This window comes from Aureimonas flava (genome assembly GCF_003583935.1).
Taxonomy (GTDB): domain Bacteria; phylum Pseudomonadota; class Alphaproteobacteria; order Rhizobiales; family Rhizobiaceae; genus Aureimonas; species Aureimonas flava.
In genome coordinates this window covers 1-54,049 of sequence record NZ_QYRN01000012.1, presented here as the reverse complement: position 1 = coordinate 54,049, position 54,049 = coordinate 1, and the positions used below count along the sequence as shown (strand labels likewise).

The following is a 54,049-nucleotide window of genomic DNA, read 5'->3' as shown; positions in this document are numbered from 1 at the left end:
CCTGCCGACGGACCGCTTCCTGGTCCTGCCGATCGAGGAGGACACGCGCTTCGAGACCTTCCTCGCCAGCCGGGCCGGCACGGTCCTGTCGAGCTTCGCCCGCCGTTTCGTGTCCGAGCTGCGGTCCGAGATGGAGCGGACGGCGGCCCGGCCCGGCGCGGAAGATAACCCGGATGCATAGTGGGCGGACATCTTGGTATTTGCGTTATGACGTGACAGATGGAACTGAGGACCGGATCGTTCGTCGGGCGGCGGTCCGCCATCCAGGGAGGAGCCCGGATGCAGAGGGAGGAACCCATGCGTTTCCGTTCATTGGCGATGACGGCGGCCGGGGCTGCGGCCATCCTGGCCGGCGTGGTGCCGGGCAGCGCCCAGACCTATCCGACCAAGGAGATCCAGGGCATCATCCAATGGGGCGCCGGCGGTTCGACCGACACGGTGATGCGCGCCGTCTCGCCCAAGGTGGAGGAGATCCTCGGACAGTCGATCGTTCTCAAGAACGTGACCGGCGGCGCGGGCGCCATCGGCCTCAACCAGGTGGCGGCCGCCAGGCCCGACGGCTACTCGCTCCTCATGGGCGCCGAGAACCCGCTGATCTACAAGGTGATGGGCCTCGGCACGAAGGACTACGGCGACTTCGTCGCCATCGACATCCTGGCGCGCGGGACGCCGATCCTCGTCGCGCGCCCCGGCACGCCGTTCGACGACTACGCCTCGATGATCGAATACGTGAAGGCCCATCCGGGCGAGGTGAAGTTCGGCTCCACGGGACCGGGCGGCCTGCCCTCGGTGGTCACCGCGATGATCCGCGACGTGGAAGGCGAGCTTCCCGTGACCGTGATCCCCTACGACGGCGACGGTCCGGCCCTCACCGCGCTCCAGAGCGGCGCCATCGACGTGATGCCGGCGGTGCTCGGCGCGGCGGTAGAGAGCGTCAAGGCCGAGAAGATCAAGGCGCTCGCCGTGTTCGCGTCCGAGGGCGTCAAGCAGCTTCCCGAGGTCCAGGCGATCACGGCCGCCAACGAGGGCTATGCCAAGTTCCTGCCCTGGGGTCCCTTCTTCGGCGTCTTCGCCCCCAAGGGCACGCCGGACGACGTGGTCGCCAAGCTGCAGGAGGCGTTCCGGACGGCCGCCGAGCAGGACAGCTTCAAGTCCCTTATGGACAATCGCGGCTACACGCTGATGAACATCAGCGGCGAGGAGGCGCAGGACTTCATGACGAGCTGGCAGCAGACCACGGCCTGGCTGCTCCAGGACGCCGGGCTGACCAAGGCCTCGCCGGAGGAGTTCGGCATCGAGCGCGCCGCGCAGGACTGAGCGCGGGGCGCCGCCGCGCCGGGCACGGTGCGGCGGCGCGACGGGCAGGGGTTTCACGTCGGGCGGACGGGGCGGGAGGTTCGCCGATGTCGCCGCGAGCAGCGTCCTCGACCGGTCGCGGCCCAGCCCGCCGGCGAAGGCAGGGCGCGATGAGGAGGAGGATCGATGATCGGCGAGACGAAACGACGGCCCGGTGAACGAGCGTTCACCGTGGTGCTCTTCCTGGGGAGCCTGTTCCTCCTCTGGAGCGCCTACGGCATCTCCGGCTTCGAGGCGCTGAGTTCGCCCGGCGCCGTGCCGATGGCCACGACCTTCGTCATGGCCGTCACGCTCGGCATCGTCCTCGTCAAGACCGCGCGGCGCCCCCGCGACACGGCGGAGCGTCTCGGCCGCGAGGTCCTGCCGCCGCTGGTGGTCGTGTTCGCGGTGCTCCTCCTTCTCTACGCCGTGGCGCTGGAGCCGCTCGGCTTCCTGCCGACGTCCTTCCTGTTCCTGCTGGTCTCGATCCGCATCCTGTCGAAGCGCTCGATCCTCCATGCCGCGCTCGTCGCGCTGCTGAGCCTCGCCCTGATCTACGTCCTGTTCCGCATCGTGTTCACGGTCCTCATTCCCGCCGGCATCGTGCCGGAGGCCGAGATCCTGTCCGCGCTCCGCGCGGCCGTCGGCGGGTGGTTCTGACACGATGGCCGAGCTGTCCGCCTTCCTCACCGTCTTCACCCATCCCGAGCTCTTCGCGGTGGTCGCCCTGGGCACCTTCGCGGGGATCTACATCGGGGCGATCCCCGGCCTGTCGGTGACGATGGCCGTGTCGATCCTGATCTCCTTCACCTTCTCCTGGAACGTCCTGCCGGCGCTCGCGCTGATGATCGGCATCTACATGGGCGGGGTCTACGGCGGCTCGCGCACGGCGATCCTGCTCAACATCCCCGGCGCGCCCTCGGCGATCGCGACCGCCCTCGACGGCTACCCGATGGCCCAGCGCGGCGAGGCCGGCGAGGCGATCGGCATCACCACGACGATGAGCTTCATCGGCGGCTTCGTGGGCATCCTGGTGCTGGCCGTCGCCGCCCCCTTCGTGTCCGACTTCGCCCTCGCCTTCCAGCCGCGCGACTACATGCTGCTCGCCGTCCTCGGCCTGCTGCTCGTCGGCTCGCTGTCGTCGGGCTCGCTGGTCAAGGGCATCTTCTGCGGCGCGCTCGGCCTGATGCTGGGCACGGTCGGCATGGACCCGCTGACCTTCACCTCGCGCTTCACCTTCGATCTCCCGCTCCTGCAGACGGGCATCTCGTTCATCGCGGTGATGATCGGCCTGTTCGGCGTGTCCGAGGCGCTCGCCCAGCTCCACCACATGGACAAGGCGCCGGTCCGCCAGACGATCTCCAAGATCGTGCCCTCCTTCGCCACCATCCGGAAGCACCTGCCGCTGTCGATGCAGACCTCGGCGCTGGGCGTGGTGATCGGGGCGCTACCGGGCACCGGCGGCGACATCGCGGCGCTGATGGCCTACGACCACGCCAAGCGCACGACCCGCAACCCGGAGCGCCCCTTCGGGCAGGGCGCGATCGAGGGCCTGGTCGCCCCCGAGACCGCCAACAACGCGGCCGTGGGCGGCGCCTTCATCCCGATGATGACGCTCGGCATCCCCGGCGACGCGGTCACGGCCATCATGATCGGCGCCCTGTTCATCCACGGCCTCAATCCGGGCCCGATGCTGATGGTGGAACAGCCGGACATGTTCTGGTTCATCGTCGGCAGCCTGACGCTCGCCAACGTCTGCATGCTGGCCTTCGGCCTGACGGGCATCAAGCTGTTCGTCAGGATCGTGGAGATGCCGCGCGCCGTGCTCGTGCCGCTGATCCTGCTGCTTTCGATCGTCGGCGCCTATGCGGTGAACAACTCGGTGGCCGACGTCTACTGGATGCTCGCCTTCGGCGTCTTCGGCTACTTCCTCAAGCTCTACGGCTATCCGCTGGGCCCGATCATCCTCGGCGTCATCCTGTCCCGCCTGCTGGACGACAACTGGCGCCGGGCGATCATCTCGGAGCGCGAGAGCCTGCCGGGCTTCTTCCTCGGCATCCTGACCAGCCCCCTGTCGCTCGCCCTGTTCCTGTCGGTGGTCTTCATCTTCGTCTCGCAGACCCCGCCCTGGAAGCGCTGGCGCGCCCGCCGGGCCGCCCTCGGCGCGGCGGGCGACCCCGGCCGGGCGCGGGCCGAGGGTGCGGGCGACCGGGGGGCCGGCGCATGAACGCCTTCGCATCGTTCCGGGCGCTCGGCACGGAGGAAACCCTGCAGCTCGGCCTCGTGGGCGCCGGGATCGCCGCTTCGCGCACGCCCGCCATGCAGGAGCGCGAGGGCGCCGCGCACGGGCTTCGCACCGTGTACCGCCTGTTCGACACGCCGCTCGCCACGCCCGACGACCTCGGCGCCCTGGTGCGCGCCATGGAACTGTGCGGCTACGCGGGCTTCAACGTCACCTATCCGTTCAAGATCGCGATCCTCGACCACCTCCACGAGCTGGACGAAAGCGCCCGCATCGTCGGGGCGGTCAACACGGTGGTCCTGCGGGACGGACGGCGCATCGGCTTCAACACCGACCTCGGCGGCTTCACCGACGCGTTCGCCGAGACCATGACGGGGGCCGCGCGGCGCCGCGTCCTGCAGATCGGCGCCGGCGGCGCGGGCCTTGCGGTGGCGGGCGGGCTTCTCGACTGCGGCGTGGAGGAGCTCTTCGTCCACGATCTCGATCACGAGCGCGCGCGCCTTCTGGTCCAGCGCCTCGAGGAACAGGGGCGCGGACGGGTCCGGGCCGTCTCCTCCGTCGAGGGCGCCTACGACGGCATCGTCAACGCGACGCCGATCGGTACCGACAAGCGGCCGGGCCTGCCCTATCCCATCGAGCGTCTCGGGCCGGAGACCTTCGTGGTCGACGTCAACTACTTCCCGCTGGAGAGCCAGCTGATCCGCGAGGCCAAGGCGCGGGGCTGCCGGACGATGGGCGGCGCCGGCATGGCGGTCGGCCAGGCCGTGCGCGCGTTCTCCTGCTTCACCGGGCTGCGCGCCGACCGCGAGCGCATGATGGCGGCCTTCCTCGCGCTCGGCGCCTGAGGGACTCCGCTCGGGGCGCCCCGCCGCGATCTCCTGGCGCGACCGGCCTTCACCGGGTCGCCAGGAGGCGGGTCCCGAGGGACCCGGCGGGGCGGCGCGCCCTCGCTAGCGTGCGACGAGCCCGAGCACGTTGGCGCCCGTGTAGATGCCGAGCAGCACGATCGCCACCGACGAGACGACGAGCAGGGCGTTGAACGCCGTGCCGCCCCGGATATCGGGATCGGTCTCGGTGTTGCGCAGGTACCAGGCGGCGATCACGACGGCGAGCAGGAAGATGCCGGTCGACACGCCCCCTATCTGGATCATCAGCACGGGCGACTGGATGAACAGGTAGGCGGTGCCCCAGACGATCGGCAGGCCCACCGTGAAGATCCGGATCCAACGCAGCCGCTGCCGCGTGTTGCGCCAGTCGATCAGGCCGAACTCCGACAGGAGATTGACGTACATCCGGGACCAGCTGGGGATCGAGGCCCAGAGCGTCGATCCGAGGACCGCCACGGCGCCGGCCAGGAACAGCGTCCCGGCCCAGTCGCCGAGCGTGTCGGTGTACATGCGCGACACGGTCCCGATCATGTCGTTGCCGGCCGGCACCAGCCCCTGCGGATGCAGCACCGCCGCGCCCATCAGGTAGAAGGCGAGCGTTCCGAACGTGTAGACGCACCAGGACACGAAGGCGTCCTTGTACATCACCGAGATCCAGCCCCTTGCGCGGCGCTTCCAGGCGTCGGACCCGTCGTTGGGGCCGACATAGCGCGCGTATCCCTTCTCGACGCACCAGTAGGTGTAGAAGGTCAATTCGTCCGCGCCGACGCCGGTGATGCCGAACATCGCGATCGCGATGCCGACCGCGCCGGCCGGAATGGCCAGCGTCAGGCCCGACAGGACGTCGTCGGCCGAATAGGCGAAGGGCGTCAGCGGCAGGCCGAGCGCGATCACCACGGTGCCGATCGAGAACAGGACCACGAGGAGCACGGCGCCGCGCTCGATCAGCGAGTAGTTGTTGGAATAGAGGAGCACGATCGCGCTCACCACGGTGACCAGCGTCCAGACGGTGATCGACAGCGTGCCGAGCGGATCGCCGCCGATCGGCAGGAGCAGGGACAGCGCGACCGCCGTTCCGCCCACCACGCCGCCGATCTGCAGGACCTTGGTCAAGGCCATGATGGCCCAGAGCACGTTGATCCAGCCGACCCGGCCGAGGCGCGGGGGCACCTTGTTGTAGCCGGTGAGCGCCGGCTGTCCCGTGGAGATCGTCCACCGGGCCAGCTCGATCTGCACCGCGACCTTCACGAAGGTCGAGAAGATCACCATCCACAGGAGCACGAAGCCCGTGCGCGCCCCGAGCGTCGTGGTCGCGATCAGTTCGCCCGAGCCGACGATCGAGGCGGACAGGATCAGGCCGGGCCCGAGGTGCCGCAGCGAATGGGCCCAGCCGACGGGCGGCTCCCGAATGCCGTCGGACGTGAGGTGGTAGGGGTCGTCGTGATCGGCGACGACGGGCGCAGCTCCGCCCTGCGTGATGGTGCTCAAGTTCGTCCTCCCCTTCGCGCCGCCTCGGGGCGACGTCGTTGCCATGGGCGTAGCACAGCCGGGAAACGCCGTCGGATCACCGAAAACTGATCGGATGCCATGCCGCCACGGCAGGCGCCCCCCGCGCCGAGCGATCGCTCCGCTCGCAGCGCCGGCGGGGCGAGGCGCACGCGCGGCCCTCCGAGGGGCGCCGAACCCCCGGATGCCGGGCCGTTTCGCGTCCGTGCGCAGGAGGCGGGCGCGTGCGCTTCCGCGCCGCATCGACGCCCACTGATGTCGGCGGCCGGCGAAATCCCGTCGCGGCTACGTTTCGCGGGTGTCCGGCGTGCTGCGGTCAGTCCTCGCGCGCGGTGCCGCCTTCGTTCGCGTCGCTGGTCCCCGGGGGCTGCGACGCGTCCCGGTCGACCGCTCGGCCCTGGCCGCGACGCACCGTCCGGCGGGCTTCCTCGAGCTCGGCGGCGCTCGCCCGGCTTCGGGCCCCGCCCGCCGGCCGGAGGCAGAGTTCGGCGAGGAGCGGATGATGGTCGGAGCCGAAACGCGGCAGGACTTCCAGCCGCGACAGCGTCCAGTCCGGCCCCGGCATGACGTGGTCGAGGGGCCATTTCAGAAGGGCGCTGTTGGCGTTCCAGGTCACCAGCAGGCCCCGCCCGACGCGCGGGTCGGCAAAGCCGCCGATCCGCTTCATCCGATCGGCGATGCGCTCCCAGGGCACGGTGTTCATGTCGCCCATCGCCACATACGGCAGGGTGTCCCCGTGCGCCTCCAGCGCCATGGCCATCATCTGGGCGTCCCGCTCGGCGGTGCTCTGTCCGACCTGCGGCGGACGGGGATGGATGGCGTAGAGCCGCACCCTGTCGCCGGACGGGAGGACGGCCGTGGCGAAGGCCGAGGGGTTGCGGGAATTCGTGAGGTTGCGGACCTCGCCGTTCTCCAGCGGGAGGCGCGAGAAGAGGTGGATGCCGTAGTAGTTGGGCTGGGCCTCGGAGAGGCCGTGCGGCAGGGCGGCGGACAGCGGCGCGAGTTCGCGTTCCCACCACGCGTCGGTCTCCTGGAACCAAGCGACGTCGGGGTCGACGCGGCGCACCATCTCGATCAGCCGGTGGTCGTGATGGTTGCCCATCTGCACGTTGACCGAGAGGATCCGCAGGCGCCGATCCGCCGGGCAGTCGCGCGCCTGCGCGACGGCCGGCGCGGGCCAGCCGGCCAGGGGCGGCAGGAGGTAGGGGGCGAGCAGCACCGCGTTGCGGCCGAGCGCGAGGGCCAGGAGAAGCGCGACCGGCGCCCGCGTCCGCCTCCGGCCCGGCACGAGCAGGCAGGCCGCCAGCAGCACCAGCATCGCCGCCGTGATCTGGAGGCGGGGATAATCGAGATAGCGGACCCACCAGGCGTCGGTCGGCAGCAGCGGCAGAAAGGTCGCCGCGAAGGCCAGGACCGCCAGCGTCGCGATCGCGAGCCAGGCGAGGCGCCGAAGCGTCGAGGCGCTCATGCGCGGGTCGGCGCGACGCGCCTCACGAGCCTGCGCGGCGGTTCGGAAGGGCGGGCGTCATCGGCGGCACCTTGCATCGTTCGCCGCGACGCATCCGCGCGGCTCCGGGGCCACAACACGCGCGCACCGGTTTGGTTCAGCCCGAGCGGGCGGCGGACGGACGCCGAGGCGGCTTGGCGATCGGGCGGATGGGTGTATGGAAGGGCCCGGCGGCCTGTACCGGGCTGCGGAGCGCGCGCCGGGCGCGTTCGAACCGGCAGACCACGCAGAGACGAACGAGCGATGTCCTACGCCGTCAAGGAAATCTTCTACACGCTGCAGGGCGAGGGCCGGAACGCCGGCCGCGCGGCGGTGTTCTGCCGCTTCGCCGGCTGCAACCTCTGGTCGGGCCGCGAGGAGGACCGCGAGACCGCCGTCTGCCGCTTCTGCGACACCGACTTCGTCGGCATGGACGGAACGGGCGGCGGGCGCTTCCGCTCGGCCGAGGCCCTGGCGGGGGCCGTCGCGGCGAGCTGGGGCGAGCACGAGGGCGAGCGTCTCGTGGTGCTGACTGGCGGCGAGCCGCTCCTCCAGGTGGACGAGGCGCTGACGGGCGCGCTGCACGACCACGGCTTCGAGATCGCGGTGGAGACGAACGGCACGGTCCTGCCGCCCGCCGGCATCGACTGGCTCTGCGTCTCGCCGAAGGCCGGTGCCGAACTCGCGGTCACGGCGGGCGACGAGCTGAAGCTCGTCTATCCGCAGGCCGGCGCCGAGCCGGAGCGCTTCGCCGCCCTCCGCTTCCGCCACCATCTGCTGCAGCCGATGGACGGCCCGCGCCAGGCCGAGAACACGCGCGACGCGGTGGCCTACTGCATGGCCAACCCGCGCTGGCGCCTCACCCTCCAGACCCACAAGATGCTCGGAATCCGATGAAGATCACGCAGAGCTTTTTCTTCGAGGCGGCCCACCGCCTGCCCAACGTGCCGCCCTCGCACAAGTGCTTCCGCATGCACGGCCATTCCTATCGCATCGATCTGGAGCTCGAAGGGCCGGTGGATCCGCACACCGGCTTCGTGGTCGACTTCTTCGACGTCGAACACGCCTTCGCGCCGCTGATGGAGCGGCTCGACCACCACACGCTGAACGAGGTGGAGGGGCTGGAGAACCCGACCGCCGAGCATATCGCGGTGTGGATCTTCGATCACGCCAAGCCCGCGCTGCCGCTTCTCGCGCGCGTTCGCGTCTTCGAGACGCCGCACTCCTTCGCCGAGTACGAGGGGCGCTGAGATGGGGGAGCGGCAGGATACGGCCCTCGTCCTCTTCTCGGGCGGGCAGGATTCCACCACCTGCCTCGCCTGGGCGCTCGACCGCTTCGCCCGCGTCGAGACGGTGGGCTTCGACTACGGCCAACGCCACCGCGTCGAGCTCGACGTGCGCCCGCGCATCCTCGACCGCATCCGGCGCGACTTCCCGCAGTGGGGGGACCGGATCGGGCAGGACCATCTCCTCGACATGGGGCTCCTGGCGCAGATCTCGCAGACCGCGCTCACGGGGGAGATGGCCATCGCCATGCAGGCGAACGGGCTGCCGAACACGTTCGTGCCGGGCCGCAACCTCCTGTTCCTCACCTTCGCAGCGGCGATCGCCTATCGGCGCGGCGCCCGTCACCTCGTCACGGGCGTCTGCGAGACCGACTATTCCGGCTATCCGGACTGCCGCGACGACACGATGAAGGCGATGCAGATCGCGCTCAACCTGGGCCTCGAGGCGCGTCTGGTGGTCCACACGCCGCTGATGTGGATCGACAAAGCTGAGACCTTCGCGCTGGCCGAGCGCCTCGGCGGCGGGTCCCTTCTCGATCTCGTGTGCGAGGAGACGCACACCTGCTACCAGGGCGACCGCACGCACCGGCACGCGTGGGGCTACGGCTGCGGCGCCTGTCCGGCCTGCGAACTGCGCGCGCAAGGCTGGGAGCGATTTCGCTGCGAGACCGCGTCCGGCAAGCCGACGGCCGGCGGTCACCCCGCTCCGGGCCCCGCATCGAGGTGACCGGCCGTCAGGCCCGGTGCCGCGCCTCGGCCTCGCGCACCGCGCAGACCACTCCGTCGAGGACGGGCAGGCCGAAGCGCCGGGAGAACGCGTCCGCTAGATCGGCCATGCCGGCGCAGCCGAGCACCACGGCGCCCGGCCGGTCTTCGGCGAGTGCCGCCGCGATCTCCGCCGCCACGCGCTCCTGCGCCGCGCTTCCCGGTTCCTCCAGGGCGAGCACCGGCACCTCGGAGGCGCGCACTTGGCGGCACAGCGGCTCCAGCGCGTAGGCCCGGACATTGCCCTCGATCACCGGCACGGAGACCGACAGCGTGGTGACCACGCTGAAGGGGCGGTCCCCGGCCGCCGCCGCCCGCATCGCCGCCTCGCCGATGCCGATCACCGGCTTGGCGGTGAGGGCGCGCGCCCGCGCCAGCCCGGTGTCGTCGAAACAGGCGATCACGAAGGCGTCGGCCTCCGCCTCGCGCTCGCGGACCAGCGCCAGCAGGCCGGGCTCAGCCGCCTCGCCGTCCGCCGGCCCCTGGATCGAGGGCGGGCCGGCGTGGTTGGTGGCCGAAAGAATCACGGTTCGCGGCCCGGCCGCCGCGCGCGCGGCCGCCGCGACCTTCTCCGTCATCGAGGCGGTGGCGTTGGGATTGAGGAACAGGATGCGCATCGGGCCGGTCACAGGGTGCCCTTGCCGGCGTCGGAGGCGCCACGCATGCGCCGGGCGCGCAGGAGGAGCCCGGTGCCCAGCGTCAGCCCGATCACCAGGAAGGACACCGCCGTGGTGAGCGTGCCGAGCGCGTAGATCGCGGGGTTGGTGACCGTGGTGGTGAGGCCCTGCAGCTCCAGCGGCAGCGTGTTGGGCCCGCCGATCGCCTGCGAGGTGCGGGCGATCTCGTCCCAGGACAGGGTGAAGCCGAACAGCGCGACGCCGATCAGGTAGGGCGCGATGATCGGCAGCACGACGTGGGCGAAGGTCTGCCAGGGCGTGGCGCCGAGATCCCGGGCGGCCTCCTCGTAGGCGGGATCGAAGCGGTTGAACACGGCGAACATCACCAGGAGCCCGAAGGGCAGGGTCCAGGTGAGGTGCGCGCCGAGCGCCGAGGTGAACAGGCCCATCGCCGACTGATAGCCCGCGCCGCCGAGCCCGTAGGCCTTCACCAGGTCGTCGAGGATGCGGAACTCCAGCGCGATGCCGAGCGAGACCGCGATGGAGGGCAGGATCAGGCTGGCGATCGCGGTGTAGAACAGGAGCGTCGAGCCGCGGAACCGCCGTCGGAAGGCGAGGCCCGCCAGCACGGAGATCACCACGGTCAGCGCCGTCACCACGAGACCCAGCCGGAACGAGCGGCCGAAGGCGGCCCAGACGTCCACGACGCCGAGCCCGTCCCAGAGCACGCCGAACCAATGGGTCGAGACGCCCCGCATGGGAAAGGTGAGCCCGCCCTCCGGGCCCTGGAACGACAGGATCAGCACCGTCAGGGTCGGCCCGTACAGGAACAGCACGAACAGCGAGAAGAAGACGGCCAGCGGCCAGAAGGCGCGGGAGCGGCGCTCGCCCATCGGATCAGAGCTCCTTGCGGATGTCGACCACGCGCAGGAGCGCGAAGACGATCAGGAGGACGGTGGCGAGCAGCACCACCGCGTTGGCGGCGGCGATCGGGAACTGCAGGTAGCTGATCTCGGTCTGGATCGTCTTGCCGACCGAGGCGATCTGCTGGCCGCCCATCAGGCCGACGGTCACGAAGTCGCCCATCACGATGGTCAGCACGAAGATCGAGCCGATCGCGATGCCGGTCTTGGACAGGGGCAGGATCACGTTCCACAGCGTCTGCCAGCCGGACGCCCCGGCGTCGCGCGCCGCCTCGATCAGCGAGCGGTCGATGCGCAGCATGGAATTGTAGATCGGCACCACCATGAAGAAGGTGAAAAGGTGCACGAAGGTGAGCGTCACCGAGAAGGAGGAATAGAGCAGCCAGTCGATCGGCTGGTCGATCGCGCCGATGCCGAGCAGGGTCCGGTTCACCAGGCCCTCGCGGCCGAGGAGCGGGATCCAGGAGATCATGCGGATCACGTTGGAGGTCCAGAACGGGATCGTGCAGATCAGGAACAGGACCGACTGCATCGCCTTGGAGCGGACCTCGAAGGCGAGGAAATAGGCGATGGTGAAGCCGATCGCGAAGGTGATGAGCCAGACCCTCAGCGCGAAGCCGAGCGTCGACAGGTAGGTCCGGAACGTCGTGCACAGCGCCGGCAGGCGGGTGATGCAGCGGTCGAAGACGTCGGCGTAGTTCTGCAGCGTGAAGGCCGGCTGGATCTGGTAGTTGTCGTAGGTCCAGAAGCTCACCATCACGATGAAGGCGAGCGGCACCACCAGGAACAGAAGGAACACCAGCGCCAGCGGCGACGCCTGGAGATAGGGCGCGAGCCCGGTGCGATCGGTCGCAGCCATGCGGCCTCCGTCGGTGGGAACGTCGTGGCGTGGGAGGATGGCGGGGCTGCCGCCCCGGTCCCCGCTCGGGAAGGAATTCCCGAACCCTTCTTTTCTCTCGGGACCTTTCCGCGATCGGCGAGGGCCAGCGGCCCTCCCCGATCGCGGACATGCCTCAACAGGCGAGGGGTCCAGGGGAATTCAATTCCCCTGGCGGTGTGCAGGGGCAGCGCCCCTGCGACGACCGCCGGCCCTCAAGCCGCGACGAACTCGTTCCACTTGCGGACCATGTAGGCGTCCTCGTCCATGACGGCGTTCCAGCAGGCGACGGCGCCCATGCGCTCGGCGAAGGAGCCGCCGTCGCGCACCGCGCCGGCCTTGGCGATCACCTGGCCCTGGGGCGAGAGGATGTCCTTCTCCGCCGGCTTGCCCTCCATCCAATAGGCCCATTCGTAGGGTTCCATGGAGGCCTGCGCGGTGGGCAGCACGGCGGCGTAGTAGCCCTGGCGGTTCAGGAAGGCGCCGGCCCAGCCGGACAGGAACCAGTTGACGAACTCGTAGGCGGCGTCGAGCTTGGGCCCGTCCAGCGTGGCGGGGAGGGCGAAGCCGGAGGCCCAGGCGCGGTAGCCTTCCCGGAGCGGCTGGAACACGCAGTCGATGCCCTTGGCGCGCACGGCGGTCACCGCGGGCGACCACATGGACTGGATCACCGTCTCGCCCGAGGCCATCAGGTTGACGCTCTCGTTGAAGTCCGACCACAGGGCGCGGAACTGCCCGGCCTGCTTGGCCTCGATCAGCGCGTCGATCGTCAGGTCGATTTCGTCGCGCGTCATGTTGCCCTTGTCGGGATACTGGTACTTGCCCGACGCCTCGATCGCCATGGCGGCGTCCATGATGCCGATCGAGGGGATGTTGAGGATCGAGGCGCGGCCCTTGAACTCGGGGTTCAGGAGCTCGGCCCAGCTCTCGATCGGGCGCTTGATGAGGTCGGGGCGGATGCCCAGCGTGTCGGCGTTGTAGGTGGTGGGGATCAGCGAGATCCACTCGGTCGGCGTCGCGGAGAACTCCTTGGACTTGTTGCCGGCGAGATAGAGGACCTTCCAGGGCGCCGTGCCCTGGTCGCCGATCTTCTTGCCGTCGATCTCGCCCTTGGTGAAGACGGTGGTGATGTTGTCGAATTCCTTGATGCGCTTGGCGTCCATGCCCATCAGGTTGCCGGTCGGCACGAACTTCTTGAGCGAGAAGTACTCCGTGTCGACGATGTCGAACGTGCCCGGCTGGGTGATGATGCGCTTGGTCACCTCGTCGGTGGTGACGGGCACGTATTCGATGGTGATGCCGAGATCGGCCTTCACCTTGTCGGCGATCTCCTTGGACTGGTTCACCGCCGTGCCGAGGTAGCGCAGCGTCTTGGCTTCCTGGGCGCGCGCGCCCGACACGAAGGGGAAGCCGGTGACCTTGGCGGTCACCGCGGCGCCGGCAGCCAGCGCGGCGCCCGACTTGAGGAAGGCGCGGCGGTCGACGCCGGAGGTCTTGGTCGTGTCGCTCATGGATCGTCTCCTGGGGTGAAGGGGCGGGCGGGGATCGGTCAGGCGGCGCGCAGGGCGAACTCGTCGCCGCGCGACCAGTGGACGGCGCGGGTCTGCCCGAGCTCGGCGGGCGCCGCGTTGAACTGCTCTTCGGGAATCACGGCGGTGATCTCGCCGGCCTCGCCCGCGTGCACCACCACGGTGACGGTGGCGCCGCCGTACTCGACGCCGCGCACCTCGCCGCTCAGCGAGCGGGCGTCCTCCTCGCCCCGCCCGATGCGCACCCGGTCGGCGCGGACCGAGACCGGCCGCCCGTCGAGGGTCAGGACGTTGTGGCCGCCCATGAAGCGGGCGACGAAGGCGGTGGCCGGGCGGTGGAACACGTCCTGCGGCGACCCGGCCTGCTCGATCCGGCCGTCCTTCATGATCACCACGAGATCGGCGAGCGCCATGGCCTCGTCCTGGCCGTGGGTGACGTGGAGGAACGAGATGCCGAGTTCGCGCTGGAGGCGCTTCAGCTCGGTGCGCACGCGCAGGCGCAGAAACGGGTCGAGCGCCGAGAGGGGCTCGTCCAGGAGCAGGATGCCGGGATCGGTCACCAGGGCGCGGGCGAGCGCGACGCGCTGCTGCTGGCCGCCCGAAAGCTGGGCGGGCATGCGCGTCTCGAAGCGGGCGAGGTCGACGAGCTCCATCACGGCCCGCGCCTTGCGGTGGCGTTCCTCGCGCGAGGCGCCCTTCATCTTGAGCGAGAAGGCGACGTTGTCGAGCACCGACAGATGGGGGAACAGCGCGTAGGACTGGAACATCATCGCCGTGCCGCGCCGGGCCGGGGCGAGGTCGGTCACGTTGTGGGGCCCGAGGATGATGTCGCCGCCCGAGGCGCTCTCGTGACCCGCGATCATCCGCATGGTCGAGGACTTGCCGCAGCCGGACGGACCCAGGAAGCAGCAGTAGGTGCCGGCCGGCACCCGCAGGTCGATCGCGTCCACCGCCACCGTGGCGCCGTAGCGCTTGGTCAGCTTGACGAGTTCGAGGTCTCCAGGGGCCATGCACGCTTCTCCGCTCCGGTCGAAGGGGAGAAAGCAGGAAGCGTGCCATGTGGCGGCCGGGGGCCGACCGCAGCCCAGGCTGGGCGCCGGGCCCGGGCGCCGCGCGCCCCGGCGGCGGCCGCTGCCCAGGAACCGGGCGGTCCACGACCGGCGCTGCTTAAATCGTACACAATCTTTGTATCCGAAGACGGAGTGCGGCGGATGCTTGCGCATGGCACGGTTCGTGCAAGAAGCAACGGGGCGGCCGCTTGGGCTGTTCGCTTTGGAGACGACGATTGCACGGTAAGCCATCGCCCGGCGGGCTCAAGACCGAGACGGGGCGGCCCGCGTCCTGGCAGCCGATCTACGACGGCGTGCTGAACGCGATCGCGCGCCATCGGCTGGGCCCCGGCGCCAAGCTCGCCGAGGAGGAGATCGCCGAGATCTACGGCATCAGCCGCACCGTGGTGCGCGCGGCGCTCCAGGCGCTGGCGCGCGACGGGGTGGTGATCCTCCAGCGCAACAAGGGCGCGCGCGTCGCCCATCCGACGCCGGACGAGGCGCGCGAGATCTTCGAGGCGCGCGCCGTGGTGGAGCCGCCGCTGGCAGCCCTCGCCGCCGCCCGCATGCGCCCCGGCGACGAGGCGATGCTGCGCGACGCCATCGAGGCCGAGCACGGCGCCTTCCACGCCGACAACCCGCGCGAGGCGGTGTTCCATTCCGCCGATTTCCACCGGCGCATCGCGCGCCTCTCGGGCCAGCGGGTGATGACGGCGATCGTGGACGGGCTCCTGTCGCGCTCCTCGCTGGTGATCGCCCTCTACTGGCGCCGCCCGGCGACCCTGTGCGACAACGCCGCCCACCTGGCGCTCCTGCGGGCGCTGGCCGCCGGCGACGCGCCGGGCGCGGCGCGGCTGATGCGCGACCACGTGGAAGCGCTCCTCGCCGATCTCGACCTCCGGTCCGGCTCCGCGTCCGCCTCCGACCTCGCCAGCGCGCTGCGGGGGGCGCCGTGACGCCCGCCCGACCGCCCGCCCGCCGGCCGGCGCGCGCCGGGCGTCGTCAGGGGTTGCCCTTGCCGCCATGGGCGCCCACCGCCGTGCCGGTCGAGAAGCTCGCGCCGTCCTCGGCCAGCGCCACGAAGAGCGGAGCGAGCTCGGCCGGCTGACCGGCTCGCCCGAGCGGGGTGTCCTGGCCGAACTCGCCCATCGTGCCGGGCAACTGGCCGCCCGCCACCTGCAGCGGGGTCCAGACCGGTCCGGGGGAGACCGCGTTGACGCGGATGCCCTTGCGGGCGAGCTGCTTGGCCATGCCCTTGGTCAGGTTCAGGATCGCGGCCTTGGTGGCGGCGTAGTCGATCAGCTCCTCGCCGGGGTCGTAGGAGTTCACCGACACGGTGTTGATGATCGCGGAGCCGGGCGGCAGGCTCGGGATCGCCGCCTTGGAGAAGCGGAACACGTGGTAGACGTTGGTCTCGAAGGTGCGCACGAACTGCTCGTCCGAGATGTCGAGCATGTCCGCCCGGCTCTGCTGGTAGGCCGCGTTGTTGACCAGGAGATCCAACCCTCCGAGCGCCTCCACCGCGCGGCGCACCACGTCCTCGCAGGCGTCCAGCGTGCGGATGTCGGCCGGAAGCGCGACCGCCTTTCGCCCCGTCTCGCGGATCAGCCGCACGACGTCCTGCGCATCCGGTTCCTCGTCGGGATGGTAGTTGATCGCGACGTCCGCGCCCTCGCGCGCGAAGGCGATCGCCGCCGCGCGGCCGATGCCGCTGTCGCCGCCCGTGACCAGGGCTCGCCGGCCGGCGAGCCGGCCCGAGCCGCGATAGCTCGTCTCGCCGCAGTCGGGCACGGGCGTCATCTCCCGCTGGAGGCCGGGCCAGGGCTGCTTCTGCTCGGGAAACGGCTCGCGCGTGTAGCGGCTGCGCGGGTCGGCGAGGCGGGCACCGCCGGCGCCGGCGCCGGCGCCGGCGGCCGGCTGCCCGGTCTGGGCTCCGGCCGGGGCCGCCATGGCGGCGGCGCCGAGGACCGCGCCGCCGAGCACGGTGCGGCGGGAGAGGCTTTGGTCGTTCATGTCGGTGGTTCCCCGCTGATGCGATGGCCTTTGCATGGGGATCCGGGCACGGCGGGCCGTGCCTGGACCGGGTCCTGCGGGGAAGGCCGGGCCGGGGAGGCGGGTTCCGGCGGTGCGCGCTCTAGCCGCGCGGGGCCGGGTCCGCGCGGCGCGACAGCGCGCCGAGGATGATCCGCTCGGCGCGCTGGAGATAGGCGTCGAGCAGCGCGGCGGCCTCGCCCGCGCGGCCGTCCTCCAGCCGTTCCACGATCGCCCGGTTGCTGTCGATGAACGGGGCATGGAGCGCCTCCGGCGCGTCCAGGAGCCCGAAGGCGAGGCGCAGCTCCGCCGCGACCTGGGCGTAGAAGGCGGCCAGCCGGGCGCTGTCGGCCAGGTCCACGATCGCGGCGTGGAACGCCATGTTGGCGCTGCCCACCGCCTGCCAGTCGCCCGCCTCGCGAGCTCCGGTCGCCCGGTCCACCGCCGCGCGCATGCGCCCGATCGAGGGATGGCCCGGCTGCGCCTCGGCGAGCGCCCGGCACTCCACCAGCCGGCGGACGCGGTAGATGTCGATCACCGCCGCATGGTCGGGCACCGTCACGAAGACGCCCCGGTTGGGCTGGTGGCGCAGGAGCCCGTCCTTGGTCAGGAGGCGGAACGCCTCGCGCAGCGTGTTGCGCGACACCGACAGGTCCGCCGCCAGGGCGGTCTCCGACAGGCGCTGGCCCGGCAGGAGCTCGCCGGCGATCACGCGGTCGCGCAGCGCCTCGGCGAGGCGTACCGTCAGCGCGGGGGAAGCGGGCTCGACAGGGCTCAAGCGCGGGGGCCGCGCCCGGTCGCGGGGCGACGCCCCCAGATCGCTCGCTTCGGCATGCCGTTCCCCGTCCCGTTCCAGTCGCCGCGACCATCGTTCAACCGGGGCCCGACATCAAGCCGCGCGCGCCGATCCCGCCGCGCGCCGGCGGGGAAATGAGCGTCGCTTGGGCAGAACCCTGGTCGGCGCCCGCGCAACCTGCCCGTGCGCTGCACAGATTGCAGGACAGGCATGCAAAAATCGTTGAACAATGTTGACGCAACGGTTCAATCGGAACAAGCTGCATCCGCAATTCGGCCTTATTTCGTCGGCGCGCGCCGCCCGTAGAGGAGAACTCCATGGATTCCGCCACCTCCGGGCGCCCCGACGCGCCGGCCCCTTCCGGCCTGGTCCAAACGGCCGCCGACCGCCGCTCGTCGCTCGTCGCGGCCGTGTTCCTGATGGCGACCTCGGCCATCGGCCCCGGCTTCATCACCCAGACCGCGACCTTCACGGCCACCATGGGCGCCGCCTTCGCCTTCGGCATCCTCGCCTCCGTCCTGATCGACTTCGTGGTGCAGCTCAACATCTGGCGCATCGTCGCGGTGACGCGCATGCGCGCCTCCGACATCGCCAACGCCGCCATCCCGGGCGCGGGCTACGTCCTGGCGGTGCTGATCATCTTCGGCGGCCTGATCTTCAACATCGGCAACATCGCCGGCTCGGGCCTCGGCCTCAACGCGCTGGTCGGGCTCGACCCCAAGATCGGCGGCGCGCTCTCGGCGCTGGTGGCCATCGGCATCTTCTCGTCCAAGCGGGCCGGCGTCGCGGTGGACCGCATCATCGTCGTTCTGGGCCTCGTGATGATCGCGCTGACGCTGTTCGTCGCCTTCACCTCGGCGCCGCCCGTGGGCGAGGCGCTGCGCCAGACCGTCTGGCCCGACGAGATCAACTTCGCCACCATCACCACGATCGTCGGCGGCACGGTGGGCGGCTACATCACCTATGCCGGCGCGCACCGGATGCTCGACAAGGGCACGGTGGGCATCGAGAACCTCGGCCCGGTGACGCGCGCCGCCCTGTCGGGCATCGCGGTCACGGGCGTGATGCGATTCGTCCTGTTCCTGGCGGTGCTCGGCGTCGTCGCCGGCGGCGTGACGCTGGACCTCTCGGGACAGGCTGCCAACCCCGCCGCCCAGGCCTTCTACGCCGCGACGGGCGAACTCGGCCTGCGCCTCTTCGGCGTGGTCCTGTGGGCGGCGGCGATCACCAGCGTGATCGGCGCGGCCTACACGTCGGTCACCTTCTTCAACACGTTCAACCCCCGGCTCACCGAGCGCGGCCGCGCCTGGTCGACGGTGGTCTTCATCGCCGTCTCGCTGGCCGCCTACCTTGTCATCGGCACCGCGCCGGCGGCGCTGCTGGTCTTCGTGGGCGGCTTCAACGGCCTGATCCTGCCGATCGGCCTCACCATCTTCATCTACGCGGCCTGGGCGCGTCCCGACCTGATGCCGGGCTACCGCCATCCGCTCTGGCTCACCGTTCTCGGCGTTCTCACCTGCGCGCTGACCTGGTGGATGGGCTACCGGTCGATCGGCCCCATCTTCGCCTTCCTTTCGATGTGACCCCGGGAGCCCGGCGCATGACCCAAGCGATCGATCTCAACAGCGACCTCGGCGAGAGCTACGGCGCCTGGACCATGGGCGAGGACGAGACCATGCTGGGTCTCGTCTCCTCGGCGAACGTCGCCTGCGGCTTCCACGCGGGCGACCCGGCCGGCATCCTGCGCACGCTGCGGGCGGCGGCGCAGCGCGGCGTGGCGGTGGGCGCCCACGTCTCCTATCCCGATCGCGGCGGCTTCGGCCGCCGCGCCATGGACGTCGCCTCCGAGGACCTGCGCGCCGACGTGGTCTACCAGATCGGCGCGCTCAAGGGCCTGGCCGCCGCCGCCGCCGCCGGCACGCGCGTCACCTACGTCAAGCCGCACGGCGCGCTCTACAACACGATCGCAGCCGACGCGCGGCAGGGCCGCGACGTGGTGGAGGCCATCCTGGCGGCCGATCCCTCCTTGGTGCTGATGTGCCTCGCCAACGCGCCGCTGGTGGCGCTGGCGCGGGACGCGGGCCTGCGCACGGTGTCGGAGGCCTTCGCCGACCGCGCCTACACGCCGGCGGGCACGCTGGTCTCGCGCCGCGAGGCGGGCGCGGTGATCCACGACCCCGCCCTGGTCGCCGAGCGCATGGCAAGGCTCGCGGCCACCGGCGAGATCGAGGCCGTGGACGGCTCCGTGATCCGGCTGGAGGCCGATTCCATCTGCGTCCACGGCGACAGTCCCGGCGCGGTGCGGATCGCCGCGGCCGTGCGCGAGCGCCTGGAAGCCGACGGGGTCGCGGTGCGCCCCTTCGCGGCGGCCTGAGGGGGGAGGAGCCGGTGAGCGCACCGTCCAAGAGCGAGCTCCTGCGCGAGGCGGGCCGCGCCGCGCGCGCCCGCTATCGCGCCGGCCTGGTTCGGCCCACCGCCGGCGTCGCGCCGGGCCTGACGCAGGCCAACATGATCGCGCTGCCGCGCGACTGGGCCTTCGACTTCCTGCTCTACGCCCAGCGCAACCCCAGGAGCTGCCCCGTCCTGGACGTCACCGACCCCGGCTCGCGCGCCACCGTGCTCGCCGAGGGCGCCGACGTCGCGCGCGACATCCCGCTCTACCGGGTGTGGCGCGACGGCGCGCTCGCCGCCGAGGTGCCCGACGCCGCCGCCGCCTTCGAGGCGGCCGGCGACCTCGTCACCTTCCTGATCGGCTGCTCCTTCACCTTCGAGACGCCGCTCCAGGAGGCGGGCATCGAGGTGCGCCACATCGCGGACGGCACCAACGTGCCGATGTACCTCACCAACCGCCCCTGCCGGCCGGCGGGGCGCCTCCAGGGTCCGATGGTCGTGTCCATGCGCCCGATCCCCGCCGGGCGGGTGGCCGATGCCGCCCTGATCAGCGGCCGCTTCCCCGCCGTGCACGGCGCGCCCGTCCATGTCGGCGACCCCGCGGGGCTCGGCATCGCCGATCTCGCGCGCCCCGACTTCGGCGATCCGGTCCGCGTCGAGCCGGGCGAGGTGCCCGTGTTCTGGGCCTGCGGCGTCACGCCCCAAGCCGCCGTGATGGCCTCGCGCGTGCCCTTCGCCGTGACCCATGCGCCCGGACACATGTTCGTCACCGACGTTCCCGACGCCGCCTACCACGTCTGAGAAGCCGCCCATGCGCATCCTTCCCGTGAGCCTCCGCTCGGTCCTGGTCGAGCTCGCCGACCTCGACGAGACGCTGGCGCTGTTCGCCTCGCTGGAGGCGCGTCCCCTGGCCGCAATCGAGGAGATCGTGCCGGCCGCGCGCACGCTTCTGGTGCGCTTCCGGCCGGGCGCGCCGCCGGACCTCGGCGCGTTCGCCGCCGACCTGCGTGCCCGCGACCTGTCGGCGAGGGCCGCCCCGTCCGAGCGTCTCGTGGAGATCCCGACGCTCTACGACGGCGAGGACCTGGCCGAGGTCGCGCGGCTCACCGGCCTTGCGCCCGACGAGGTGGTCGCGCGGCACACGGCCTGCGAGTTCACCGTCGCCTTCACCGGCTTCGCGCCCGGCTTCGGCTACCTGGTGGACGGCGACCCGGCGCTCCACGTGGCGCGGCGCCAGAGCCCGCGCACCCGCATTCCGGCGGGCACGGTGGCGCTGGCCGGACACTTCGCCGGCGTCTATCCCCAGGAGGGGCCGGGCGGCTGGCAGCTCATCGGCACGACGCCGCTGCGCATGTTCGACCTCTCGCGCGAGCCGGCGGCCCTGTTCCAGCCGGGCACGCGCGTGCGCTTCACGCCGCTCGCCGACCGGGGCGCCTTCGATGCGATCGCCGCGCGCGAGGCCGCGCGTGGCGCGCCTACGGCGCCGGCCGCGCCGCATGGCGGCACGAGCCTGCGGGTGAGCGACGCGCCGATGCCCCCGCTGTTCCAGGACGACGGGCGGCCGGGGCAGGCGGCGCAGGGCGTCTCGGCCGCCGGCGCGCTGGACCGGTCGGCGCTCCACGCTGGCAACCGCCTCGTCGGTAACCCGCCGGGCACGCCGGCGCTGGAGATCGTAGGGGGGGGCTTCCGCTTCAAGGCCGACGGCGCCGCCGTGGTGGCCCTGGCCGGCACGGACGCCGCTCTGGAGATCCGCGACGCGGCCGGTCGGCGCCGCGTGGCGCCGGCCGGCCGGCCCGTGTCGCTGGAGCCGGGCGACCGGGTCGCCCTCGTGGCGCCGAGCCGTGGCCTGCGCACCTATCTGGCCGCCCGGGGCGGCTTCGCGGTCGAACCGGTTCTCGGCTCGGCCTCGGTGGATTCGCTCGCCCGCCTCGGCCCGCCACCGGTCGCGGCGGGCGACCGGCTGGCGATCCGGCCGCGCGTCGGCGGCCCGGCCGTGGGCGATCCCGAACCCGCGCCGGCCCGTCTGCCCGCCGCCGGCGAGACGGTGGTGCTGGACATCGTGATGGGACCGCGCACGGAGTGGTTCACCCCGCGCGGCGTCGAGACGTTGACCGCCCAGGAGTGGACCGTCACGCCGCTGTCCAACCGCGTCGGCCTGCGCATCCGGGGCGAGAGGCCGCTGGAGCGCCGCGACCCGGCGGCGGAACTGCCGAGCGAGGGCACCGCCAACGGCGCGATCCAGGTGCCCCACGACGGCCAGCCGGTGCTGTTCATGGCCGACCATCCGCTGACCGGCGGCTATCCGGTGATCGCGACCCTGGCGGAGCACCACCTCGACCTCGCCGCGCAGCTCCCCGTGGGCGCGCGCATCCGCTTCCACGTGATCCGGCCCTTCGCCGAGATCGAACCCGAACGCCCGTAGGTCCACCATGAAGAAAGTCCTGATCGCCAATCGCGGCGAGATCGCCCTGCGCATCGTGCGGGCCTGCCGCGACCGCGGCGTGCGCTCGGTCGCGGTCTATGCCGACTGCGACGCCGACGCCCCCTTCGTGCGCCACGCCGACGAGGCGCACGGCCTCGGCGGCAACGCACCGGCCGAGACCTATCTCGACATCGCCAAGCTCCTGGACGTGGCGCGCCGGTCCGGCGCCGACGCGGTGCATCCGGGCTACGGCTTCCTGTCCGAGCGCCCCGAATTCGCGCGCGCCGTGGTGGAGGCGGGGCTGATCTGGATCGGACCGGACGCTTCGGTGATCGAGGCCCTGGGCGACAAGACGCGCGCCCGCGAGATCGCGGCCCGCGTCGGCGCGCCGCTGGTGCCCGGTTCCGACGGGCCGGTGCGCGACGGCGCCGAGGCGCTGGCCTTCGCCGAGGCGCACGGGCTGCCGATCGCCATCAAGGCGGCCTTCGGCGGCGGCGGCCGGGGCATGAAGGTCGCCTGGAGCCTCGGCGAGGTGGAGGAGCTCTTCGCCTCCGCCACGCGCGAGGCCGAGGGGGCCTTCGGGCGCGGCGAGTGCTACGTGGAGCGCTTCCTGGACCGGCCGCGCCACGTCGAGGCGCAGGTGCTGGCGGACCGGCACGGCACGGTGCTGGTGGTGGGCACGCGCGACTGCTCGCTCCAGCGCCGCAACCAGAAGCTGGTGGAGGAGGCGCCCGCCCCCTTCCTGACGCCCGAGCAGCGCGCGCGCATCCACGAGGGCGCGCGCGCCGTGTGCGCCGAGGCCGGCTACGTGGGCGCCGGCACGGTGGAGTTCCTCCTGGGCGCCGACGGCACGATCTCGTTCCTGGAGGTCAACACCCGGCTCCAGGTCGAGCACCCGGTGACGGAGGAGACCACGGGCCTCGACCTGGTGGTGGAGCAGCTGCGCATCGCCGACGGCGAGCCGCTGCGGCTGCGCGAGACGCCCTCCCCACGCGGCCATTCGATCGAGTTCCGCATCAACGCGGAGGATCCGGCGCGCGGCTTCCTGCCGACGCCGGGCGCGGTCGTGCGCTTCGAGCCGCCGTCCGGGCCGGGCGTGCGGGTCGATGCGGGGGTCGTGTCCGGCTCGGTGATCCCCGGCCACTTCGATTCCATGATGGCCAAGCTGGTGGTCACCGCGCCGACCCGCGCTGAGGCGCTCGCCCGTGCCCGCCGCGCGCTCGCCGAGTTCGCGGTGGAGGGCGTCGCCACCGTCCTGCCGTTCCACCGCGCGGTGGTGGAGGCGGAGGACTTCGCGGGCGAGACCTTCCGCGTCCACACCCGCTGGATCGAGACCGACTTCGCCACCGATCTCGCCGCCGCCGCGCGGCCCGAGCCGGTGGACGGGCCCGACATGCTGCGCCTGCCCGTGGAGATCGACGGACGGCGCCACGTCCTCGGCCTGCCGGCCGCGCTCCTGTCGCGGCTCGGCGCGCCCTCGTCGGCGGCGGCCGACGCGCCGGAGGCCGCGCCCGCCGATCCCGGCCTCGTGGCCGCGCCGGTCGCGGGCACGCTTCAGGGATGGCGGGTCGAGGACGGCGCGGCGGTGGAGGCCGGCCAGGTCGTCGCCGTGATGGAGGCGATGAAGATGGAGACGCAGGTGACGGCCCCCGTCGCGGGCACCGTCGCGCTGCAGGCGACGCCCGGCGCCTATCTCCAGGCGGGCGAGGCGCTGGCCCGGATCGTGGCCGGGCCCGCCTGAGCCGCGGCCCGCCCGAAGCGGGCGCGCGCCCGGCGCGTCAGGCGCGTCAGGCCCCCAGGCTCGCCGCGGCGAGGGTCGCGGCGCCGAAGGGGCGGTCGAGATCGGCCATGGCGATGGCGTAGTGCGAGCGGATGGTCTCGACATGCACCGGCGTGGCGGCGAGGTCGGCGGCGATGCGCTCGAAGCCGCCGCGCCCGCCCGGCGAGTTCACGCCCGCGCGCACCACCGTGTCGGCATAGGCGTCCGCCGCCTCGTCGCCGAGGCCGAGCCGACCGGCGGCCCAGAGCGCCACGAGACGGTCGGCCCGGGCCCGGTCGCAGAAGGAGCGGCGCTCCTCGAGCGCGTGGCGGCGTTCCGACAGCTGATGGCGAAGCTCGATGCTCTGCATGGATTGCGGTTCCCCCTGGTTGATCCCCGTCGCCGGTCCCCGGTCGACGGGAAGGACGCTAGCGCGGGGGCTCTCACCGGAGCCGGAATCCGAAGGCGACAATTGAATCGAACGGCCGGAAAAGACCTTTCCGAACCGTTAACGCGAGGGGCGCGAGCTGCCGTTGTGCCCTGCCGATCGCGCGATCGGCCGATCACGTCGCCGCGATCAGGACCGGGCGACCGAGTGCGAGAAGATGTCCTCCTCGTCCCAGCCAAGGAGATCCAGCCGGGCGCGCGTCGGCAGGTAGGCGAAGGAGGCTTCGGCCAGCGCCAGCCGGTCCTCGCGCTCCAGCCGCTTCAGGAGCACGCCCATCAGGTCGTGCAGGTAGAGGACGTCCGAGGCGGCGTAGTCGAGCTGGGCCGGGGTCAGCGTCTCGGCGGCCCAGTCGGAGGACTGCTGCTGCTTCGACAGGTCCACCCCGATCAGCTCCTTCGACAGGTCCTTGAGCCCGTGGCGGTCGGTGTAGGTGCGCGTCAGGCGCGAGGCGATCTTGGTGCAGAACACGGGCTGCGTCATCACGCCGAAGGCATGGAACAGGGCGGCGATGTCGAAGCGGGCGTAGTGGAAGATCTTGCGCTTGCCGGTGTCGGCCAGCAGCGCGCACAGGTTGGGCGCCTCGCGCTGCCCCTTGGCGATCTGCACGATGTCGGCGGTGCCGTCGCCGGGCGAGAGCTGCACCACGCAGAGCCGGTCGCGCCGGGTATCGAGGCCGAGCGTCTCCGTGTCGATCGCCACCGACCCGGTGTAGCGGGCGAGGTCGGGAAGGTCGCCCTTGTGAACGCGGATCGTCATGGAACTGTCTCCGGGCCCCACGGCCGGGGCGCCTCTCGTGTTGCGAGCGATGGCGTGGCCATAGCGGATTTCCATCGCGCGCCAAACCCCGGTCCGACGCGGGCACCGCGAAACATCCACGAAATCGGCGCGAAACCGCGAGGGTCTACCTCTGGTCGCGTTGATACGAGGAACACGACCATGACAGCGATCATCCCGCTTCGTCCCCGCGCCTCCCCATCCGCCGCCGGGGCCTTTCCCGCCGCCTTCGGCTCGGCCGTCGGGCCCGGCTTCCACTGGGGCGTGCCGGCCGGCCCGGCGCGGCCCTTTCCGGCCGCCGCGCGCCCGCTCCGATCCGCGACCGACGTCGTCCAGCCGATGCGGCAGACGCGGCACTGAGTGTCCTCAGCCGCCGTCCGCCAGGAACCAGGCCACGAGCTCGGCCCCGTTGCGCACGCCCGCCGCGCGCGACAGGCGCAGGCGGTGCGCCTCCACCGTGCGCCGCGACAGGCCGACGGCCGCCGCGATCTCGGCATTGGTGCGCCCCTGCGCCACCAGCGCCAGGATCTGGCGCTGGCGCCCGCTGAGCCGCAGCGTCGCCCCCGAGACCGGGCGGTTCAGCGGCTCGAAGCAATAGATCGCCTCCGCGAACGGGTCCGCCGCGCGGCGCGAGCGCCCGTTGACGCGGGCCCAGAAGCGCCGCCCCATCGCCCCGCGCATGATGCGCTCGTCCTGGAACACCTGGCCTCCGGGCAGGTGGCTGCGCCACATCTCGCCGGTGCGCACGAAGTCGTCGAGCCGGGGATAGAGGCGCGAGAAGCTGGTATCCAGGAGCTCGGCCCGCTCGAAGCCGAACAGCGCGGCGAACTCGGCGTTGCAGTCGCGGATGATGCGATGGGTGGCGAACACCAGCGGCACGGGCAGCTCCGCCAGCGCGAAGCGCGGGGCCGTGTCGGGTTCGCCGGGACGCCGGGGCAGTGCGGACATGCCGTAGAAATACGACTCGCCGCAGCCATCGGGCAAGCTCTAGCTTCCGTCATGGAGGCCGCCTCGCGCGGTCGGCGACGGGAGGCGCGACGGTGCGGAAGGTTCGTTCGACGGCGGTGGAGGCCCTGGCCGGGCTCCTGCGCGACGACATGGTGGTCATGGCCGGCGGCTTCGGCCTGTGCGGCATTCCCGAGGCGCTGATCGACGCGGTGCAGGCGTCCGGCGTCAAGGGCCTGACCGTGATCTCCAACAACGCGGGCGTCGACGGGATCGGCCTCGGCCGGCTGCTCGCCACCCGCCAGATCGCCAAGATGATCTCGTCCTATGTCGGCGAGAACAAGCTCTTCGCCCAGCAGTACCTGTCGGGCGAGCTGGAGCTGGAGTTCAATCCGCAGGGCACGCTCGCCGAGCGCATCCGGGCCGGTGGCGCGGGCATCCCCGCCTTCTTCACCCGCACCGGCGTCGGCACGCTGATCGCCGAGGGCAAGGAGGTGCGCGAGTTCGACGGCGAAGCCTACGTGATGGAGCGCGGGCTGTTCGCCGACCTCGCCATCGTCCACGCCCACACGGGCGACGCGCAAGGAAACCTCGTCTACCGGAAGACGGCGCGCAACTTCAATCCGATGATGGCCACCGCCGCCAAGACGACGGTGGCCGAGGTCGAGCACCTGGTGCCGGTCGGCTCGATCGACGCGGACCAGATCCACACGCCGGGCATCTTCGTGCAGCGCATCGTCCACGTGGCCGGCCCGGAGAAGCACATCGAGCAGCGCACGGTGCGTCGGCGCGAGACGGCCGCCGCGCCGGCCGCCGCGGGGGAGGACGTCTGATGGCCTGGACGCGCGACCAGATGGCGGCCCGCGCCGCCCGCGAGCTCGAGGACGGGTTCTACGTCAATCTCGGCATCGGTATTCCGACGCTGGTGGCCAACCACATCCCGGACGGGATCGAGGTGGTGCTCCAGTCCGAGAACGGCATGCTCGGCATGGGCCCGTTCCCGTTCGAGGGCGAGGAGGACGCCGACCTCATCAACGCCGGCAAGCAGACCATCACCGAACTGCCGATGACGAGCTTCTTCTCCTCGGCCGACAGTTTCGCGATGATCCGGGGCGGTCACATCGACCTGTCCATCCTCGGCGCCATGCAGGTGGCGGCCAACGGCGACCTCGCCAACTGGATGATCCCCGGCAAGATGGTCAAGGGCATGGGCGGGGCGATGGACCTCGTGGCCGGCGTCAAGCGCGTGGTGGTCGTGATGGAGCACGAGGCCAAGGGCGAATCGAAGCTCCTGCCCGCCTGCACCCTGCCGCTGACGGGCGCGCGCGTCGCCGACCTCGTGATCACCGACCTCGGCGTCTTCACCGTGGAGCGCAAGGGGCCGGAGCGGCTGACCCTGATCGAGCTCGCCGACGGCGTGACGCTGGAGGAGATCCGCGCCAAGACGGCGGCGGGCTTCGAGGTCGGGCTCTAGGGGTGCGAGCGTCGCGCGTCGCTAGAGCGACAGCGGCGCGGCGTAGCCGGTGAGCTCGAGATAGCCCCGCCCGCCGTCCGTGCGCACCGCCCCTTCCCAGTAGACGGGCAGGCCCCCGGCCCGCCCATCGAGCTCCTGGTCGTCGAACAGCGGGCGCAGCGGCAGGCGCCGCTCGCCCTCGGGCAGGCGCAGCAGGAGCACCTGCTCCACCGGATAGGTCGCGCCCGTGCGTGCCGAGCGCCAGCGCCGCACCGGCTCGAAGCGCAGGTCGTCCGGCCCGAAGCGCACGATCGTCCCGTCCGGGCGGCGAAGCGAGCCGCCGGCGAACAGCGTCTCGTCGCCGCGTCCCCGGATGCGGAAGGCGACCAGCGCCCCGCCGTCGTCGAGGTTCAGCCCGGTCCAGTCCCAGCCGGCCGCGGCCGGCGACAGGAACTGCGAGGACCATTCGCGGTCGAGCCAGGCTTCGCCCGAGACCTCCACCGTGCGGCCGTCGCGCGTGAGCGTGCCGGACACGCGCAGATGCGGCAGCGAATAGTAGGCGCTCGCCTCGCCCTCGCCGGTGCCCTTGCGGCTGAACCCGTCCTCGCCCTGCAGGAAGATCGGCTGCGTCGGCCGGAAGGCGAGCGCGTAGGCGAAGTCGGGCGTCGCGACCTGCGCGCTCCAACTCCCGTCCGCCGCGCGGCGAAGGCGCCAGTCCCGGATCATCACGTCGGCGTCGCCGGTCGCGGCCTCGGCGAGGCCGAAGCCGGCGCGCGCCGACCGCTCGCCGTGCAGGAGGCGGCCGAGCGCGGGGTCCGACAGGGCGGCATGGGCGAACAGGATCTGGGCGGGCGCGAAGCGGCTGGGATTGGCCGGGTCGGTGTCCGGCCGCGTGCGGAAGAAGGTGACCTGGAAGCCGAGATCGGCGCCATCCGGCGTGGCGAGCCAGCCGGTGACGTACCACCATTCGGTGCGGAACGCGGGATGGGCGCCGTGGTCGGCGGGGAAGGCCAGCGCCACGCCGGGCCGCACCGCCGGAAAGGTCTGCGCCCCGGCCGGCAGCGCGAGCGCAAGCGACACGAGGAAGGCGAGGAACGCGCGCATCACCAGTCCTCCCTGACGGCCTGAACCGCGTCCCGTGCCGTGGCGCGCCGGCCGGCCAGCACCGCGGTCGAGGCGGCGGCGACGACCAGCACGGCGGACACGACGGCCAGCGTCGGCCAGGGCACGCGCGTGCCCATGGTCCAGTTGAAGCTCTGCGGATTGATCACGTGGATCAGCACCTGGCCGAGCGCGAGGCCGAGCGCCACGCCGGACACGGCGCCGACCGCGCCGAGCAGCGCGCCCTCCAGCCCGAGCATCGCCCGGATCTGCCCGCGCGAGACGCCGAGGTGGCGCAGCATGCCGAACTCGCGGGTCCGGGCGAGGGTCTGGGCCGAGATCGTGGCCGCGACGCCCGCAAGGCCGACCAGCATGGCGACCCCTTGGAGTGCGTAGGTGACGGCGAAGGAGCGGTCGAACAGATCGAGCGCGAAGGCGCGCAGTTCCGCCGGCCGGGCCAGGCTGGCCTCGACGCCGGCAGGCAGGGCCGCGCGAAGCGCCCGGCCGACGGCCGCCGCGTCCGCGCCCGGCGCCAGCGTCGCGGCCGCCTCGTCGCGCGTCGCGTCGCCCGTCAGCCGGGTGTAGTCGGCGCTGGCGATCGCCACCGCGCCCTGCTGCCGGGCGTAGTCGCGCCAGATGCCCGAGACGAAGAAGGCGGCGCCCTGCCCGAGCGGCAGGGCGATCGTCCGGCCCGGGCGCCAGCCGTAGAGCCGCGCGGCCGGCTCGGACACGTAGACCGGCACCGTGCCGGCCGGCGCCGGCGCCGTGGCCGTCTCCACCGGCCGAAGGAGGCCCGACGCCCCGCCGGGCCCGAGGTCGCGCGCGATCAGCGAGACGGGCGGCCGGTCGGGGGCGATCGACAGGGGAAGCTGCCGGCTGAAGGCGACCGCCGCGACGCCCGGCACGGCCTGGAGCCGCGCCTGCGTCGCCGGGTCGAAACCGCTTCCGGCGTCCGCGCGCAGGTAGATGTCGGCGGAGAGGACGTCGCCCAGCCATTCGTCCACCGCCGTGCGGAAACTCGTGACCATGGTCGCCATCGCGATCACCAGGGCGGTGGAGGCGACGATGCCGCACAGCGCCGTGGCCGCCTCGCCGGGGCTGCCCTGCACATGGCGCACGGCGAGCAGCGCGGGGACGCGTCGCGGGGGGCGCCGCAGAAGCGGTTTCAGGAGCTGGCGCGCGGCCCAGGGGACGCCCGCGACGCCCCCCGCCAGCATCAGCGCCATGCCGGCGAAGCCGAGGACGGGCAGGCCCGCCACCGGAGGGGCGAGGCTCGCCAGGACGCCCGCCGCGAGCAGGAACGCGGCGGGCAGAACGGGCATGCGCGTGCGCGGGTCCACGAGGTCGCCGGCGTTCTTGAGGCTGGCGGCGGGCGCCGCGCGCGAGGCGGCGCGGGCGGGAAGCGCGCTGCCGAGAACGGCGGCCGCGAGCCCGAGCGCGAAGAACACGGCGGCGGCGAGGGGCTGGAACACGACGTGCGCCGCGCCCCCCTCGAAATAGCCGGCGCCGAGATCGCCGCCCAGGAGCCGCAGCGCCGCCGCGGCCAGCCCGTAGCCCAGCGCGAGGCCGGCCGCCGCCCCGAGGAGGCCGATCGCGAGCCCCTCCAGCGTCACGGCCGCCACCACGCCGCCGCGCGGCAGGCCGAGCGTGCGCAGAAGCGCGAAGCTGCGCAGCCGGCGCGCCACCGACAGCGCCTGCGCCGAGAACACGAGGAAGCCGCCCGTCAGGAGGGCGACCAGGGCCAGCATGTCGAGGTTGACCCGGTAGGCCCGGCTGAGGGCGCTGCCCTGGCGCGCCTCGGTGTCCTGCGTGCCGAGGCTCGCCTCCGCCGGCAGGAGCGGAGGCAGCGCGGCCTCGGCGGCGCGCCGGTCGTCGAGCGACAGGTCGATCCGGTCGAGCCGGCCCAGCCGGTCGAAACGCCATTGCGCGGCCGCGATGTCGATCGTGCCGAGCCGTTGCCCGTCGCCCGCCCCGTCCAGCGTGCCGGCGACGCGCAAGGGCACGGTGCGCCCGTTGGCCGAGACCGCGATCGTGTCGCCCACCGCGGCGCCCGTGGCGGCGAGCGCCGCGCGCGACAGGAAGAGGGCGTCGGCCGAGAACACCACGGCACGGCTCCGGTCGACGCCGCGCGCGTCGAGCCCGACCAGGGCGGGCGTGACGCGCGCGGCGCGCAGCACGTCGAGGCCGAGGAGGGTGAAGGCCCCGTCGCCCGCGCGTGCATCGAGCACCACGACGGGACTCGCGTCGGCGACGCCGTCGGCCAGCGCCACCCTGCCGTAGGCCGCCTCGTCGAAGCCTAGGGGGCTCGCCGCGCGCACCTGGAGGTCGGCCGCGCCGTTCACCGAGCGCACCGCGCCCTCGAAGGAGGCGAGGGCCGAGCCGTTCACGAGATGCACCGCGAAACCCAGCGCCACGCCCACGGCGATGGCGAGCGCGGTGAGCAGGAAGCGCGCGGGATGGGCGCGCCCCTCGCCCGCGATCAGCCAGCGCAGCGCCAGCCGGGCGTCGGCGAGCCCGCCTGCCTCAGCCATGCGCCGGGCCCTGGCGAAGGCCGGTCGCCTCGAGCCGGAGGACCCGGTCGGCGACGGCGGCGGTGGCCGGCGAATGGGTGACGATCACCGCCGCCGCGCCGCCCTCGCGCACGGCCTGCGCGAACAGGGCGAGCACGCGGGCCGCCGTATCGGGGTCGAGGTTGCCGGTCGGCTCGTCGGCGAGGATCAGGGCGGGCCGGTGCACGAGCGCACGCGCGATGGCGACGCGCTGCAGCTCGCCGCCCGACAGATCGCGCGCGTAGTCGTCGGCCCGGCCGCCGAGGCCCACGGCCGCGAGCAGCCGCCCGGCCTCGGCGGCCGCCCGGTCCGCGTCGGGCGAGACGAGCGCCAGCGGCAGGGCGACGTTCTGGCCGAGCGTCAGGTAGGGCAGGATGTGGAAGGCCTGGAACACGAAGCCGATCCGCTCGCGCCGCAGCCGGGTGCGCGCCGCCTCGTCGAGCGGTCCGAGCCGGGTTCCGCCGACCTCCACCTCGCCGGCGTCCGCCTCGTCGAGGCCCGCCAGGATGTTGAGGAGGGTCGACTTGCCGGTGCCCGATTCCCCGACGATCGCCACCAGCTCGCCGCCGCACACGGCGAGGTCGAGCCCGTGGAAGAGCTGCCGGCCGCCCGGCACGCTCTTGGCGAGGCCGCGAACCAGAAGGCGGGCAGGCGCCGGCGGTTCGGACGTCGCCCGCGCCGCGGCCGGGGAGGGGCTGGGATCGTGTCGCATCCCGGCCGAAACTGGGGCGCGGCGCCGGGCGATCCAGGCGCCGTGCCTGCTGCCCGACGCCGCAGGGATCACGGGGCTTCGGCGTCGAGCCAGTCGCGCGCCAGCGACAGGTCCATCTGCGACAGGCCGTGGCCGACGGGCAGGATCTCGTGCCGCACGCCCGCGCCGCCGCCTTCGAGGAGCGCGGCGAGACACGCGGCGTTCTCGGCCGGCACGATCGGGTCCCCGGCGCCCGACAGGATCAGGACGGGCCGCCCGGAGAGGCGGAAGGCGGGCGGCGCGGCCAGCGGCACCATCGGGCGGATCAGAGCGGCGCCCGCCAGCAGCCCCGGTTCCAGCATCAGGAGCGCGGCGGCGATGTTGGCGCCGTTGGAGAAGCCGACCGCGACGGGGGCCGCCAGGCCGTAGGCCGCGCGCGCCGCTTCCACGAACCGGGCGAGCTCGCCAGCGCGGGCGATCACGTCCGCCTCGTCGAACACACCCTCGGCGAGGCGCCGGAAGAAGCGCGGCATGCCGTTCTCCAGCACCCGGCCACGCGGCGACAGGAGCGCCGCGCCGGGCCGCACCGCGGCTCCGAGCGCAAGGAGGTCGTTCTCGTCGCCGCCCGTGCCGTGCAGCAGGAGGAGCGGCGCCCGCTCCGGCCCGCCCGCCGGCGGCACGAAGCGGTGGTGGTGCGACAGGTCGGGCGTGGTCCGGCTCATGGTGCTCTCCGTTGGCGCGGCGGGGCGGCGAACCGCCGCCCCGCGTCTCGTCCGGCCGGCCTCAGGCGGCCTCGTCCGCGATCCCGAGGTCGGGCAGCACGGCTTCGATCCGCGCCCGGTGGGCTTCGAGGCCCGCGGGAAGCTTCAGCGCCTGCCCGAGGCGCTCGGCGGGCTCGTCCACCGCGAAGCCCGGCCGGTCGGTGGCGATCTCGAACAGGACGTGGCCCGGCTCGCGGAAGTAGACCGAACGGAAGTAGTTTCGGTCGCGCTGCTCGGTCACGGCGATGCCGTGGTTCTCGGTCAGCCGCCGCGCCATGGCCGCCTCCGCCGCGTCGTCCGCCGCCCGGAAGGCGACGTGGTGCACCGAGCCCGCGCCCGGACGCGGCTTCAGGAAGCCGCCCACCGCCCGCACGTCGAGGATGCCGCCCACCGCGACGCCGTCCACCCGGAAGCGGGTGGTGGTGCCTTCCATGGCCGTCTCGCGGAAGCCGAGCACGTCGGTGAGCACGGCGCCGGTCGGGCCGAGGTCCTCCACCAGGAGGCTCACCGAATGGAAGCCGCGGATCGCCGCCGCCGCCGGCACGCCGCCGCCCGTCCACCCGGGCTCGGCCTCGGCGCCGGGCACCCCGACCAGGGCGAGGCGCATGCCGTCCGGGTCGCGGAAGGCGAGCGCCGTCTCGCCGAAGCGCCGGACGGGCGGGTCGAAGGCGACGCCCCGCTCCAGGAAACGCTGCGTCCAGAAGCCCACCGCGCCCTCGGGCACGCGGAACACGGTCTCCTGCGTCTCGCCGACGCCCAGCCGGCCGGGCGCGGCATGCTCCCAGGGGAAGAAGGTGAGGATCGTGCCGGGCGTGCCGGCCTCGTCGCCGTAGTAGAGGTGCCACGTGCCGGGATCGTCGAAGTTGACGGTGCGCTTCACCAGCCGCAGCCCGAGCGTCTCGGTGTAGAAGCGGGCGTTGCGCGCGGCGGGGCCGGCGATGGCGGTCACGTGATGGATGCCGTGGCTCATGCGGATGCTCCATGGTGCCTGTCTCGAGGGCCAAGATAAGCGCAATGACGGCGGGTCGTCAGGTGCAGACGGATTGCAGTCATGCAATGGTCGCGTTGCAGCGGCGCCGGCGAGGGGCGAAGGGCGAAGGGCGGGGCGGATGACGATGGAGCTCGACCGGCTGGCATGGGACGACCTGCGCCTCGTGGGCGCGGTGGCGGAAGCGGGCACGCTGCCCGTGGCGGCGGGCCGGCTCGGCGTCGCCCACTCCACCGTGTTCCGCCGGCTGCGCCAGATCGAGGCCGCGATGGGCTGCGCCCTGTTCGAGCGCAACGGCGCGCGGCTCGCGCCGACCGCCGCCGGCGAGGAGATCGCGGCGGTCGCGCGCGTCGTGGCCGAGGCGGTGGACGCCGCCGCGCTGCGGCTCGCCGGGCGCGAGCCCCTGCCGTCCGGCGAGGTGCGCGTCGCCACCAACGATTCGCTGCTGGTCCATTTCCTGACGCCGCTGTTCGCCGGCTTCCGCCGGCACTGCCCCGCCGTGCGGCTCGACGTCGTGCTCGGCAACCCGGCGCTGAACCTGTCGAAGCGGGACGCCGACGTCGCGATCCGGGCGACCGACCGGCCGCCCGAGACGCTGGTGGGGCGCAAGGGCGCGCGCATCGCATGGGCGTTGTTCGGGCCGCGCGGCACGGCCGTGGAGGACTGGGTGTCGCCGGGCGACGCGATGGCGGGGATGGCGGTGGCGCGCCACGTGGCGCGGATCGCACCGGCGGACCGGATCGGCTACCGGGTCAACACGGTGCTGGGCCTGGCGGAGGCGATCGAGGCCGGGGTCGGACGGGGCTATCTCCCTTGCTTCGTGGGCGACGCGCGGCCGGGCCTGCGCCGGCTGGAGGCGCCGGACGAGCGGTTCGCCACCGACCTGTGGCTCCTGACCCATGCGGACCTGCGCCATGTGCCGCGGGTGCGCGCCCTGATGGACTTCCTGGCCGCTGCGGTCGCCGACCATCGACCGCTCCTGGAGGGGCGGCGCCCGCAGCCCGGCTGACGGGACGGATCGCCGCAGGGGCGCGTGCGGGGGAACCGGCGCGAATCGCCGTGGATTCCGGCGCCATGGCACCGAACCCGACCCCCCGCTCCAGCCCGGCGGGCCCGCCGGCGCCCCGGCGTGCCGGGCGCCCGCCGTCGCCGCCCGCCCGCCGCTCCGACACGGCGCCGCCCGACCCCGCCGAGCTTGCGGCCAAGGCCCGCCTCGTCCACGAGCGGCTCTGCGCCGTCTACGGATGTCCGATCGGGTACTTCCACGATCTGGATCCGTTGAGCGAGCTGGTGTCCTCGCTCCTGTCGCATCGCACCCGCAACGCCGATTCGGGCCGCGCCTTCCAGGCCCTGCGGAGCCGCTTTGCGGACTGGGCCGCGCTGGTGGCCGCACCCACGGACGAGGTGGAGCGGCTGATCCACGGCGTGCGCTGGCCGGAGCAGAAGGCGCCGCGCATCCAGGCCGTGCTCGCGCGCGTCGCGCAGCGGACCGGCGGGCTCGACCTCGGGTTCCTCGCCGCGATGGAGCCCGCGGCGGCGCGCGCCTGGCTCGAGGAACTGCCGGGCGTCGGGCCCAAGACCAGCGCCGCCGTCCTGTCCTTCTCCACCCTGCGGATGCCCGCCCTGCCGGTGGACAGCCACCATCACAGGGTGGCGGCGCGGCTCGGGCTCATCGCGCCCGATCTCGCGGTGGGGCCGTCGCATCCCGTGCTGCGCGCCCAGCTTCCCGAGGCGTGGAGCGCGCAGGACCTCTACGACAACCACGAGGTGCTCATGCTGCACGGGCAGAAGGTCTGCCACCACCGGCGTCCGGCCTGCGGACGCTGCACGCTGGCCGACCTCTGCCCGAGCGCGTTCCGGGTTGCGTGATCCGGGTGCTCGATCCCCGCAAGCCTCAGGCCGGACCGTCGATCCGGCTGGGAGCGATCGGGTCGGAGGCGGGGAAGGTGTCGTCCAGCGCCTCGTCCAGCTCCTCTTCGGGCGTCATCGGTCGCTCCTGGTTGCCCGGCGTTGGGCGGTCGTCGGCGATCGGCGGCGGAGAAGGGGGCGCGGAGCCGGAGCCGGAGCCGGGCGCTCCGGGCTGCGCTGCTTCGCCCGACGAGCCGTCGTCCGGCTGCACTAAGGCGTCCTCGCCGATCGGCTCGGGCAGGATGGGGTCGGGCGCGTTGCGCTCGGGGGTCTCGGGAAGGTTCGACATGGGGCCTCCGTTGGCGTGATGGATGGGGCGGGGCGAGCGCTCAGCCGGCACCGGCGTCGTCGCCCGTCTCGCCCGGCTCGGGCAGGCTGCCGGCGCCGGGCGTTGCATCGGGGTTGGTGAGCTCGGGCCTGGCATGCGGGCCGGCGGCGGGCGTGCGGTCCGCCTCGCTCGGCGTCTGGCGGGACGCAGCTTCCGGCTTGCCCTCGGATTCGCTCGCGACCTGGCGGTTCTCGCTCATGGATGCCTCCCTGCGCATGGTCCTCCCGGGAAGGACGCGGCGGGGCGGGTCGTGGTTCCCGGCGGGAGGCGGCCCGATCGCAGTGCGGCCCCACGTTCGCGCAAGCCCCGGCTGGAACGCTGCGCTTCCGGCATCCGCACGACACGCCGGGAGGAGGCCGTCCATGAGGTTACGTCCGAACGAGATCACCCCGGCCCAAGGCGACATGCTTCGCCGCCTCGACGACGGGCCGGCGCGCGACAGCGTGGGGCTCCACACCGGCGATCTCGCCACCGACGAGCTGCGCCGCTGCCTGGAGCTCCACGCGCTCGGCCTCGTGTCCGTGGCGCTCGGCTGGCGCGACACGTGCTGGTTCCGCCTCACGGCCGCCGGGCGCCGTCTGGGGCGTCAGCTTCCCGCCTGAGCCGCGCGCCAGTCCGCCGCCAGCGCCAGGAAGCGGGCGAGCAGCCGGTCGCCGTCCGGGGTCAGGACGGATTCGGGATGGAACTGGATGCCGAAGGTCGGGTCGCGGCGATGCCGCAGCGCCATGACCTCGCCGGCCGGAGAGCGTGCGTCCACCGCGAGATGGCGCGCCATCGCCGCGGTCTCGCGCACCACCAGCGAATGGTAGCGCCCGGCCGGAAGCGGGTCCGGCAGGCCGGCGAAGAGACCCGCGCCCCCGTGCGCGAGCGGCGAGGCCCGCCCGTGCATCGGCTCGCGCGCGCGCTCGACGCGGCCGCCGAACGCCGCCCCGATCACCTGGTGCCCGAGGCAGACGCCGAGGATCGGCACCTGCCCCGACAGCGCCGACACCGCCGCGAGGCAGACGCCGGCCTCGGCCGGGCCGCACGGGCCGGGCGACAGGACCAGCGCGGCGGGCGCCATCGCCGCGATGCCGGACAGGTCGATCCGGTCGCTGCGCACCACGGCGACCCGCCCGCCCAGCCGCTCGAGGTAGCGGGCGAGGTTGTGGGTGAAGCTGTCGTAGTTGTCGAGGACGAGGATCATGCGGCGGGGGGCTCGAAGGCGGCCAGGATCCGGGCGGCCTTGGTGCAGGTCTCCTCCCATTCCGCAGCGCCCTCCGACAGGATCGTGACGCCGCCGCCGGTGCCGAAGGACACGGCGTCTCCCGCAAATTCCAGGGTGCGGATGGCGATCGACAGGTCCGCCGCGCCGCAGAACGACAGTGCGGCGACCGAGCCGCAATAGAGGCCGCGCGGCGCCCCCTCGACGGCGGCCACGATGTCGGTGGCGCGGATCTTGGGCGCGCCGGTGATGGAGCCGCCGGGAAACGCGGCGGCGATCAGCGCGCCGACGCCCAGACCCGGCTTCAGGCGCCCGGTGACGGCGGAGACGAGGTGGTGGAGCCCGGCATAGGATTCCAGCGCGCAGAGCTCGGGCACCGCGACGGAATCGGTCTCGCACACCCGCGACAGGTCGTTGCGCAGGAGGTCCACGATCATCACGTTCTCGGCACGGTCCTTTTCGGACGCCAGGAGAGCGGCGGCGGCCGCGCGGTCGCCCGCCTCGTCCGGCGTGCGCCGGATCGTGCCCTTGATCGGGCGCGTCTCCACCCGCCGGCCGCGCAGGCGCAGGAACAGCTCCGGCGAGGCGGAGGCAAGCGTGCGGTGCGGCTCCTCCACGTAGGCGGCGAAGGGCGCGGGGTTCACCGCGCGCAGCCGTCCGTAGAGCGCGAACGGGTCGAAGCCCGGCGGCAGCGCGGCGCGCAGGCGGCGCGACAGGTTGGCCTGGTAGACCTCGCCGTCGAGGATCAGCGCCTTGACCCGGTCGACGTCCGCCGCATAGGCCGCGGCGTCGCGGCTGGAGATCCAGCGCGGCGCGGTCGCGGGACGCGGCGCCGGCGGGTCTGCGGGCCGGGCCAGCGCCGCCTCGAACGCGTCCAGCCGGCTTTGCGCGCGCGCGCGGCGGGCGGACGGGGATGCCGAGGCGTCGAGCCCCGGTCCGAACCCGGCCGACACGAGCCGGGCCGAGCCTTTCGCGTGGTCGAACAGGAGCGCGGTGTCGTAGAGGCCGAAGCCGAGAAGCGGGCGGTGGGGATCGAAGCCGGCCGGCGGCCGGAGCCGTTCCAGGAGATGGCCCGCCTCGAAGTCGATCGTGCCGAGAAGGCCCCCCGCGAAGGGCGGGTCGCGCTCGCCCGTCTCCACGCGGTGGCGCGCCAGGAGCGCGTCCAGCGCCTCGAAGGGCGGACCGTCCAGCGGGGCGCCCGCCAGCCGGGCGCCGCCGAGACCCGCCTCGAACCGGGCGAAGGGCGCGGCGGCCAGGATCGACCAGCGCCCGTTCGTCGGGTGCGGACGGGCCGAATCCAGCCAGGCGAGGCCACTTAGCGCGCGCAGGCGCGCCGCCGCCTCGGGCAGGGAGGGAACCTCGATCGGTCGATGCCACATGGGCACGCGCTTAGAGCATTTCCCGGCGGGGCGAAATCGCCTTCGCGCCGAGCGGGTCGGCGGGGTCGGCGGGTCAGCCGACGCCGGTCGGCCCGTCGAGGACGATGCGCACCCTCCGCGTCAGGTCCTGGCGCGAATAGGGCTTGTTGATGAGCTCGAACTCCGTGCCGCCCGCCTCCGAACGCTCCAGCGAGGCCTCGGCATAGCCGGTGGTGAGGAGAACGCGGATGCGGGGCTTCAGGCGTCGCGCCTCGCGCGCCAGCACCACGCCGTTCATGCCGCCCGGCATCACAAGGTCGGAGAACAGGAGATCGAAGGCCTCGCCCGCCCGCAGCCGCTCCAGGGCGGCCAGCGGGGCGGTCTCCACGGTGACCTTGTAGCCCTGCTCCTCCAGCATGTCGCGCGCCAGCTCGGCCACTTCCGCCCGGTCGTCCACCACCAGGATGCGCTCGTGCCCCGGGCGCTCCACGCTGCGCACGCGCTGGAGCGACTTCTGCTCCTCGCCGGTGGCGGCGGGGAACAGGAGCTCCACCGTGGTGCCTTCGTTCTCGCGCGACGAGATATGCACCGTGCCGCCCGACTGCTTGGCGAAGCCGTAGACCATGGACAGGCCGAGCCCGGTGCCCTTGCCCTCCTCCTTGGTGGTGAAGAACGGGTCGAGAACGCGCTGGAGCACCTCGCGCGGCATGCCCGACCCCGAGTCCTCGACGCAGACGCAGACGTAGGCGCCGGGCATCAGGCCGTCGTAATGGGGGGCGTCCTGCACGGAGATGGTCCGGTTGCGCGTGCGGATGCGCACCGTGCCGCCGGCGGCGGCGGACATGGCGTCGCGCGCGTTGATCAGGATGTTGAGAAGCGCGACCTCGGCCTGGGTCGGGTCGATGCGGCAGGTCACGAGGTCGGGGGCGAGGTCGGTCTCCACCGTGATCTGGTCGCCGAGCGTGCGCACGGCGATCTCGCTCATGCCGGCCACCAGGCCGTTGAGGTTGACGAGGCGGCCTTCCAGCCGCTGCTTGCGCGCGAAGGCCAGGAGCTGCTGGGTCAGCGTCACGGCGCGCGCGGAGGCGGAGCGCACGTTGTCCACCGCGCGCACGGCCCGTACGCGGTCGATCTCCGGCTTCTCGAGTTGGCTCGCGATCACCTCGACATATCCGGTGACGATCTGCAGGAGGTTGTTGAAGTCGTGGGCGATGCCGCCGGTGAGCTGACCGAGCGCCTCCATCTTCTGCGCCTGGCGCAGGCCCTCCTCGGCGTCGCGCCGTCGCGAGACGTCGAGCTGGGAGCCGAACAGGTAGACCAGTCGCCCGTCCGGGTCGTAGACCGGCGAGATGAAGAGGGCGTTCCAGAAGGTGGAGCCGTCCTTGCGGTAGTTCAGCACCTCGGTCGCGATCTCGCTGCGACTTTCGATCGCGGCGCGGACCTCGGCGATCGTTGCGCGATCGGTGTCCGGGCCCTGGAGAAAGCGGCAATTGTTGCCGACGATCTCCTCGCGCGAATAGCCCGTCATCTGGATGAAGGCGTTGTTGGCGAAGACGATGGGGTTGTCGGGCTGGTGGGGATCGGTCACCGTCATCGGCATCCGCGTCGTCTCGACGGCGGCGAAGAAGATGTCGTCATGGCTGTCCAGGCGCCCGGCGGCGCTGGACCTGACCGTCGGCCTCGGGCCGTCGAAGGGCGGGGGGCTGTCGAAGCGGTTGGTCATGAAGGCCTTGTGACTGCGGTGCGGGCGACGGGAAGCGCCCGCTCTGATAAAGGTTCCCGACGATGAAGGTTCGAGATGCGCGAACGGGAAGGGCGGCGATGACCGTTTCCGAGCACACCACGCCGGCGCAGGGCAAGGTCATGCTGGTCGAGGACGATCCGATGATCCGGGCCCTCACCGCCGAGTGGATCGAGGACGCCGGCTATGCCGTGTCGGAATTCTCCAATGGCGGCGAGGCCTTGCGCGCGCTGCGGGACGAGGGCGCCTGCCGCGTGGCGGTGCTCGACCTGTCGCTGCCCGACATGCGCGGCGACGATCTGGCGCAGGAGCTGCGCGCCCTCCAGCCCGGTCTCGCGCTTCTGTTCGCCACCGGAAACGGCGACGACCTGTCGCCTGCCACGCTCGGCACGCCGCGCACGGGCGTCCTGCGCAAGCCCTATTCGGCGCGCGACCTTGCCGAGGCCATCGAGAGCCTGACCGACTGACGCCCCTCCGGCGGGGCGTTCACTCCGCGATCAGGAACACGTGCAGCGTCGCCGGCCCGTGCACGCCGATCACGAGGCTGCCCTCGATGTCGGTGGTGCCGCTCGGGCCCGTCACGATCACGAGGTTGCGCGAGCGCGCGAGATCGGCGTCCGCCACGGCGTCCTCCAGATGGGCCACCACGTCGCGCGCGCGCAGCGCCACCATGTGGTGGAGCGGCAGGAAGGCGTCGAGGATCGCCATGCGGGGCCCCGAGCGCAGCACCAGGCTCGCGGTTTCGGCGACCCCCCGTTCGGCCACCGACAGGGAGGCGCGGTCGTCCACCTCGACGCCCGGTGCCAGGCCCGCGCCCGCCCAGTCCAGAACCTCGAGCTCGGGCAGGGGCTGGAGCTTCAGGGCCGGCGGGAGGGCGAGCGCGGCAAGGTGCCGCGCACAGGCGGCCGGCAGCTCGTTCCAGCCCGCGAGGCGCTCGCACGAGGCGCCGGGCGGCAGGCGCTTCACCGCCGCCTCGAACAGCGTCAGCGCGTCGCCCGCGGGCAGGCGCGGGCGCACCCGCTCCGGCTCGGCGAGGAGCGCGTCGGCCTCGGCTCGGACGTCGGCGGGGTCCTTCGCGCTCCCGAGGGCGCGGCCGATCGCGGCGAAGATCGCCTCGCGCGCGCTCATGTCCGCGCCTCGCGCGCCCGGCGCGCCGCCTCGGCCTGGAGGAAGGTCGGTCCGGGCGGGGGGGCGGGCATGTCGCGATGCAGGGTCCAGGCGCCGGCGAGACCGGGCAGCCGCGTGATCGCCCCGCGCCGGCCGCCGAGGAGCCGCAGGGCGCGGGCGGCGAGCCCCGTGCCGAGGCGGTAGAGCCTCGGCCGCGCGGCGACGAAGGCGAACAGCCGCAGCCCCGAGCGCATCGAGGTGGGCTCCAGACCCTCGCGCCAGCTCCGCTCCCGCCAGCCCCGGATCAGGGTGGGCAGCGGAATGTCCACCGGACAGACCTCGCGGCAGCGCCCGTTCAGCGTGCAGGCATGGGCGAGGTCGCGCGTCTTCTGCGTGAGCCCGTCGAACACGGGGGTGAGCACGGCGCCCATCGGGCCGGGATAGGTGCCGCCGTAGGCATGGCCGCCGATCTGGTTGAACACCGGGCAGTGGTTCATGCAGGCGCCGCAGCGGATGCAGCGCAGCATGTCGCGCAGCGACGCGTCGGCGAGCATGCGCGTGCGCCCGTTGTCGACCAGCACGATGTGCATCTCGTCGGGCCCGTCGAGGTCGCCGGGCCGCTTCGGGCCGGTGTGGAAGGTCGTGTACTGCGTCAAGGCCGCCCCGGTCGCCGAGCGCACCAGGAGGCGCAGCATCATCGCCGCGTGGCCCATGGTCGGCACCAGCTTCTCGATGCCCGCCGTCACGATGTGGACGCGCGGCGGCGTGGTGGTCATCTCCGCGTTGCCCTCGTTGGTCACGGTGCAGACCGAGCCGGTGTCGGCGACCAGGAAGTTGGCGCCCGAGATGCCGACCTCGGCCGCCATGAAGCGCCGGCGAAGGTGCCGCCGGGCGGACGCCGCCATGGCTTCGGGCGTCTCCTCGCGGTGCGGGTCGGCGTGGGCGTGCCTGAACAGCTCCGAGATCTGCTCGCGCGTCTTGTGCATGGCCGGCCAGATGATGTGGCTCGGCCGCTCGCCCGCGAGCTGGACGATGTGCTCGGCAAGGTCCGTCTCCACCCGCTCGATGCCGGCCTCCTCCAGCGCGTGCGGCAGGCCGATCTCCTCGCCCAGCATCGACTTGGAGCGCGTCGCGCTCCGCGCGCCCGCCCGCCGGCACAGGTCCACCACGATGCGGCAGGCCTCGTCCGCCGTGGCGGCGTAGTGGACCACCGCGCCGTTCGCCGTGGCGTTGCGCTCGAACTCGGCGAGATAGTGCCCGAGATGGGCGACCACGTGGTCCTTGATGGCGCGGCCCCGTTCGCGGGCGACCCCGAAGTCCGGCCATTGCCCCACGATCGCCGCGCGCTTGGTGCGCGCGGTGCCGGTGGTGCGGTCGATCGCGACCTTGAGCCATTCGTCGGCCAAGGCGTCCGCGGTGCGGGCGTTGAAGTCGGGCCCGGCGCCGCCGGCCTGGGGTCGGGCGAGGCTCATCGGCCGTCTCCCGTTTCGCCGCGCCCGATCGCCGGCGTGCCGAGGCGGCCCGTCAGCGCCTCGACGGTGTGGAACACGCGCACCCGCGAGCCGCGCCGCCCGAGGCGGCCGGCCATGTTCATCAGGCATCCGAGGTCGCCGCCGAGGAGGATGTCCGCGCCCGTGCCCTCCACGGCGCGCGCCTTCTCGTCCACCACCGCGTTGGAGATCGCCGGATACTTCACGCAGAACGTGCCGCCGAAGCCGCAGCAGACGTTGGCGTCGGGCAGCGGCACGAGGTCCAGCCCCTCCACGGCGCCGATCAGCCGGCGCGGCTGGTCGTGGATGCCGAGCTCGCGCAGGCCGGAGCAGGTGTCGTGGTAGGTCGCCGTGCCCGCATGGGGCGCCGGCGCGGGCCGGAAGCCGAGGACGTCGACCAGGAAGCCGGTGATCTCGAAGGCGCGGGCGGCCAGCCGCTCGGCGCGCGGGCCCCATTCGGGGTCGTCGGCGAAGGCTTCCGGGTAGGCGTGGCGGATCGTGCCGACGCAGGAGCCGGACGGCGCGACCACGTAGTCGAAGCCTTCCAGGACGCCGATCTGGTGGCGCGCCATGGCCCGCCCGTCCGCCTCGTCGCCCGAGTTGAAGGCCGGCTGGCCGCAGCAGGTCTGCGCGAGCGGCACCTCGACCCGGCAGCCGGCCGCCTCCAGAAGCTCGCGCGTCGCCTCGGCGACCGCCGGGCGCACGACGTTGACGAGGCAGGTGACGAACAGTGCGACGCGCGGCGGGACGCCGGAATGCGCCGGGAATGCCCCGGAGGCTGGTTGCTCGCTCATGTCCTCACCCGTTGCTTGGCCGCTCCCCGTTCGCTTGTGGCGGTCCCGGCCGCCGGGTGCAAGCCGTCATGGCCCCGCCCGCACCGTCCGGCAGCGTCACGAGAGTTTCGCTTGGCGATCCGGGAAAGCCGTGTTTAACTTTTCCTCACCAGCAACGGAGGCCCAAAAAATGTTCGTTGTTCGCATGGACTACGAGGACGTTCGCAAGTTCCAGGCCTTCCGCTCCGTGGTGGACGCACGGAGCCATGCGCGACGCTGCCGCGACCAGGACGATCTGGCGTCCGAGAGCGTGCGGATCTTCGACGTGCCCGATACGGTGGACGCGGAGATCGCGGTGATGGCGGTGCGCGACGGGCTCGGCATTCCCGTGGTGGACACGGAGGCCGACCCGGCGATGATCCTGGCCTCCATGGGGCTCGGCACCGGCCTGCGGATCTGACCGGGGCGCCCCGGCGCGCAGGGAACGGGAGCTGCGGCCGGTCCGTTGTTCCGGATATGCAACCGGACAGGAGCCGAGACCCATGGCAACCGATGCATTCCAGCAGGGCAAGCTGGCGTTCCAGAACAACGTGCCGAAGTCGGCCTGCGAGTATCCGGTCGGCTCGACGCTCCGCACCGAATGGATGGAAGGCTGGACGCAGGGCCTGAACGCCCGTCCCGCCGACCACGACCATGCCGGCGGACGCCACGAGGCCGAGACGCGGCACTGAGCCGGCGCCTCCCACCGACGTTCGAGGCCGACGGGCGGACCCGCCGGCCTCGGCGGCTCGGCAGGCCCGGCCGCACGCCGCGCCCTGGCCGAACCGGGCGCGCGCCATAGGTTTTCGTGGCAGGGATCGCGGCGCGGGGGCGCCTCGTCGGTCCGGAGCATGGGGGCCGTTCTGAATCCGTCGCATCGCAACGCCCGTCGCGCCGTGCACCTTGCCGCCGCCTCGGGTGCCGTGTTCGCGCTCGCCGCCTGCCGGGGGCCGCAGTCGACCTTCGATCCGGCGGGGACGGAGGCGGCGGAGGTGCTCCACCTGTTCTGGTGGATGCTGGGCGGGGCGGCGCTGATCTGGCTCTTCGTGATGGGCCTTTCGGTCTATGCCACCAAGGCGCATCCCAAGGCCCATAGCGAGCGCGCCGGAACGCGGCTGATCGTCTGGGGCGGCGTCGCCTTCCCGGTGGTGGTGCTCACCGGACTGCTCGCGTTCGGCCTCCAGATGATGCCGGGGTTCCGCGCGCCCGCCGACGGGCCGCGCATCGCCGTGTCGGCGGAGCGGTTCTGGTGGCGCGTCCACTACGACGCGCCCGACACGCCGGGCGTCGCCAAGGCCCTGTCGGGCGAGGGCGTGCCTTCGGCCAACGAGCTGTGGCTGCCGGTCGGCCGGCGGTCCGAGATCCTCCTCTCCAGCCCCGACGTGATCCATTCCTTCTGGGTGCCCAACATCGCGGGCAAGGTCGACGCGATCCCCGGCCGCGTCACGCGCCTCGTGCTGGAGCCGACGCGCACCGGCACGTTCCACGGCATCTGCGCCGAATTCTGCGGCGACGCCCACGCCCAGATGCGATTCGTGGTGCGGGTGGTGTCCGAGGCCGAGTTCGCCGCCCACGTCGCGGCCGAACGCGCGCCCGCCGCCGTGCTCGACCATCCCGGCCGCGCGGCCTTCGAGCGCAACGGCTGCGGCGCCTGCCACCAAGTGCGCGGCACGCCCTCCGACGGCCTCGTCGGGCCGGATCTCACCCACCTTGGCTCACGTGAAACATTGGGGGCCGGCATCCTTCCCGTCTCCGTCGACGCCATCCAGCGCTTCGTCGCGCTCACCGAACACGAGAAGCCGGGCGTCCAGATGCCATCCTTCGCCACCCTGCCGGAAGCCGAGACGCGCGCCATCGCCGAATGGCTGGGGGCGCTGCGATGAGCGCCGCCGCCGAGCTCGACGCCATGCGCCGTCCGGGCGATCCGGACCAGGAGGACGAGGCCGTCCGCCGGGGCCAGCAGGAGCGCCTGATCCGGGTGTGGGAGACGCCGCCCGGCTGGCGCTACTGGTCCGACGTCAACAACACCACGGTGGGCGTCTGGTACACGGTCACCTCCTTCGCCTTCATGCTGTTCGCGGGCGTGCTCGGCCTCATGATCCGCGTGCAGCTCGCGGTGCCGGAAAACGACTTCCTGTCGGCCACGATGTACAATCAGGTGTACACGCTGCACGGCACGGTGATGATGTTCCTGTTCGCCGTGCCGATCTTCGAGGCGGTGGCCGTGATCCTGCTGCCGCAGATGCTGGGCGCGCGCGACCTGCCGTTTCCGCGCCTGTCGGCCTTCGGCTACTGGTGCTTCCTGATCGGCGGCCTGTTCGTCTGCGGCTCGATCTTCTTCGGCCACGCGCCGAACTCCGGCTGGTTCATGTATCCCCCGCTCACCACTCAGGCGCGCTTCACGCCGGGCTACGGGGCGGACATCTGGCTGCTCGGCCTGTCCTTCATCGAGGTCGCCTCGATCGCGGCCGCGGTCGAGCTGATCGTCGGCGCCCTGAAGTGCCGCCCGCCCGGCATGCGCCTCAACCTGATGCCGCTCTACGCCTGGTACGTGCTGGTGGTCGCGGCGATGATCCTGTTCGCCTTTCCGCCGCTGATCGCCGGCGACATCCTGTTCGAGATGGAACGCCTGTTCGACTGGCCCTTCTTCGACCCGACGCGCGGCGGCGACCCGATGCTCTGGCAGCACCTGTTCTGGATCTTCGGCCACCCGGAGGTCTACATCGTCTTCCTGCCGGCGATCGCGCTGCTGGCGATGATCATCCCGACCTTCGCGCGCCGTCCGCTGCTCGGCTATTCGTGGATCGTGCTGGCGGCCGTGGGCACCGGCTTCCTGAGCTTCGGGCTGTGGGTCCACCACATGTTCACCACGGGCCTGCCGGCGATCTCGCTGGGCTTCTTCTCGGCGGCGTCGGAAGCCGTCGCGATCCCGACCGGCGTCCAGATCTTCGTGTTCCTCGCCACCTGCCTCGTCGGCAACGTCGTCTATTCCGTGCCCATGCTCTTCGTCTCGGGCGCGCTCGGCATCTTCGTGCTCGGCGGGCTCACCGGCGTCATGGTGGCGCTCGCGCCCTTCGACTGGCAGGTCCACGACACCTATTTCGTGGTGGCGCACCTGCACTACGTGATCCTCGGCGGCGTGCTGTTCCCGATCGTCGCGGGCATCTACTACTACTGGCCGATCGTCTCCTCCCGGAAGCTCCACGACAGGGCGGGCAAGGTGGCGTTCTGGCTGATGTTCGTCGGCTTCAACGTCGCCTTCTTCCCCATGCACTACGCCGGCATGATCGGCATGCCGCGCCGGGTCTACACCTATCCCGCACAGCTCGGCCTCGAGATCCCCAACCTCATATCCACCGTGGGCGCCTTCGTGTTCGCCGCCGGCTTCCTGGTCGTGGTGGCCGACATGCTGCGGCCCCGCAAGGACCCCTATGCCGACCGCAACCCCTGGAACGCCGGCACGCTCGAGTGGTCGGGCGAGATCCCGGACCAGTCCTGGGGCGTGCGCTCGGTGCCGATCGTCCGGTCGCGCTACCCGATCTGGGACCAGCCGGGCTTCGTGGAGGACATGGACCGGGGCCGCTTCTACCTGCCGGACGCCGAGGAGGGGAAGCGCGAGACGCTGGTCACCACCGTGCTCGACGCCGAGCCGGTGCAGTGCCTGCGCGTGCCCGGCCCCTCCTTCGTGCCGATGGCGGCCGCCGTCTTCCTGGGCGCCTGCTTCATCGCCGCGACGTTCCACTACTGGACGCTGACGATCGGCGCGCTGGTGGTCGCGATCGCCGTGATCCTGTTCTGGCTCTGGCGGGCCACCGCCGTGATCCCGGAGAAGGAGACGAAGTATGTCGGCCTCGGCCTCGACCTGCCGCTCTACGTCTCCGGCCCGCATTCGGTATCCTGGTGGGCGATGTTCATCACCATGCTGGGCGACGCCACGGCCTTCCTGTCGCTGTGCTTCGGCTACTACTTCTTCTTCACCGTCCATGCCGACTTTCCGCCGGCCGGAACGCAGGGGCCGGGCCTCCTGTGGCCGAGCGCGGCGCTGGCCCTGTTCGCGCTGGCCTGGGGGGCCTGCCTCCTGGCGCACCGGGTGCTGCGCGGCGGGGGCGTCGCCGCGGCGCGCGCGCTTCTGGCGCTGTGCGTCCTCGCCTCGCTCGGCGCCGGCGCTGCGCTCCTCTGGGGGCCGCACGCGACGGGTCTCCAGCCGACCGCGCACGTCTATCCGGCCACCGTCTGGATCCTCGCCATCTGGACCGCGATCCACGCCTTCGTGGGCACGCTGATGGCCGGCTACTGCCTCGCCCGCTCGCTGGCCGGCCACCTGACGCCGCGCCACGACATCGACCTCGCCAACGTGGTGCTCTACTGGCACTTCGCCGCCGCGACCGGCCTGGTGACGGTGGCGACGATCGCCTATTTCCCGCTCGTCGCAGGAGGGGCGTGATGTTCGGACTGCGCCGGGGAACGCGCGACTCCCTCCTCACCATGATCGCGACGCCCACCGTCTGGGCGCTGCATTTCCTGTTCTGCTACGTGGCGGCGGCCGTCGCCTGCGCGCCCAACGCCGACGTCTTCCGCCCGATCGGGGGCGTGCGCGCGGCGATCGCGGTGGCCACATGCGCCGGCCTCGCCTTCTGCTGGTTTGCCGGCTTCCGCGCATGGCGCGAATGGCGCGAGGCGGACGGCAGCCCGCCGCACGACAAGCCCACCGAGGAGGACCGGGAGCGGCAGATGGAGCTCGCCTCGGCGCTCCTGTCCGGCCTCTCTTTCCTGGCCGTCGTCTTCACCGCGCTGCCGGCGCTTCTCGTGGTGGACTGCCGGTGAGGGCCGCCCTGCACCGCCACGGCCCGCTGGCCGCCGGCCTCGCGCTCCTCGTCGGGCTCTGGGCGGGGCCGCTCGTGGGGCGCGCCGAAACCTCCTTCGCCGCGCACATGGTCCTCCACATGGGGCTGGTGGCGGTGGCCGCGCCCGCGCTCGCCTTCGGTCTGGCGCGCTCGGTGCCGGCGGTCGGGCGGCGCGTCTCGGCGCGCTTCGCCATCCTGGCGGCGCTGACCGAGTTCGCGCTGGTCTGGTCCTGGCACGCCCCCGCGCTGCACGACGCCGCCCGGCGCGAGACCGCGGTGCTGATCCTGGAGCAGGGGTCGTTCCTGCTGGCCGGCCTCCTGGTCTGGACGGCCGCCTTCGGCACGGCGGAGGGAGCGCGGGGCGCGCGGGCCGCGGGCGTCGGCGCGCTGCTGATGACCTCCATGCACATGACGCTCCTGGGCGCGCTTCTCCTGTTCGCGCCGCGCCCGCTCTACCGCTGCGGCGACCTGTGCTCGCCCCTGGCGACGCTGACGCCGCTCGAGGACCAGCAGCTCGGCGGCGTCCTGATGCTCCTGGTCGGCGGCGCGGCCTATCTGACCGGCGGGCTCGCGCTCCTCGCCGGGATCCTCGACCCCAAGCGGGAAGGCGCCGCCCCGGCATGACGTGGACATTCACGATCCGCCCCTGGCATCTCCTCGCCGCGCCCGCGGCGGCCCTCGGGGCCGCGCTCCTGGTGGGCGGCTCGGGCCTCGTCTCGGTGGCCGCCAACACCGGCCATTTCGCGCCGGTCGAATGGTTCCTCCACTGGACGCTCCGGCGCGCCGTCGCCACCCAGTCGCTGCCGATCTCCCGGCCCGCGGACGTGTCGCTGGAGGATCCGCTGCTCCTGCAGCGCGCGGCGGGCCACTTCGCCAGCGGCTGCGCGCCCTGCCACGGCGCGCCGGGCGAACGCCAGACGCCGGTCGCCCGCGCCATGATGCCGCCCGTGCCGCGTCTGGAGGGCCAGGTCGGCGAATGGCGCGACCGCGAGCTGTTCTGGATCGGACGCCATGGGATCAAGTATTCCGGCATGCCGTCCTGGACCACGCAGGACCGGCCGGACGAGATCTGGGCGCTGGTCGCCTTCCTGCGCGCGCTGCCGGCGATGACGCCCGAGCGCTACCGCGAACTCGCCTACGGGGAGCCGGCGTCCGAGCCTGGACGGCCCGGCCTTCCGGCGCTGGGCGAGGCGCGCGACACGGCGCTCGCCGACTGCGCGCGCTGCCACGGCGCGGACGGACGGGGCGTCGGCGCGCCCGGCAGCTTCCCGCCGATCGGCGGCCAGCCGGCCGAATACCTCCTGCGCACGCTCCAAGCCTTCGCGTCGGGCGAGCGGCAGAGCGGCATCATGACCCCGGCCGCCGGCGCGCTGGACGAGGCGACGCTGCGCCGCCTCGCCGACCACTACGCCGCCCAGCCACCCGCCGCCGCCCCCGCCGGGCCGCTCGGGCCTCCGGCGGGCGTCGCGGTGGGCTACGAGGGCGGGGTGCGCCTGCCGCGCGGCAGCCTCCGGCCGGACGCGCCCGCCGCCGAGCCCGCCCCCGCCGGGCCGGCGGCGGCGGTGGACCCGGCCGCAGCCCACGGCGCCCCGGTCTCCACCGCGGGTCTCCTGGAACTCGGGCGCCGCATCGCCGAGGAGGGCCTGCCGTCGCGAAAGCTCGCCGCCTGCCAGACCTGTCACGGGTCGGACGGCGCGGCGCGCAACCCGCTCTACCCGCGCCTCGACGGCCTGCCCGAATGGTACGTCGCGACCCATCTCCAGATGTGGCGGGACCGCAACCGGGGCGGCACGCCGCTCGCCCATGTCATGGAAACGATCGCGATCAACCTCACGCAGGAGCAGATCGACGCGCTGGCGCTCTGGTATTCGCGGCGTGGCGGCTGACAAGGCGCTTTCGGGCGCGCCGAACATCCGGCATGAAAGGGGAGCCGAGCGATTCGAGAAGGACGCGCCGTTCCGATGAACCATGCCGCGACGGGCGATCGCGCCGGGGGCCGTGCCACGTGAGCGCACCCCTCTTCCTCGGCCTCGACGCCGGCGGCACCGCCTGCCGCGCACGCCTGGTGGACGCCTCGGGCCTCGTGTTCGGCGAAGGCCATGCCGGGCCGGGCCAGGCGCGCCTCGGCGTGGAGGCGAGCTTCGACGCCATGCTCACCGCCGCCCGCGAGGCCTGGCGCGCGGCCGGGCTCGGCCCGTTCGACTTTGCGCGGCTGCGGGTCGGGGCCGGCGTCGCCGGTATCGAGCGGGTCGGCGTCGCCGGTCTCTTCGCCGCTCGGCCGCACCCGTTCGCCAGCCTCGCGCTCGCGGGCGACGGGGCGATCGCGTGCCTCGGTGCCCATGGCGGCGAGGATGGCGGCATCGTGGTGGCGGGCACCGGCTCCATCGCCTTCGGCCTCCTGGACGGACGGCCGCTTCGCTTCGGCGGCTACGGCTTTCCGGGCTCCGACGAGGGCTCGGGCGCGCGGATCGGGCTGGCGGCGGTGGAGGCGGCCTTTCGCGGCGCCGACGCTCGCCTGTCGGGCTCGACCCTCGCCGACGCGGTGCTGGAGCGCGTCGGCGGCGAGGCGACGCGGCTCACCGCCTGGTGCGACGCCGCCTCGGCCACCGACTACGCCACGCTCGCGCCGCTCGTGGTGGAGGCGGCGCGGGGCGGCGACCGGACGGCGGAGGCGATCCTTCGCACCGGCGCGCAGGCCATCGGCGACCTCGTCGACACGCTGCGCGATGCCGGCTGCGAGCGCGTCGCCCTGGCTGGCGGACTCGCCGGTCCGCTGACGCCCTTCCTGCCGGAGGGCCTCGCCGAGACGCTGGACGAGCCGCTCGGCGATCCCCTGGACGGCGCGCTGATCCTGGCCGGGCTCGCGCCCGTCGGCGCGGCGCCGGGCTGATCGGAGGCTGGCGCGATCCGTCCCCGCTCCTATAGTCAGGGGCGATCCGAATCGTCAGCATCACGAAGGACCTCGACCCATGAAGTCACGCGCCGCCGTCGCCTGGGAAGCGGGCAAGCCGCTCACGATCGAGACCGTGGACATCCGGGGGCCGCAGGCCGGCGAGGTGCTGGTCGAGGTCATGGCGACCGGCGTCTGCCACACCGACGCCTACACGCTGTCGGGCCTCGATTCGGAGGGCAAGTTCCCGGCGATCCTCGGCCACGAGGGCGCCGGCATCGTGCGCGAGGTCGGGGCCGGCGTCACCTCGGTGAAGCCCGGCGACCACGTGATCCCGCTCTACACGCCCGAATGCCGCAACTGTAAGAGCTGCCTGTCGCAGCGCACGAACCTGTGCACCGCGATCCGCGCGACGCAGGGGCAGGGCGTGATGCCCGACGGCTCCTCGCGCTTCCGCTGCGACGAGACCACCGTGTTCCACTACATGGGCTGCTCGACCTTCTCGAACTTCACCGTGCTGCCCGAGATCGCGCTCGCCAAGGTGCGCGAGGACGCCCCCTTCGACAAGATCTGCTACATTGGCTGCGGCGTCACCACGGGCATCGGCGCCGTCATCTACACGGCCAAGGTCTGGCCGGGCGCCAACGTCGTGGTGTTCGGCCTGGGGGGCATCGGCCTCAACGTCATCCAGGGCGCGCGCATGGTCGGCGCCGACCGCATCATCGGTGTCGACCTCAATCCGGCCAAGGTCGAGATGGCCCGCAAGTTCGGCATGACCGACTTCGTCAATCCCAAGGAGGTCGGCAACGACAAGGTCGTGCAGGCGATCCAGGACCTCACCGGGGGCGGGGCCGACTTCTCGTTCGACGCCACCGGCAACACCGACGTGATGCGCCAGGCGCTGGAATGCTGCCATCGCGGCTGGGGCGAATCGATCGTGATCGGCGTGGCGGAAGCGGGCCGGGAGATCGCGACCCGGCCGTTCCAGCTCGTCACCGGCCGCGTCTGGCGGGGCACCGCCTTCGGCGGCGCGCGCGGCCGGACCGACGTGCCGAAGATCGTCGACTGGTACATGGACGGCAAGATCAACATCGACGACCTCATCACCCACACGATGCCGCTCGACGAGATCAACACCGCCTTCGACCTGATGCACGAGGGCAAGTCCATCCGGTCCGTCGTCGTCTACTGAGGGTGACGGCGTTCCGCTGGCGCTGGGCCGCGCTGCATGAGATGTCGGGGCCGGAGGTCCACGACCTCCTGAAGCTCCGGCAGGACGTGTTCGTGGTGGAGCAGTCCTGCGCCTTCGAGGAGATCGACGGCCGCGACGGCGAGGCGCTGCACCTTCGCGCGCTCGCCGAGGGCCGCCTGGCCGGCACGCTGCGCGTCTTCGCGCCGACCGAGGACCGGGGCGCGCGCATCGGCCGGATCGCCACCGCCGCCGCCTTCCGGGGCGGCGGGCTCGGCCACGCCCTGATGGCGGAGGCGTTGCGGCTCTGCGCGGCGCGCTGGCCGGCGGCCGCGATCGACCTGTCGGCGCAGGCCCATCTGGAAACCTTCTACGCCGGTCATGGGTTCGTCACGATATCGGGTGCCTATCTGGAAGACGGCATCCCCCATCTCGACATGCGCCGCGCGCCGGCGAACTGAGCCAAACCGGAAAGGACCGCCCATGCCCCTCGACGTGATCTCGGAAGCGAAGGCCCATGGCGGCACGCAAGGAGTGTATCGCCACCAGTCGCGCACCACGGACACGCCGATGACCTTCGCCGTCTTCGCCCCGCCGCAGGCGGCGGAGGGTAGGGTGCCGGTGCTCTGGTACCTGTCGGGGCTGACCTGCACCCACCAGAACGCCGTGGACAAGGGCGAATTCCGCAGAGCCGCCGCCGAGCACGGCATCATGGTCGTGGTGCCCGACACGAGCCCGCGGGGCGAGGGCGTGCCGGACGAGGCGGACAACTGGCAGCTCGGCTCGGGCGCCGGCTTCTATCTCGACGCCACCGAACGCCCCTATGCCGCGAACTACCGCATGTATTCCTACGTCACGGACGAGCTGCCGGGCTATCTCGCGACGCATTTTCCGGCCGACATGCGCCGGCAGGGCATCTTCGGCCACTCCATGGGCGGGCACGGCGCGCTGGTCGCCGCGTTGCGCAACCCCGGCACCTATCGCAGCGCCTCGGCCTTCGCGCCCATCGTCCAGCCGTCGACGGCCGGCTGGTCGCGCCCGGCCTTCGAGGCCTATCTCGGCCGCGACCGGGGGGCCTGGCGCGCCTACGACGCGACGCTGCTGATCGAGGACGGGCACCGCTTCCCCGAGTTCCTGGTCGACCAGGGCACCGCCGATTCGTTCCTGGACGAGGGCTTGCGCCCGCAACTCCTGCGGGAGGCATGCGACAAGGCGGGCATCCCCCTGGTCCTCAACATGCGCGAGGGCTACGACCACTCCTACGCCTTCATCTCGACCTTCATGGACGATCACCTCGCCTGGCACGCCGAGCGGCTCCTGCGCTGAGAGGGGGCGGGCGTCCCACGGTTTCGATGGAACGCCCGGACGCCATCCGGTAAACCCTGTGTCCGAAGCGACCGGCGGAGGACGAATCGGATGGGCGGCGAAAAGGCGGATCTCGGCGTACTGGGCATGGGGACGATGGGAGCGAGCCTTGCGCTGAACTTTGCCGACAACGGCGGTTTCACGGTGGCTCTGGGTAACCGGACGGTGGAGAAGGCGTACGGGGTCCGCGAGGAGAACCCGG

58 protein-coding genes (1 of these 58 cut by a window edge) are annotated in these 54,049 nt (G+C 72.7%); 33 read left to right on the top strand and 25 right to left on the bottom strand.

Annotation, left to right across the window (positions count from 1 at the left end; translation table 11 throughout):
- The 5 genes from D3218_RS18045 to D3218_RS18025 form a co-directional block, all read left to right on the top strand.
- On the top strand, positions 1–181 hold the final stretch of the coding sequence (locus D3218_RS18045; protein ID WP_119541477.1) for a LysR family transcriptional regulator. It extends 743 nt beyond the left edge of the window; 181 of the gene's 924 nt are visible here — the last part of the coding sequence; the start codon falls outside the window, past its left edge; its stop codon occupies positions 179–181.
- A gap of 116 nt (positions 182–297) precedes the next feature.
- Positions 298–1,317: a Bug family tripartite tricarboxylate transporter substrate binding protein gene (locus tag D3218_RS18040; protein ID WP_119541476.1), complete on the top strand. Its 1,020-nt coding sequence runs from the start codon at positions 298–300 to the stop codon at positions 1,315–1,317.
- 165 nt (positions 1,318–1,482) lie between these two features.
- Positions 1,483–1,995 (top strand): tripartite tricarboxylate transporter TctB family protein, encoded by a 513-nt coding sequence (locus D3218_RS18035; protein ID WP_119541475.1) that lies wholly within the window; start codon positions 1,483–1,485, stop codon positions 1,993–1,995.
- 4 nt (positions 1,996–1,999) lie between these two features.
- Positions 2,000–3,562, top strand: a complete 1,563-nt coding sequence (locus D3218_RS18030) for a tripartite tricarboxylate transporter permease (protein WP_119541474.1) — start codon at positions 2,000–2,002, stop codon at positions 3,560–3,562.
- Positions 3,559–4,422 (top strand): shikimate dehydrogenase, encoded by an 864-nt coding sequence (locus D3218_RS18025; RefSeq protein WP_119541473.1) that lies wholly within the window; start codon positions 3,559–3,561, stop codon positions 4,420–4,422. The genes D3218_RS18030 and D3218_RS18025 overlap by 4 nt, the downstream gene beginning before the upstream one ends.
- A gap of 105 nt (positions 4,423–4,527) precedes the next feature.
- On the opposite strand, the gene D3218_RS18020 is transcribed toward D3218_RS18025, so the two are convergent.
- Positions 4,528–5,952 carry an Nramp family divalent metal transporter gene (locus D3218_RS18020; protein ID WP_210209707.1) on the bottom strand — a complete coding sequence of 475 codons (1,425 nt, stop codon included), beginning with the start codon at positions 5,950–5,952 and terminating at the stop codon, positions 4,528–4,530.
- Between the two features lie 334 nt (positions 5,953–6,286).
- Positions 6,287–7,438 carry an endonuclease/exonuclease/phosphatase family protein gene (locus D3218_RS18015; RefSeq protein WP_119541471.1) on the bottom strand — a complete coding sequence of 384 codons (1,152 nt, stop codon included), beginning with the start codon at positions 7,436–7,438 and terminating at the stop codon, positions 6,287–6,289.
- A gap of 282 nt (positions 7,439–7,720) precedes the next feature.
- Between D3218_RS18015 and queE the strand changes: the two genes are divergently transcribed.
- From queE to queC, 3 genes are read left to right on the top strand one after another with little or no spacing between them, the layout of a single operon-like run.
- Positions 7,721–8,353, top strand: coding sequence for a 7-carboxy-7-deazaguanine synthase (queE, locus tag D3218_RS18010; RefSeq protein ID WP_119541470.1), 633 nt, complete (start codon positions 7,721–7,723; stop codon positions 8,351–8,353).
- Positions 8,350–8,706: a 6-carboxytetrahydropterin synthase QueD gene (gene queD / locus D3218_RS18005; RefSeq protein ID WP_119541469.1), complete on the top strand. Its 357-nt coding sequence runs from the start codon at positions 8,350–8,352 to the stop codon at positions 8,704–8,706. The genes queE and queD overlap by 4 nt, the downstream gene beginning before the upstream one ends.
- A 1-nt stretch (position 8,707) precedes the next feature.
- Complete coding sequence (gene queC, locus D3218_RS18000; RefSeq protein ID WP_119541468.1) at positions 8,708–9,469, top strand: 7-cyano-7-deazaguanine synthase QueC; 762 nt, start codon at positions 8,708–8,710, stop codon at positions 9,467–9,469.
- A 7-nt stretch (positions 9,470–9,476) separates the two neighbouring features.
- Here queC and D3218_RS17995 read toward each other — a convergent pair whose 3' ends face one another.
- From D3218_RS17995 to D3218_RS17975, 5 genes are all read right to left on the bottom strand, one after another.
- Entirely contained in the window at positions 9,477–10,124 is a 648-nt protein-coding gene (locus D3218_RS17995; protein ID WP_119541467.1) for an aspartate/glutamate racemase family protein, read from the bottom strand.
- An 8-nt stretch (positions 10,125–10,132) separates the two neighbouring features.
- Positions 10,133–11,017 (bottom strand): ABC transporter permease, encoded by an 885-nt coding sequence (locus D3218_RS17990; protein ID WP_119541466.1) that lies wholly within the window; start codon positions 11,015–11,017, stop codon positions 10,133–10,135.
- A gap of 4 nt (positions 11,018–11,021) precedes the next feature.
- On the bottom strand, positions 11,022–11,906 hold the full coding sequence (locus D3218_RS17985; protein WP_119541465.1) for an ABC transporter permease: 885 nt from the start codon (positions 11,904–11,906) through the stop codon (positions 11,022–11,024).
- A gap of 233 nt (positions 11,907–12,139) precedes the next feature.
- Positions 12,140–13,435: an ABC transporter substrate-binding protein gene (locus D3218_RS17980; RefSeq protein ID WP_119541464.1), complete on the bottom strand. Its 1,296-nt coding sequence runs from the start codon at positions 13,433–13,435 to the stop codon at positions 12,140–12,142.
- 38 nt (positions 13,436–13,473) lie between these two features.
- Positions 13,474–14,463 (bottom strand): ABC transporter ATP-binding protein, encoded by a 990-nt coding sequence (locus D3218_RS17975; protein ID WP_119541463.1) that lies wholly within the window; start codon positions 14,461–14,463, stop codon positions 13,474–13,476.
- Between the two features lie 275 nt (positions 14,464–14,738).
- Here D3218_RS17975 and D3218_RS17970 point away from each other — a divergent pair, with 275 nt between their 5' ends.
- Positions 14,739–15,458 carry a GntR family transcriptional regulator gene (locus D3218_RS17970; protein ID WP_119541462.1) on the top strand — a complete coding sequence of 240 codons (720 nt, stop codon included), beginning with the start codon at positions 14,739–14,741 and terminating at the stop codon, positions 15,456–15,458.
- A gap of 46 nt (positions 15,459–15,504) precedes the next feature.
- Here D3218_RS17970 and D3218_RS17965 read toward each other — a convergent pair whose 3' ends face one another.
- Both D3218_RS17965 and D3218_RS17960 read right to left on the bottom strand, forming a co-directional pair.
- The gene (locus tag D3218_RS17965; protein WP_119541461.1) at positions 15,505–16,515 is read right to left on the bottom strand and encodes an SDR family oxidoreductase; all 1,011 of its coding nucleotides are present in this window, start codon (positions 16,513–16,515) and stop codon (positions 15,505–15,507) included.
- 121 nt (positions 16,516–16,636) lie between these two features.
- Positions 16,637–17,311: a GntR family transcriptional regulator gene (locus D3218_RS17960; protein WP_119541460.1), complete on the bottom strand. Its 675-nt coding sequence runs from the start codon at positions 17,309–17,311 to the stop codon at positions 16,637–16,639.
- Between the two features lie 335 nt (positions 17,312–17,646).
- Between D3218_RS17960 and D3218_RS17955 the strand changes: the two genes are divergently transcribed.
- Genes D3218_RS17955 through D3218_RS17935 form a run of 5 tightly spaced genes read left to right on the top strand, consistent with a single transcriptional unit; the run spans position 17,647 to position 23,883 of the window.
- Complete coding sequence (locus tag D3218_RS17955; RefSeq protein WP_119541459.1) at positions 17,647–18,912, top strand: NRAMP family divalent metal transporter; 1,266 nt, start codon at positions 17,647–17,649, stop codon at positions 18,910–18,912.
- Between the two features lie 17 nt (positions 18,913–18,929).
- A complete protein-coding gene (locus D3218_RS17950; RefSeq protein WP_119541458.1) occupies positions 18,930–19,703 on the top strand; it encodes a LamB/YcsF family protein in 774 nt (257 codons plus the stop codon).
- Between the two features lie 14 nt (positions 19,704–19,717).
- Positions 19,718–20,521: a putative hydro-lyase gene (locus D3218_RS17945; protein WP_119541457.1), complete on the top strand. Its 804-nt coding sequence runs from the start codon at positions 19,718–19,720 to the stop codon at positions 20,519–20,521.
- A gap of 10 nt (positions 20,522–20,531) precedes the next feature.
- Positions 20,532–22,142 (top strand): 5-oxoprolinase subunit B/C family protein, encoded by a 1,611-nt coding sequence (locus D3218_RS17940; protein WP_119541456.1) that lies wholly within the window; start codon positions 20,532–20,534, stop codon positions 22,140–22,142.
- 7 nt (positions 22,143–22,149) lie between these two features.
- A complete protein-coding gene (locus tag D3218_RS17935) occupies positions 22,150–23,883 on the top strand; it encodes an acetyl/propionyl/methylcrotonyl-CoA carboxylase subunit alpha (RefSeq protein WP_119541455.1) in 1,734 nt (577 codons plus the stop codon).
- 46 nt (positions 23,884–23,929) lie between these two features.
- Here D3218_RS17935 and D3218_RS17930 read toward each other — a convergent pair whose 3' ends face one another.
- Together D3218_RS17930 and D3218_RS17925 are read right to left on the bottom strand one after the other, a co-directional pair.
- Positions 23,930–24,271, bottom strand: coding sequence for an ATPase inhibitor subunit zeta (locus D3218_RS17930; protein ID WP_119541454.1), 342 nt, complete (start codon positions 24,269–24,271; stop codon positions 23,930–23,932).
- A 207-nt stretch (positions 24,272–24,478) separates the two neighbouring features.
- Positions 24,479–25,105 (bottom strand): ribonuclease D, encoded by a 627-nt coding sequence (locus D3218_RS17925; protein ID WP_119541453.1) that lies wholly within the window; start codon positions 25,103–25,105, stop codon positions 24,479–24,481.
- 180 nt (positions 25,106–25,285) lie between these two features.
- On the opposite strand from D3218_RS17925, the gene D3218_RS17920 reads away from it, so the two are divergent.
- Positions 25,286–25,483, top strand: coding sequence for a hypothetical protein (locus D3218_RS17920; RefSeq protein WP_119541452.1), 198 nt, complete (start codon positions 25,286–25,288; stop codon positions 25,481–25,483).
- 6 nt (positions 25,484–25,489) lie between these two features.
- On the opposite strand, the gene D3218_RS17915 is transcribed toward D3218_RS17920, so the two are convergent.
- Positions 25,490–26,107, bottom strand: coding sequence for a helix-turn-helix transcriptional regulator (locus D3218_RS17915; protein ID WP_245415105.1), 618 nt, complete (start codon positions 26,105–26,107; stop codon positions 25,490–25,492).
- A 56-nt stretch (positions 26,108–26,163) separates the two neighbouring features.
- Here D3218_RS17915 and D3218_RS17910 point away from each other — a divergent pair, with 56 nt between their 5' ends.
- On the top strand, positions 26,164–26,901 hold the full coding sequence (locus tag D3218_RS17910) for a CoA transferase subunit A (RefSeq protein WP_119541451.1): 738 nt from the start codon (positions 26,164–26,166) through the stop codon (positions 26,899–26,901).
- Positions 26,901–27,542, top strand: a complete 642-nt coding sequence (locus D3218_RS17905) for a 3-oxoacid CoA-transferase subunit B (protein ID WP_119541450.1) — start codon at positions 26,901–26,903, stop codon at positions 27,540–27,542. The genes D3218_RS17910 and D3218_RS17905 overlap by 1 nt, the downstream gene beginning before the upstream one ends.
- A 21-nt stretch (positions 27,543–27,563) precedes the next feature.
- Here D3218_RS17905 and D3218_RS17900 read toward each other — a convergent pair whose 3' ends face one another.
- The 5 genes from D3218_RS17900 to D3218_RS17880 all read right to left on the bottom strand — a co-directional run bounded on the left by D3218_RS17900 (position 27,564) and on the right by D3218_RS17880 (position 33,593).
- Entirely contained in the window at positions 27,564–28,625 is a 1,062-nt protein-coding gene (locus D3218_RS17900; protein ID WP_119541449.1) for a lipocalin-like domain-containing protein, read from the bottom strand.
- A complete protein-coding gene (locus tag D3218_RS17895) occupies positions 28,625–31,153 on the bottom strand; it encodes an FtsX-like permease family protein (RefSeq protein WP_119541448.1) in 2,529 nt (842 codons plus the stop codon). The genes D3218_RS17900 and D3218_RS17895 overlap by 1 nt, the downstream gene beginning before the upstream one ends.
- Positions 31,146–31,883 (bottom strand): ABC transporter ATP-binding protein, encoded by a 738-nt coding sequence (locus tag D3218_RS17890; protein ID WP_119541447.1) that lies wholly within the window; start codon positions 31,881–31,883, stop codon positions 31,146–31,148. The genes D3218_RS17895 and D3218_RS17890 overlap by 8 nt, the downstream gene beginning before the upstream one ends.
- A 68-nt stretch (positions 31,884–31,951) precedes the next feature.
- On the bottom strand, positions 31,952–32,584 hold the full coding sequence (locus D3218_RS17885) for an alpha/beta hydrolase (RefSeq protein WP_119541446.1): 633 nt from the start codon (positions 32,582–32,584) through the stop codon (positions 31,952–31,954).
- 61 nt (positions 32,585–32,645) lie between these two features.
- Entirely contained in the window at positions 32,646–33,593 is a 948-nt protein-coding gene (locus D3218_RS17880) for a VOC family protein (protein WP_119541445.1), read from the bottom strand.
- Positions 33,594–33,732: 139 nt separating this feature from the next.
- Between D3218_RS17880 and D3218_RS17875 the strand changes: the two genes are divergently transcribed.
- Together D3218_RS17875 and D3218_RS17870 are read left to right on the top strand one after the other, a co-directional pair.
- A complete protein-coding gene (locus tag D3218_RS17875; protein ID WP_168990591.1) occupies positions 33,733–34,620 on the top strand; it encodes a LysR family transcriptional regulator in 888 nt (295 codons plus the stop codon).
- A gap of 65 nt (positions 34,621–34,685) precedes the next feature.
- Positions 34,686–35,480 carry an endonuclease III domain-containing protein gene (locus tag D3218_RS17870; protein ID WP_119541444.1) on the top strand — a complete coding sequence of 265 codons (795 nt, stop codon included), beginning with the start codon at positions 34,686–34,688 and terminating at the stop codon, positions 35,478–35,480.
- Between the two features lie 25 nt (positions 35,481–35,505).
- Here the strand turns inward: D3218_RS17870 and D3218_RS17865 are convergent, their stop codons facing one another.
- Both D3218_RS17865 and D3218_RS17860 read right to left on the bottom strand, forming a co-directional pair.
- Entirely contained in the window at positions 35,506–35,808 is a 303-nt protein-coding gene (locus tag D3218_RS17865; RefSeq protein ID WP_119541443.1) for a hypothetical protein, read from the bottom strand.
- A 40-nt stretch (positions 35,809–35,848) separates the two neighbouring features.
- Positions 35,849–36,046 (bottom strand): hypothetical protein, encoded by a 198-nt coding sequence (locus D3218_RS17860; protein WP_119541442.1) that lies wholly within the window; start codon positions 36,044–36,046, stop codon positions 35,849–35,851.
- 163 nt (positions 36,047–36,209) lie between these two features.
- Between D3218_RS17860 and D3218_RS17855 the strand changes: the two genes are divergently transcribed.
- Entirely contained in the window at positions 36,210–36,449 is a 240-nt protein-coding gene (locus tag D3218_RS17855) for a hypothetical protein (protein ID WP_136625135.1), read from the top strand.
- Here D3218_RS17855 and D3218_RS17850 read toward each other — a convergent pair.
- The 3 genes from D3218_RS17850 to D3218_RS17840 form a co-directional block, all read right to left on the bottom strand.
- Positions 36,434–37,033: an anthranilate synthase component II gene (locus tag D3218_RS17850; protein WP_119541440.1), complete on the bottom strand. Its 600-nt coding sequence runs from the start codon at positions 37,031–37,033 to the stop codon at positions 36,434–36,436. The two genes, D3218_RS17855 and D3218_RS17850, sit on opposite strands and share 16 nt — an antisense overlap.
- Entirely contained in the window at positions 37,030–38,430 is a 1,401-nt protein-coding gene (locus D3218_RS17845; protein WP_119541439.1) for an anthranilate synthase component I family protein, read from the bottom strand. The genes D3218_RS17850 and D3218_RS17845 overlap by 4 nt, the downstream gene beginning before the upstream one ends.
- 73 nt (positions 38,431–38,503) lie before the next feature.
- The gene (locus tag D3218_RS17840) at positions 38,504–40,132 is read right to left on the bottom strand and encodes a histidine kinase famiy protein (protein WP_119541438.1); all 1,629 of its coding nucleotides are present in this window, start codon (positions 40,130–40,132) and stop codon (positions 38,504–38,506) included.
- Positions 40,133–40,230: 98 nt separating this feature from the next.
- Between D3218_RS17840 and D3218_RS17835 the strand changes: the two genes are divergently transcribed.
- Positions 40,231–40,617 (top strand): response regulator, encoded by a 387-nt coding sequence (locus D3218_RS17835; protein ID WP_168990590.1) that lies wholly within the window; start codon positions 40,231–40,233, stop codon positions 40,615–40,617.
- Between the two features lie 19 nt (positions 40,618–40,636).
- Here D3218_RS17835 and D3218_RS17830 read toward each other — a convergent pair whose 3' ends face one another.
- The 3 genes from D3218_RS17830 to D3218_RS17820 are packed head-to-tail and all read right to left on the bottom strand — an operon-like array spanning position 40,637 to position 43,541.
- A complete protein-coding gene (locus D3218_RS17830; protein WP_119541436.1) occupies positions 40,637–41,278 on the bottom strand; it encodes a LutC/YkgG family protein in 642 nt (213 codons plus the stop codon).
- Complete coding sequence (locus D3218_RS17825) at positions 41,275–42,729, bottom strand: LutB/LldF family L-lactate oxidation iron-sulfur protein (RefSeq protein WP_119541435.1); 1,455 nt, start codon at positions 42,727–42,729, stop codon at positions 41,275–41,277. Before D3218_RS17825 ends, D3218_RS17830 begins: the two co-directional genes overlap by 4 nt.
- Positions 42,726–43,541: a (Fe-S)-binding protein gene (locus D3218_RS17820; RefSeq protein WP_119541434.1), complete on the bottom strand. Its 816-nt coding sequence runs from the start codon at positions 43,539–43,541 to the stop codon at positions 42,726–42,728. Before D3218_RS17820 ends, D3218_RS17825 begins: the two co-directional genes overlap by 4 nt.
- Positions 43,542–43,710: 169 nt before the next feature.
- On the opposite strand from D3218_RS17820, the gene D3218_RS17815 reads away from it, so the two are divergent.
- From D3218_RS17815 to D3218_RS17760, 12 genes are all read left to right on the top strand, one after another.
- On the top strand, positions 43,711–43,980 hold the full coding sequence (locus D3218_RS17815; protein WP_119541433.1) for a hypothetical protein: 270 nt from the start codon (positions 43,711–43,713) through the stop codon (positions 43,978–43,980).
- Between the two features lie 82 nt (positions 43,981–44,062).
- On the top strand, positions 44,063–44,251 hold the full coding sequence (locus D3218_RS17810) for a ribosome modulation factor (RefSeq protein WP_119541432.1): 189 nt from the start codon (positions 44,063–44,065) through the stop codon (positions 44,249–44,251).
- A 159-nt stretch (positions 44,252–44,410) separates the two neighbouring features.
- On the top strand, positions 44,411–45,442 hold the full coding sequence (locus D3218_RS17805; RefSeq protein ID WP_119541431.1) for a cytochrome c oxidase subunit II: 1,032 nt from the start codon (positions 44,411–44,413) through the stop codon (positions 45,440–45,442).
- A gap of 23 nt (positions 45,443–45,465) precedes the next feature.
- The gene (ctaD, locus tag D3218_RS17800; protein WP_245415107.1) at positions 45,466–48,003 is read left to right on the top strand and encodes a cytochrome c oxidase subunit I; all 2,538 of its coding nucleotides are present in this window, start codon (positions 45,466–45,468) and stop codon (positions 48,001–48,003) included.
- The gene (locus tag D3218_RS20185; protein WP_119541429.1) at positions 48,003–48,383 is read left to right on the top strand and encodes a hypothetical protein; all 381 of its coding nucleotides are present in this window, start codon (positions 48,003–48,005) and stop codon (positions 48,381–48,383) included. The genes ctaD and D3218_RS20185 overlap by 1 nt, the downstream gene beginning before the upstream one ends.
- Positions 48,380–49,027 carry a cytochrome c oxidase assembly protein gene (locus D3218_RS17790; RefSeq protein WP_119541428.1) on the top strand — a complete coding sequence of 216 codons (648 nt, stop codon included), beginning with the start codon at positions 48,380–48,382 and terminating at the stop codon, positions 49,025–49,027. The genes D3218_RS20185 and D3218_RS17790 overlap by 4 nt, the downstream gene beginning before the upstream one ends.
- A complete protein-coding gene (locus D3218_RS17785) occupies positions 49,024–50,289 on the top strand; it encodes a c-type cytochrome (RefSeq protein ID WP_119541427.1) in 1,266 nt (421 codons plus the stop codon). Before D3218_RS17790 ends, D3218_RS17785 begins: the two co-directional genes overlap by 4 nt.
- A gap of 119 nt (positions 50,290–50,408) precedes the next feature.
- Entirely contained in the window at positions 50,409–51,293 is an 885-nt protein-coding gene (locus tag D3218_RS17780) for a glucosamine kinase nucleotide-binding domain-containing protein (RefSeq protein ID WP_168990589.1), read from the top strand.
- Between the two features lie 79 nt (positions 51,294–51,372).
- Positions 51,373–52,485, top strand: a complete 1,113-nt coding sequence (locus D3218_RS17775) for an S-(hydroxymethyl)glutathione dehydrogenase/class III alcohol dehydrogenase (RefSeq protein ID WP_119541425.1) — start codon at positions 51,373–51,375, stop codon at positions 52,483–52,485.
- A gap of 2 nt (positions 52,486–52,487) precedes the next feature.
- Positions 52,488–52,943: a GNAT family N-acetyltransferase gene (locus tag D3218_RS17770; protein ID WP_245415104.1), complete on the top strand. Its 456-nt coding sequence runs from the start codon at positions 52,488–52,490 to the stop codon at positions 52,941–52,943.
- A 22-nt stretch (positions 52,944–52,965) separates the two neighbouring features.
- A complete protein-coding gene (fghA, locus tag D3218_RS17765; protein ID WP_119541424.1) occupies positions 52,966–53,808 on the top strand; it encodes an S-formylglutathione hydrolase in 843 nt (280 codons plus the stop codon).
- A gap of 90 nt (positions 53,809–53,898) precedes the next feature.
- On the top strand, positions 53,899–54,049 hold a 151-nt coding region (locus tag D3218_RS17760), incomplete at its 3' end, for an NAD(P)-binding domain-containing protein (protein ID WP_280959981.1).

What these genes read in the sequence shown, in the direction of transcription:
- D3218_RS18040 (WP_119541476.1), top strand. Translation starts at nt 298, where the DNA reads ATGCGTTTCCGTTCATTGGCGATGACGGCGGCCGGGGCTGCGGCCATC.
- D3218_RS18035 (WP_119541475.1), top strand. Translation starts at nt 1,483, where the DNA reads ATGATCGGCGAGACGAAACGACGGCCCGGTGAACGAGCGTTCACCGTG.
- D3218_RS18030 (WP_119541474.1), top strand. Translation starts at nt 2,000, where the DNA reads ATGGCCGAGCTGTCCGCCTTCCTCACCGTCTTCACCCATCCCGAGCTC.
- D3218_RS18025 (WP_119541473.1), top strand. Translation starts at nt 3,559, where the DNA reads ATGAACGCCTTCGCATCGTTCCGGGCGCTCGGCACGGAGGAAACCCTG.
- D3218_RS18015 (WP_119541471.1), bottom strand. Translation starts at nt 7,438, where the DNA reads ATGAGCGCCTCGACGCTTCGGCGCCTCGCCTGGCTCGCGATCGCGACG.
- queE (WP_119541470.1), top strand. Translation starts at nt 7,721, where the DNA reads ATGTCCTACGCCGTCAAGGAAATCTTCTACACGCTGCAGGGCGAGGGC.
- queD (WP_119541469.1), top strand. Translation starts at nt 8,350, where the DNA reads ATGAAGATCACGCAGAGCTTTTTCTTCGAGGCGGCCCACCGCCTGCCC.
- queC (WP_119541468.1), top strand. Translation starts at nt 8,708, where the DNA reads ATGGGGGAGCGGCAGGATACGGCCCTCGTCCTCTTCTCGGGCGGGCAG.
- D3218_RS17995 (WP_119541467.1), bottom strand. Translation starts at nt 10,124, where the DNA reads ATGCGCATCCTGTTCCTCAATCCCAACGCCACCGCCTCGATGACGGAG.
- D3218_RS17990 (WP_119541466.1), bottom strand. Translation starts at nt 11,017, where the DNA reads ATGGGCGAGCGCCGCTCCCGCGCCTTCTGGCCGCTGGCCGTCTTCTTC.
- D3218_RS17985 (WP_119541465.1), bottom strand. Translation starts at nt 11,906, where the DNA reads ATGGCTGCGACCGATCGCACCGGGCTCGCGCCCTATCTCCAGGCGTCG.
- D3218_RS17980 (WP_119541464.1), bottom strand. Translation starts at nt 13,435, where the DNA reads ATGAGCGACACGACCAAGACCTCCGGCGTCGACCGCCGCGCCTTCCTC.
- D3218_RS17975 (WP_119541463.1), bottom strand. Translation starts at nt 14,463, where the DNA reads ATGGCCCCTGGAGACCTCGAACTCGTCAAGCTGACCAAGCGCTACGGC.
- D3218_RS17965 (WP_119541461.1), bottom strand. Translation starts at nt 16,515, where the DNA reads ATGAACGACCAAAGCCTCTCCCGCCGCACCGTGCTCGGCGGCGCGGTC.
- D3218_RS17955 (WP_119541459.1), top strand. Translation starts at nt 17,647, where the DNA reads ATGGATTCCGCCACCTCCGGGCGCCCCGACGCGCCGGCCCCTTCCGGC.
- D3218_RS17950 (WP_119541458.1), top strand. Translation starts at nt 18,930, where the DNA reads ATGACCCAAGCGATCGATCTCAACAGCGACCTCGGCGAGAGCTACGGC.
- D3218_RS17940 (WP_119541456.1), top strand. Translation starts at nt 20,532, where the DNA reads ATGCGCATCCTTCCCGTGAGCCTCCGCTCGGTCCTGGTCGAGCTCGCC.
- D3218_RS17935 (WP_119541455.1), top strand. Translation starts at nt 22,150, where the DNA reads ATGAAGAAAGTCCTGATCGCCAATCGCGGCGAGATCGCCCTGCGCATC.
- D3218_RS17930 (WP_119541454.1), bottom strand. Translation starts at nt 24,271, where the DNA reads ATGCAGAGCATCGAGCTTCGCCATCAGCTGTCGGAACGCCGCCACGCG.
- D3218_RS17925 (WP_119541453.1), bottom strand. Translation starts at nt 25,105, where the DNA reads ATGACGATCCGCGTTCACAAGGGCGACCTTCCCGACCTCGCCCGCTAC.
- D3218_RS17920 (WP_119541452.1), top strand. Translation starts at nt 25,286, where the DNA reads ATGACAGCGATCATCCCGCTTCGTCCCCGCGCCTCCCCATCCGCCGCC.
- D3218_RS17905 (WP_119541450.1), top strand. Translation starts at nt 26,901, where the DNA reads ATGGCCTGGACGCGCGACCAGATGGCGGCCCGCGCCGCCCGCGAGCTC.
- D3218_RS17900 (WP_119541449.1), bottom strand. Translation starts at nt 28,625, where the DNA reads ATGCGCGCGTTCCTCGCCTTCCTCGTGTCGCTTGCGCTCGCGCTGCCG.
- D3218_RS17895 (WP_119541448.1), bottom strand. Translation starts at nt 31,153, where the DNA reads ATGGCTGAGGCAGGCGGGCTCGCCGACGCCCGGCTGGCGCTGCGCTGG.
- D3218_RS17890 (WP_119541447.1), bottom strand. Translation starts at nt 31,883, where the DNA reads ATGCGACACGATCCCAGCCCCTCCCCGGCCGCGGCGCGGGCGACGTCC.
- D3218_RS17885 (WP_119541446.1), bottom strand. Translation starts at nt 32,584, where the DNA reads ATGAGCCGGACCACGCCCGACCTGTCGCACCACCACCGCTTCGTGCCG.
- D3218_RS17880 (WP_119541445.1), bottom strand. Translation starts at nt 33,593, where the DNA reads ATGAGCCACGGCATCCATCACGTGACCGCCATCGCCGGCCCCGCCGCG.
- D3218_RS17875 (WP_168990591.1), top strand. Translation starts at nt 33,733, where the DNA reads ATGACGATGGAGCTCGACCGGCTGGCATGGGACGACCTGCGCCTCGTG.
- D3218_RS17870 (WP_119541444.1), top strand. Translation starts at nt 34,686, where the DNA reads ATGGCACCGAACCCGACCCCCCGCTCCAGCCCGGCGGGCCCGCCGGCG.
- D3218_RS17865 (WP_119541443.1), bottom strand. Translation starts at nt 35,808, where the DNA reads ATGTCGAACCTTCCCGAGACCCCCGAGCGCAACGCGCCCGACCCCATC.
- D3218_RS17860 (WP_119541442.1), bottom strand. Translation starts at nt 36,046, where the DNA reads ATGAGCGAGAACCGCCAGGTCGCGAGCGAATCCGAGGGCAAGCCGGAA.
- D3218_RS17855 (WP_136625135.1), top strand. Translation starts at nt 36,210, where the DNA reads ATGAGGTTACGTCCGAACGAGATCACCCCGGCCCAAGGCGACATGCTT.
- D3218_RS17850 (WP_119541440.1), bottom strand. Translation starts at nt 37,033, where the DNA reads ATGATCCTCGTCCTCGACAACTACGACAGCTTCACCCACAACCTCGCC.
- D3218_RS17845 (WP_119541439.1), bottom strand. Translation starts at nt 38,430, where the DNA reads ATGTGGCATCGACCGATCGAGGTTCCCTCCCTGCCCGAGGCGGCGGCG.
- D3218_RS17840 (WP_119541438.1), bottom strand. Translation starts at nt 40,132, where the DNA reads ATGACCAACCGCTTCGACAGCCCCCCGCCCTTCGACGGCCCGAGGCCG.
- D3218_RS17835 (WP_168990590.1), top strand. Translation starts at nt 40,231, where the DNA reads ATGACCGTTTCCGAGCACACCACGCCGGCGCAGGGCAAGGTCATGCTG.
- D3218_RS17830 (WP_119541436.1), bottom strand. Translation starts at nt 41,278, where the DNA reads ATGAGCGCGCGCGAGGCGATCTTCGCCGCGATCGGCCGCGCCCTCGGG.
- D3218_RS17825 (WP_119541435.1), bottom strand. Translation starts at nt 42,729, where the DNA reads ATGAGCCTCGCCCGACCCCAGGCCGGCGGCGCCGGGCCCGACTTCAAC.
- D3218_RS17820 (WP_119541434.1), bottom strand. Translation starts at nt 43,541, where the DNA reads ATGAGCGAGCAACCAGCCTCCGGGGCATTCCCGGCGCATTCCGGCGTC.
- D3218_RS17815 (WP_119541433.1), top strand. Translation starts at nt 43,711, where the DNA reads ATGTTCGTTGTTCGCATGGACTACGAGGACGTTCGCAAGTTCCAGGCC.
- D3218_RS17810 (WP_119541432.1), top strand. Translation starts at nt 44,063, where the DNA reads ATGGCAACCGATGCATTCCAGCAGGGCAAGCTGGCGTTCCAGAACAAC.
- D3218_RS17805 (WP_119541431.1), top strand. Translation starts at nt 44,411, where the DNA reads ATGGGGGCCGTTCTGAATCCGTCGCATCGCAACGCCCGTCGCGCCGTG.
- ctaD (WP_245415107.1), top strand. Translation starts at nt 45,466, where the DNA reads ATGCGCCGTCCGGGCGATCCGGACCAGGAGGACGAGGCCGTCCGCCGG.
- D3218_RS20185 (WP_119541429.1), top strand. Translation starts at nt 48,003, where the DNA reads ATGTTCGGACTGCGCCGGGGAACGCGCGACTCCCTCCTCACCATGATC.
- D3218_RS17785 (WP_119541427.1), top strand. Translation starts at nt 49,024, where the DNA reads ATGACGTGGACATTCACGATCCGCCCCTGGCATCTCCTCGCCGCGCCC.
- D3218_RS17775 (WP_119541425.1), top strand. Translation starts at nt 51,373, where the DNA reads ATGAAGTCACGCGCCGCCGTCGCCTGGGAAGCGGGCAAGCCGCTCACG.
- fghA (WP_119541424.1), top strand. Translation starts at nt 52,966, where the DNA reads ATGCCCCTCGACGTGATCTCGGAAGCGAAGGCCCATGGCGGCACGCAA.